Below are 56,357 nucleotides of genomic sequence, written 5' to 3'. Positions count from 1 at the left end.
GTCGTTGCCCGCGGCCACGACGGGCAGCACGCCCGCGTCGGCGACGGACTTCACCGCCGCGTCGACCGCGGTGGAGCGGGCGCCGCCGAGCGAGGCGTTCAGCACGGCGGGGGTCCCGCTGCGCGCGGCGTCCCTGGCGACCCAGTCGAATCCGGCGAGGACGCCGGCCCAGGTGCCCCGGCCCTGGCAGTTCATGACGCGTACGTTGACCAGCGAGGCGTCGGCAGCGACGCCCGAGGTCGCGCCGCCGACGGTGCCCGCGACGTGCGTGCCGTGTCCGTTGCAGTCCATGCCGCCGCGGCCGTCCCCGACAGCGTCGAACCCGTTCACGACCCGCCCGCCGAATTCGCTGTGCGCGGCGTCGATCCCGGTGTCCACGACGTACGCCTTCACGCCCTTGCCGGTGGCCGTGGTGGTGAAGGTGTCGTCCAGCGGCAGGGTGCGCTGGTCGATACGGTCGGTGCCCCAGCCGGCCGCGGGGGCCCGCAGCAGGTTCGCGGCGGTCGGCGCGGGGACGGTCACCTCGGCGTTCTCCTCGACGGCGAGGACGCCGGGGACGGCCCGTACCGCTTCGAGTTCGGCGGCGGTGAACGTGGCGGCGAAACCGTGCAGGACGTTCCCGTACGTGAACAACGGGCTGAGCCCGAACCCCCGCAGAAAGGTCTCCGGCGGGAGTTCGGGCTCCAGGGTGACGATGTACTGCCCGGGTACGGCCCGGGTGGACTGCTCCACCAGGACCCCTTCCGGTCCGCTGTCGGCCGAGGCCGGGGCGGGAGCGCCGATCAGAGGTGCAATCACCAGCAGGGCGGCCGTGGCCCATCGGGCGGGCAGGCGCATGCATTCTCCTCGGGTGGGGATCCGTTCACGGAGCGAGTGCATCCGCGAAGCGCGAACACCCGTTCCTTCGTCCCCGTCCGTCGGTCGCCTTAGCGGGTTCAGCCGGACAGCGCAACGCCTGCGGTCAGCTCCAGCTGGTCCAGGTCATGTTCGACGCCCGCCCGGAGGTCGTCGCTCGCCCAGCTGCCCACGGCGACCTCTGCGGTGATGCCGGGCCCGAAACCGGCGATGAGGCCCTGCGCGGATTCGGCGGCTCCGCCGTCGTCGAAGAGCCGTGCCAACGCGTCGAAGACGACGGAGCTGGCGATGTTGCCGCGTTCGGTGAGGGTGGCCCGGCTGTAGCGGAACATCTCGGGCGGCAGCTTCAGGAAGTGGCAGAGGTCGTCCAGGATGCGCGGCCCGCCCGCGTGGACGATGAAGAAGTCCATGTCCGGGACGGACCAGCCGTGCAGGTCGACCAGGTCCTGGAGGACCGGGGCGAGCATCTCCATGGTGCCCGGGACCCGCTTGTCCAGCTGGAAGTGGAACCCGGTGTCGCGCACCGCGTAGGAGATCCAGTCCTCGGTGTCGGGCACCAGGTGGGAGCCGTTGCGCTCCAGGCGCATGCCGGTGCCGCCCCGTCCCCGTACGACGGCCGCGGAGATGGCGTCCCCGAAGAGTCCGTTGGAGAGCAGCGAGCCGACCCCGATGTCGGTGGGCTGGTAGCACAGCGAGCAGAACTCGCAGGACACGATGAGGACGTTGGCCTCGGGGTAGGCCAGGCAGAAGTCGTGCGCGCGGTTGATCGCGGCGCCGCCCGCCGCGCAGCCGAGCTGCGCGATGGGCAGTTGGCGGGTCTCGGCTCCGAAACCCATGGTGTTGATGATCCACGCGGTCAGCGAGGGCATCATGAAGCCCGTGCAGGAGACGTAGACGATCAGGTCGATCTCGGACGGGTCGGTCTCGGCGTTGGCGAGGGCCGCCCGGACGACTTCGGGGACCCTGGCCTTGGCCTCGGCCTCGTACACCCGGTTACGGAGTTCGAATCCCGGGTGCTTCAGGGTCTCCTCGATGGGCTGCACGAGGTGCCGGGTCTGTACGCCGGTGTTCTGGATGAGCCGCAGGACGAGGTCGCGCTGTGGGTGCCCGGCGTGGGTCTCCCGGGCCAGGTCCAGGGTCTGCTGCATCGTGATGACGTGCTCGGGCACAGCGATGGCCGGTCGGCACAGGGTCGCCATGGGTTCTCCTCGTTCTCTGGAGCGGAGGCTCTCGTCACCATGTGACGGGCAGGGCGAGCGGGTAACGCCAGATGGACGTCGTGTTCCACGAGACGTCCGCGGGCGGCGCGTCCAGACGCAGGGCCGGGAAGCGGGTCAGCAGCGTGGAGACGGCCACTTCCAGTTCCATGGTGGCCAGCGGCGCGCCCAGACAGTGATGGGCGCCCCAGCCGAACGTCATATGGGGGATGGAGGGCCGGTCGGGATCCAGCTCGTCGGGGCGGTCGAACTTGGCGGCGTCCCGATTGGCCGTCAGATAGGACACGTGCACCACGTCACCGGCCTTGATGAGGACGCCGCCGAGCTCCACGTCCTCGGTGGCGATGCGCGGGATGCCGACGCCCTTGCGGAAGGGGATGTGGCGCAGCAGCTCCTCCAGGGTGCGGGGCAGCCGCTGCGGTTCGGCCTGGAGGGACCGCATGAGTTCCGGGTGGGTGAGCAGGGTGTAGGCGATGTTGCCGAGCTGGTAGGTCGTGGTGTCCTGGCCGGTGATGAGCAGGACCATCGCCATGACGGCCAGCTCGTCGTCGTCCAGCAGTTCGGCACCGTCCCGGGCCGTGGCCAGGGTGCTGATGAGGTCCTCGCCCGGGGCGCGGCGCCGCTCGGCGGTCAGTTCCTGGAAGTAGCCGCGCAGCTCCGCCTTGGCGCGTACCGCGTCCTGCTTGCCCGCGGCCCCGACGTTCATCATCGTCATGGCGTGGGCCCTGAGCCAGGGGCGGTCGGCCTCGGGGATGCCGAGCGCCTCGCAGATGGTGATCAGCGGCAGCGGCGAGGAGACCCGGGCGACGAAGTCGGCCGGAGAGCCCTCGTCCGCCATCTCGTCCAGCAGCCGGTCCACCACACGCTGGGTCCCGCCGCGCATCTGCTCGACGCGGCGCGGGGTGAAGCTCTTGGCGACCAGGCTGCGCAGCCGGCTGCTGGCGGGCGGGTCCATGAGATTGATGGACTCCGCCTGGACGATCGGCTCCGGGGTCATCCGGGGGAAGTCACGGCCGAGGACGGCGCTGCGGCTGAACCGCCGGTCGGTGGTGACCGTCCGGACGTCCTCGTAGCGGGTGACCAGCCATGCCTCGCCCTCTCCGTACGCCATACGGATGCGGGACACCGGCTCCTCGGTCAGCAACTGCCTGAGCTGGGGGTCGAACTCCAACTGCTGCGCGTAGTCGAACGGGCAGCTCCTTACGGTTTCCATGTTCTGCACCGAGGTGTTCTCCACCGACGTTCTCCCAATGACCGCTTCGAGGAATGGGGGCATGCCGGACCGGGAACCGGGACCAGACCTCCCCTCTGTGCCCCGTCACTCTACGGAACATGTCGGTGACACGCAGCAGTCAGCCGATCAGAGGGGCGCACGCCCCGGCGCGGAGGGGCTCCGGGCGAAGGACCTGGTGCGTTGCCCGTCCGCGTCGCGCCGGCGCAGGGCCGCCTCGACGGGCAGGCCGAGGCCCCGGGACAGGTCCGGGAGCGGCCCGCTCGCCCGCGTCAGCCGGTGAGCAGATCCGGGTTGCCCGCCAGTGCGGCGAGGCGGCCCTGCGGGTCCGGGACGAGCCGGCGTGCGGTCAGGTCGAGGACGCCGGCCACTCCAGTGATCTCCGCGGCCACCGTGCCGTCCTCCTTGATGATCTTCTGCTCCAGGGTGAACGTCTTGCCCGTGCCGTAGTCGAACCGGCAGGTGACCCGTACACGCTCACCGCCGCGCAGCTCGCGGCGGTATGTGACCGTCACCTCCAGCTGCACCGGGCCGATCCCGGCGGCCAGCAACTTCTCCTGGGGCAGTCCGGCGGCCCGCAGCAGCTCCCAGCGGGCGTGCTCCGCGTACTGGAGGTAGACGGCCTGGTTCAGGTGGCCCTGGGTGTCGAGCTCGTACCCGCGCACGGTCACGTCAACGGAGAAGGTCATGACTGTGCGAACACCTGCGCCCGGCCGCCCATTCCGGTGGACCGGGCCTGCCGGATGCCTCCACTGCACCACGGTCGCGCACGCAGACGTTTTCAACGACAGAAAGCAGGAGGAGACGGCCTCAGCCGAGGAACGGCGCGGCGGTCGCCACGAACCGGCCGGGGTCGTCGACCCACGGGTAGTGGCCCGCTCCGGACTGCACGACGAACTCGGCGCGCGGGAACAACTCCGCACACGCGGCCACTGCCGGAGGCGGACTGTTCAGGTCGAACTCACCGGCGAGCAGCAGGACAGGGCTCCCGAGACCGGCGAGCGCCATACGCGCGGCCGCCGGATCGAAGGCGCCTTCGGCCGCGAAGTGGGCGACGGCCTCGGCGTTGTCCGGCTGTCCGGCCGCGTGGTGCCGCCGAGCCTCGGCGTCCCAACGGCCGCAGAAGAAGGGGGCGACGGCCTCCCAGTCGCCGCCGGAGCCCTCGATGACCGCCTCCAGCGCGGCGAAGGCGGCCGGGAACCACGGCTCACCGCTGCGGCGCAGCGCGAGCGCACGACGCATCTCGCCGTCGATCTCCACACCCACCGCCCGCAGGCCGGGGCCGATCAGCGCGAGTCTGGCGACGCGTCGCGGGTGGCGGGCGGCGTACTGCACCGCGAGGTTCGCGCCGGCGGAGTGCGCCAGGACGTCCACCCGGTCGAGACCGAGGTGGGCGCGCAGGGCCTCGACGTCGTCCACCTGGCGGTCGCAGCGGTAGGAGGCGGCGTCTTCCGGGTGTGCGGAACGGCCCGTGCCGCGCGGGTCGAGGAGGATCAGCCGCCGGTGCGCGGCCAGGCCTCCGAGGTCGCCGAGGTAACCGGAGCCGGTCGGGCCTCCCGGCAGACAGATCAGGGGGTCGCCGTCTCCGGCCGTGCGATAGGCGAGCCGGGTTCCGTCAGGTGCGTGAAAAGTGGACACGCCGGCCACTCTGCACGCCGCGACGAAGGATTACAACCAGGTTATAAACCTCGTTCCGGTCAGGTATAACCGAGCTATGACAGACAAGGAAGGCCTGCGTCACCACTCCGGGTTCCTGACCGAGGAACAGGCCGGAAAACTGTTCGCCGGCATGAACGAGGTCATCCTCGCGGGCGAGGAGATGCGGCGACTGCGCAGCGAAATGATCACACTGTTCGCCGGCCTCGGCTGGACCCAGGAGACCATCGCCCGGCTCACCGGGATGAGCCAGCCCGCCGTGTCCAAGCAGGTGACGAAGAGTCGGCCCGGCAAGCCGGCGCCCCCGCCGGGTGTCGCTCTCGAACAGCACGACGCACCCTGGCTCGAAGGGCGGCTGTGGGGGCTGGCCGAGGAGATCTCCGAGACCCTCCACGACGACGCCCGCTGCACCCGGCTGGTCGACGCGCTCGGCCGGGGCCGGAAGCGGTTCACGCCGCAGAACGTCGACGCGCTGCGGCGGCTCGTCGAGCAGGACCTGACGGAGCATCGGGCGGACCTGCCCGGCAGCCATCGCGACGCGTACGACGTGATCAGCCGTGGGCTCGACGTTCCCACGGAAACAGCCGTCGCCGGATCGGCCCAGGTGCGCCGCACCCTGGCGCACCGCGTCCAGCGGGACCGGCTCGCGGGCGGCGGCCGCTGAGCCGCTCGCCGTTACCGCGCACACTCCCCCGGCCGGTTTCCATGAAATGCCGGCCGGCGGGTTCCGCCGGCCGATGGTCCAGCGTCCGGCCCGTAAGGTACGGGCCCGTGAGGCGGTGGGTGACGGGTAGCCGGTGGCGGGAAGGACCGGACCTCGCCACCGTGCCGCACCGACCCGCGAGCCCGGTCACCGGCACGAGCCTGATCACCGTGTCCGCGAGCGCGCGCCTCCGGCGGCGGGCGCCGATCGTTACGTATCGGTAGAATTCAGGCATGGGAGAGCGGCCTGCGACGCCGACTGCGCCCGAACTCGTTCTGGAGACCGATCTGAGCTCCACGGTGATGAGTCCGAGCCGGGACTACCATGTCGGGCGCGATCCCGGGAGCGACGTCGTCATCGACGACATCCGGGTCTCCTGGCACCACGCCGTCCTGCGGCCCGAGGCCGGGCACTGGACGATCGAGGACGAGGACAGCACCAACGGCACGTACACCGGTGGCCGGCGCATTCACGCCTCGGACGTCGGCGCGGGCAGCGAGATCCGCTTCGGCAGTGCGAGCGACGGACCTCGCGCGGTCCTGCTGGGCCGGGAGCCTCCCGCTCCCTCCGCCGGCCGGCCCTCGGCCGTGTCGATGCCCGCGGCGACCGGCACGTTCCGGCAGCCGACGACCGTACGTCCGCTGCCCGCGAAGACCGTGCGGATCGGCCGCGACCCGGGCAACGACCTCGTCATCGACGATCTGGTGGTCTCCCGCCACCACGCAGAACTGCGGGCCTCGGCCGACGGCACCTACGAGATCGTCGACCTCGGCAGCCACAACGGAACCTTCCTCAACGGTCAGCCGGTCGCCCGCGGCCCCGTGGGCGCCGGTGACATCCTCGGTATCGGTCACTCGGCGTTCTGCCTGGTCGGCGACGTACTCCAGGAGTTCGTGGACACCGGTGAGGTGTCGCTGGACGTCCAGGACCTGGAGGTGACGGTCGGCCGCGCGGGCAAGGACGGCAAGATCCTGCTGGACCGGGTCTCCTTCCCCGTCGGCGAGAAGTGCCTGCTCGGCGTGGTGGGGCCCAGTGGCGCGGGGAAGTCCACGCTGCTCAACGCGCTCACCGGACAGCGCCCCGCCGACAGGGGCACGGTGCTCTACGACGGCCGTGACCTCTACCGGGACTTCGCCGAACTGCGCCAGCGCATCGGTCTCGTCCCGCAGGACGACATCCTGCACTCCCAGCTGACCGTGCGTAAGGCCCTCGGCTACGCCGCCGAGCTCCGCTTCCCGCAGGACACCGCGCGGGCCGAGCGGCAGGCGCGGGTCGCCGAGGTGATCCAGGAACTCGGCCTCGAACAGCGCGCCGACCAGCCGATCCACTCGCTCTCGGGCGGTCAGCGCAAGCGGGTGAGCGTGGCCCTTGAGCTGCTGACGAAGCCCTCACTGCTCTTCCTGGACGAACCGACCTCGGGGCTCGACCCCGGTATGGACCGCTCGGTCATGCACATGCTGCGCGGGCTGGCCGACGACGGCCGTACCGTCATCGTCGTCACACACAGCGTACTGAGCCTGGAGGTCTGCGACCGGCTGCTCGTCCTCGCGCCCGGCGGGCGCATCGCCTACTACGGCCCCCCGGACGACGCCCTCGCCTTCTTCGGCTTCACGGAGTGGCCGGAGGCGTTCGAGGCCTTCGAGAACGACCGCGACCGCGACTGGGCGGTCACCTACGCCGGTTCCCCCTTCCACCGGCAGTACATCGTCAACGCCACGGCGCAGCCCCACCTGCCGTCGGCCGCGCCCGGAGCGCTGGTCGCGCCGCCGCCGAAGACCCGTAACTGGGGTGCGCAACTGCACACGCTCGTACGGCGGTACGCCGCCGCGCTGAGCGCCGACCGGACGTTCCTGATCATCATGATCGCGCTGCCCTTCGTCATGGGCGCCATGGCCCGTGCGCTGGCGGGCAGCCGCCTCACCCAGGAGACGGCGATGAACGCCCTGCTGATCCTGTGCGTGGGCGGGGTGCTGACCGGAGCGGCCAACGCGGTACGGGAGTTGGTCAAGGAACGGGTCATCTACCAGCGGGAACGCGCCGTCGGGCTCTCCAGATCCGCTTACCTGATGTCGAAGATCGTGGTGCTCGGAACCGTCACCGTCCTCCAGGCCGTGGTGCTGACCCTGGTGGGACTGGTGGGCGTCGATCTCAACGCACCAGGTGGCGAAGGGGTGTTCCTGCCGCCGCTCGTGGAGATCACGCTGGCCGTGGCCCTGTTGTCCTTCACCGCGATGATGCTCGGCCTCCTGGTCTCCGCGCTGGTGCGCAAGGAGGAGGTGACGATGCCGTTGCTCGTCCTCCTCGCCATCGTCCAGGTCGTCTTCTGCGGCGCGCTGCTCAAGCTGAACGGGGTTCCCGGGGTGGAGCAGCTGGCGTGGCTGGTGCCGTCGCGATGGGCGCTCGGGGCCATGGCCGGGACGATCGACCTGGCGCGGATCGTGCCGGGCGAGCTGACCTCCGATCCGCTCTTCGGGCACTCGGCGGGGGTCTGGCTGCTCAACATGGGCATGATGGCCCTCCTCTCGCTCGTCTTCGGGTACGTGGTCGTGAAACTGCTGAGGCGGCACGAGCCCGCGGTCATGCGGAAGTGAGGCGGTTCCATGGCGCCCCCGGATTTCCGTCCCACGCACGTGGTCCCGCCGGACGGGCTGCCTGCCTGGGAGTCCCCCGACGTCGCCCGGCCCACCGACCCGCTGGACGCCCTGCTCCCGGTGCAGGTGCGGGACCGGCGCGGGGACTGGGCGTACGTCGCCTGCTCCAACGGCTGGTCGGCCTGGGTCGACGGGCGGCGCCTCGTCTCCGTACCGCAGACGCCTCCGGCCGCCGGGGCGCCGCTCGCGCGCACGGCGGACCCCCGACCGTTGCTGGCCAGGGCGCAGGAGTCGCTGAGCCAGTACCGCCGCGCGGCGCAGGACCTGGCCGAGGGCCGTAGCGACGGGGAGGGCTTCCGGCGGCGGACGCGGGGGCTGCGGGTGGGGATGGTGGTGGACGGGGAGTCGATGTGGCTGTACGACGCCGAGCACGAGCGGTGGGTCTACTGCGACGGGACCCGGCTGAGTACGTACGCGGCGCAGGTGAGCCCGGGAGCGGCGGGCCCGGACCCGGACCCGGCAGAACCTGACCCGTCAGGACCGGCGTCAGCGGAGGCCGACGCCCCGAGGACCCCGGCGCCCCCGCGGATCATGGCCGGTGAGGGACCCGAGCCGACCCGTGTGGCACCGCCGGACGGCCCCGAACCCACCCGCGTCGTCACCCCGGACCCACACCACCCCAGCCCCGTCGCACCACCCGACGGCCCCGAACCCACCCGCGTCGTCACCGCCGACGGCCCCGAACCGACCCGGGCGATCACCGTCCCCGGGCCCGACGAACCGCCCGGTGGCGGGGCGTCGGGGGATGCGGGGCGGTGACGGCCGATGGCGCCACCGCCTCCACCGCCACCGCCTCCACCGCCACCTCCGTCGCACGACGCCGGGCTGCCCACCGGGCACGAGGACGATCTCGTCGGCAAGCAGATCGCGAGCTACCTCGTGGAGGCCGAGATCGGCCGCGGCGGCATGGCGGTCGTCTACCGCGCCAAGGACCTGCGGCTGGACCGGATCGTCGCGCTGAAGCTGCTCGCACCCGAGCTGGCCCGCAACGACACCTTCCGCCGGCGGTTCACGCACGAGTCGCGCGTGGCGGCCGCCATCGAGCACCCCCACATCGTGCCGGTGTTCGAAGCGGGCGAGACCGAGGGGCTGCTCTACATCGCCATGCGCTTCGTCGCGGGTGCCGATCTGCGCGTCCTGATCGACCGGCGCGGGCCGCTGGACCTCACGGCCGCCGTCCGGATCGCCGCGCAGGTCGCGTCCGCGCTCGACGCGGCGCATGACCACGATCTGGTGCACCGGGACGTGAAGCCCGGCAACATCCTGGTGGCGGCGGGCACCGACAGCGACCATCCGGAGCACGTGTATCTGACGGACTTCGGGCTGACGAAGAAGTCGCTGTCGCTGACCGGGTTCACCACGGTCGGCCAGTTCGTCGGCACCCTCGACTACGTGGCGCCGGAACAGATCTCCGGGCGGCCCGTGGACGGGCGGTGCGATGTGTACAGCCTCGCCTGTGTCGTCCAGGAGACCCTGACCGGTGCGCCGCCCTTTCAGCGGGACGACGACATGGCGCTCCTGTGGGCCCATCAGTACGACCCGCCCACCCCTGCGAGCGGGCTGCGGTCCGGGCTTCCCGCCGCCGTCGACGGCGTACTGGCGAAGGCGCTCGCCAAGTCGCCGGAGGACCGTTACGAGACCTGTCTGCGGTTCGTCGCCGCGCTGCGGGCCGCCGCTGCGGGCATCCGGCCCGGCGAGCACGCGCCGACCCGGGTGGACGCGCCCGCCGGCTCCTGGTCGGCTGCCCGCGAAGCTCCGCCCGCGCCGCCGCGCTGGGCCGCCCCGGTTTTCCCGGGCACCGGCTGAGCGGGCGGAAGAGGCCGGTTCAGGCGTCGGGCCCCGCGTCCGGGACCTCGCCACGCCGGTGCACCCGGGTGGCCGCGAGGCCGCCGAGGAAGCCGGTGACCAGGCCCCACAGCACGCCGAACCCGAGCGCCGTCCACAGCCTCGGGCGCAATGACACCTCCCCGCCGAGTCCGCCGCCGAGGTCCCCCAGGCCCAGGAGGGACAGTCCGTAGTGGGCGGAGATCCGGGCGGTGAGGCAGATGAACAGCGCGGTCAGGGTGAGCGCCACCGCCATATGGACCGCGTGCTGCCACGGCCGCGTCCGGGCGGGCGAGCGGGCCGCCATGAGGAACGCGGCGGCGAGCACCAGCACCGCGACGACGACCACGAGCCAGCGGACGCGCCCGTCCTGTTCGGCGAGGGTGCTCAGGTTCAGGGTGGAGAGGTCGGGGGTGCGCAGGACGGAGTCGAGCACCTGGGGCATGGGCAGCCCGAAGGGGCCGTCGACCTTGCCCTCCCAGGACGCGCCGAGGCCGAGGGTGAGCGCGAGCCAGACCAGGTTGGGCAGCCCGAGGAGGAGCACGGCAGCGGTTTCGGCGGGGTGCCCGCGCGTGATCATCACGACGAGACCGGCGACGCCGCCGAGCGCGACGCACGCGAGGAGCAGCGTCACCATGGCGAACGCCGCCGGGCGCACCGCTTCCTGGAAGCGCACCAGCCGGGCCGGAAGCGGGGCCCGGCGCGAGACGAGCAGGGCCAGCACGAGGACCCCGGCCAGCCACAGCAGCCCGAAGACCAGGGTGAGGGGGATCTCCGCCCGGAATCCGACCTCCAGGTCGTCGCCGATGAGGTCCCCGGCCCCGTCTCCGGTGAGATCGTCGGCCGAAAGGGGGAACGTGTGCCGGGCGATCAGCGAGAGCACGATCAGCGCGACGATCCACAGGGCGGCGACGCGGCCCGCCCAGCCGGCCAGTTCGCGGACTCCGGCGACGGCCCGGTGGTGCAGCGGACGGAGGAAGCCCCGGGCGACCAGGAGTGCGCCCACCAGGGTCACCGAGAGCGGCAGGACCGAGAGGTCGGCCTGCGCCCCTACGAGGGAACCCGTGTCACCGGAGAGCCCGACGGAGCCGCCGGCCGCCATCACCACCACCGCGGCGACGACGGCCGGGAAAGCGCCGCCGGGCAGCCCGGCCGCACCGGCGGCCCACAGGCCGAGCGCCGCGGTCACCACCATGGCCAGCACGCCGGTGAGGACCGCCAGGAGTGCGTCGCGCCAGCCGTGGGGGGCGCGCGCGCTGTTCTCGTCGTTACTCGCCCGGACGTTCACGCCCCCACGCTAAGCAGGGACCCGCTGCTCCGCTCCCCGGAGAACCGGTTCCTCCCTCCGCTTGCGGGAACTGCGGTGACGGGACAGACAATGAGACGAAATGCCCTGGATTGTCGACTGGTGGTCCTGGTAAGGAAACGGGACCGGGCAGGGACGTCCGGGGCGGGTACCGACATCGGGGAGCAGAGCCCGTGAGTGTCCAACCGCCGCCATCCGGCCGCCCCACAGGACCGCCGTCCGGCCCGCTGTCGGGCCCCTCGCAGACCGGCCCCACACCGCCCCCTCCGACGGTGTCCAGCCCGCCGCCCGGCGGCGGCGACCACGACGGACCGCACGGCTCCGGTGGCTCCGGCGGCTCGGGCGGCGGGGACGATTCGGGTGGTTCCGGGGCTTCCGGCGGCGGTCCCGGCGGCCCGGGAAGCGGCTCGGGCGCCGCCCCCGGTTCCGGGCCGGGTCGCCCCTGGTGGCGTTCGGTCCCCCGGATCGCGGCGGTCGCGACGGCTCTGGTCGCGGCGGTGGTGCTGGTCGTCGTCCTGACCCGGCCCGACGGCGGGTCGGAGGCGGGCGGCGAGGTCTTCCTCCAGGCGGCGGGCGACTCCGGGCCGGATCCGTTCACGGAGTCCACGGCCCGCGAGAGCGACCCCGGCCCCGCCACCACCGGCCCCTCCGTCACGCCGAGCGCGTCGAGAACCGGCACGCAGGTGACACGTGGGGTGGACGGCGCGGCCCCGGGTCTGTACGGGGGCACCCGCAAGGTCGCCAGTTGCGATGTGGAGCAGCAGGTCGAGGTGTTGCAGGCGTCCCCGGACAAGAACCGGGCCTTCGCCTCGGTCCAGGACATCGAACCGTCCGCCGTGCCCGGCTATCTGCGCGGGCTCACCCCCGTGACACTGCGCATGGACACCCGCGTCACCAACCACGGCTACCGGGACGGCGAGGCGAACGCCTACCAGGCGGTGCTCCAAGCGGGTACGGCCGTCCTCGTCGACGACCGGGGCGTGCCCCGGGTGCGCTGTGCCTGCGGGAACCCGCTGCTGCCGCCCGTCGCCCAGGAGGAGACCCCCCGTCAGACGGGCAAGGCGTGGCCCGGCTACCGGGCCTCCGACGTGGTCGTGGTGGAACCGTCGGAAAAGCCGGTGAAAGAGTTCGTGATGGTCGATCCGGAGAACGGCGACTGGTTCGAGCGGCCGGCCGGCGACACGGGCGACGGCGACAGGAAGACGGATCCGCCGAAGGACGCGTCCGCCTCCCCCTGCCCGCCCGGATCGGGCGACGACGGCGACCGTCCCTGCCCCTCGCCGACCGGGGCCACACCGCCGGAGCCCTCACCGGACGGCACGACGTCGCGGCCCGGTGACGATCCGGCGACCTCCGCGCCCCCGCCGGACGACCCGGCGACCTCGGAGCCCCCGCCCGACGACCCGGCGACCGAGCCCGCGCCGGAGGACCCGCCGGGGTCGCCCGACTCGCAGTCGGCCCCGCAGCAGCCCGCCCCGGACTCCCCGGGAACAGCGCCCGCCCCGGGCTCCCCGGAAACAGTGGGGCAGCCCTGAGAAGACCGGCCGGAACGGAAGGCCGCGGGAGAGCCCTGCGTGGCGTCGCCTCAGCCCACGGCGTCCGGCCGGCTCTCCATCGGCGTCCCCGCCCGCGTACCCGTACGCACTCCGGCGGCCGAGGCGGCCGAGTGGAGGGAGCGCAGGGCGACCAGCAGGAAGCCGATGTCGTCGAGGTAGACGGGGTCGGGCAGCAGGTCGACCGGTGACACGGTGTAGATGACGGCCGCCCAGACGAGCGCCTTGTCGCGCAGCGGGATCCCGGCGTCGACCAGCAGCTTCCTGGCCTTGAAGACGCGCACCAGCAGCACGGCGGCCAGGGCCAGCATGAGCAGCGCGGCCACGGCGCCGAGAACGAGCCAAACGGTGGTGTCCATGGTTCATCGTGTACCCACTCGCTCGCGGATGACGAACGAACGCGCGGCGGCGGTATCACCCGGCCGGGGTCCCGCGGTGCGGGCCGGGCCGTAGCACTCCGTCCGACCGCGGTCGCGACGCCTCACGGCGCGCCGCCCGCTCTCGGACCGACCGCCCCGGATGCCGGAGTGCGCGGGGGCCGTTACGCGTGCGGGGCGATCCGGGGGCGGTGCAGGGCGAGGAGCGCCTGATCGTCCTGGATCCGGCCGCCGGTGTGGCGCCCGACGTCCTCGATCAGCAGGTGGAGGAGCTCCGCCGGGGTGACCGGGGCGCCGGCCGGCGCACGGTGGCGGACGAGGAAGGGCAGCCGGACCGACGCGTCGTAGAAGGTCCCGGACTCGTCGCGGGCCTCGGTGACCCCGTCCGTGTAGCAGATGAGGGTGGCGCCGGGCGGGAACGGGAACGTGTCGACCGGGGACGACCAGCTCCCCAGGGCGCCCATGCCGAGCGGGGGCGCCTCCTCGGACGGTTCGAGGACGGCGGCCCGGCCCTCGGCGTCCAGCAGCACCGGCGGCGGATGCCCCCGGTTGACAACCCGTACGGCGTCGAGGCCTTCGGCGAACTCCACGATCAGCGCGGTCGTGAACCCCTCGTCCTGCTCCTGGCCGCCGCGCCGGCCGCCCTCGCGCAGCAGGGCTCGCTCCAGTGCGGTCACCAGGCCGGGCAGGTCCTCCGCCTCGTCCGCCGCGTACCGGAACGCCCCCAGGTCCGCGCAGACCACGCTCACCGCGCCCAGGCCCTTGCCGCGCACGTCCCCGACCATCACGCGCACCCCGTGCGGGGTGTCCTGGACGACGTAGAGGTCGCCGCCGATCATGGCCTCGTTCTCGGCGGGCACGTACCGGGCGGCGATCCTGAGCTCGCCGAGGCGCGAGGGGGGCCTGGGCAGGACGGCGCTCTGGGCCACGGCGGCGATATGGCGGGCGCGCCGGGTCCGGGCGTCCCGGCCCTCCAGGGCGCGGTTGATGAGGACGGCCAGCACGGTTACGGCCAGAAGGGTGAGCTGGTTGGCGATGCCCCGATGCCAGCCGAAGGTGCCGTCGTACCGGGCGAGGGCCGCGTGGACCGCCATCGCGAGGACGCCGATCGCGATGATGCCGCGCAGGCTCAGCAGCGGCGCCGCGGCGACCGGGACGGCCATCAGCAGGGGCGCGGAGGTGACGTCCGCCGGGGTCACCAGATCGAGCACGACGGCCAGCACGACGACCCCCACCGGGATCAACTTGGCCCTGCGCAGCTGCACCACTCCCCCACGCTGTACGGCGCCGGGGCCCGCCGCATCCCGGCGGCGGCCGGACGCACCGCGCCGGGCCGGGTCACTCCGGAAGCGGGCTCCCGGGGCCGGGCGCGGCGGCGCACGCGGCGTCCAGCCGGATGCGGTGGGCCGTCACGGTCTCGGGGTCGTCGATGAGGTCGACCCGGACGCCCGGGGTCTCCAGCACCGCCTGGTCCCCGATCTCGGGTGCGGGCACCCGGAGGATGTGCAGGGGCGGTACGCCGGTCAGGGGATGCGGCGGGTGGTCCATGGGCACCACCTGGACGGTGATGTGCCGTTCCCTCATCGCCTCGGTCAGCGCGGCCCGCTGCTCGTCCATGGTCTCCCGGTCGCCGACCCGCGTGTGGAGGGCCGCTGCCGGGAGCAGGGCCCACAGGGCGGCCCCGCGCTCACGCATGCGGCGGCGGCGCTCCCCCAGCAGTTCGACGCGGCGCTCCCGGCGGGCGGGGCTGTCCTCGGGGTACTGCGTGCGGTGGAGCGCGGCGGCGTACGCGGGGGTGCGCAGCAGCTCGGGCACCAGCGCCGGGTGCCAGGTCCTTACGAGGCTCGCCGAGGATTCCACGCCGATGACGTCCTGCTGCCAGCTCTCCATCGCGTCCCGCCACCGGTGCCACCAGCCGGGCAGGTTCGCGGCTCCGAGCCCGGCCATGATGGGCTCGGCCACGGCTGGGGACACTCCGTAGCAGCGCAGCAGTTCGCCCACCTGCCGGGCGTCGAGTCCGGTCTCGGCGCGTTCGATGCGCCGGACGGTGGCGGGGTGGGCGTCCAGCGCCTCGGCCGCGGACCGCAGGCTGATCCCCGCGCGTTCCCGCAGTATGCGGAGGCGGACCGCGAGGACGCGGTGCTCCACGGTGGGACCTGAACGGGCTCGCATGCGCACAACCTTCCTCGTCGAACTTCCGGGGCGGAGCAGGACACACTCTGTCGCTTGCAAAGTATGCATTTTGCACCGAGAGTGCATACATGTCGGAAATAGTCAGTTGCGCGGAGCGTGCTCCCGATGACGGAGATGACGGAGGTACCCAAGGTGCCCGAGGCGCACACAGCTGGTGGGTTCCCCGATTGCCCGGGGGCGTTCCGGAAGCCCGTCACCGGGTCCAGGAGGCCATGCGGGCCTGGGGCGAACCGGCCGAACGGATCGAGGCGGCGGCCCTGATAGTGACCGAGCTGGTCACCAACGCCGTGCAGCACACCAGCACCCGGCGGGTCCGCTGCCGGCTCCTGCGCTCCGCGGACGGCGTGCGCATCTGCGTGTGGAACCGCGGCCGGGCCCGAATTCCGGCCCCGGCGACCCCGGGCGACTCGGCGGGCCTTCCCGTCGCCGGGCTCCCGGCCACGGGCGGCCACACGAACGGCGACGCGCTCGACCGCCTCACGGAGGACGGCAGGGGGCTTCTGCTCGTCGACGCGCTGGCGGCCCGCTGGGGCACCCGTGCCGCGCTGGCGGGCCGACTCGTGTGGGCCGATGTCTGAACTTCCCCGCGACCTCGACGGGTGACCGTCCGAGCCCCGGCCTCCGGGCCTTCCCCGCCACCTCGACAGGTGACCGTCCGAGCCCCGGGCTCCGGGCCTCCCCCGACGTCTCCGCGACCGACCGGCCTCCACCCCCTCCCAGCACTTCCCCCCGGCGTCCCCGCGCGATCAGGCGGGAGCGGTGCGGCACTCCGGGTGGCCCCAGCCGTTCGGGTTCTTCGCGATCGGCTCCTTGGCCGCGTACGGCTTGCCGCAGTGGCACCGGCCCGCGAAGCGCGCCGAGATCGTGCCGGTGGACCGCCCGCCCCCGGCGCTTGCCCCCTTGGCGCCGCCCGACGCCCCGGACGCTCCCTTACGCCCCTTCGTGGCCCGCGCGGGCGCGGGCACCGGCAGCTCCGTGGCGCCGTGCGCCGTACCGGCCGGGCGCTGGGACACGGCTGCCTCGTCGGCGGCCTGGTCGGCGAGCGCGTTGAGCGGGTCGCCGTCCACCTGGTGTGCGGGAACGTAGCGGAACGTCACCGAGCGGTCGGCCAGCAGGGCGTCGATGCGGGTGACCAGCTCACGGTTGGCGACGGGCTTGCCGCCGGAGGTCTTCCAGCCGTTGCGCTTCCAGCCCGGCAGCCACTTGGTCACGGCGTTCATGGCGTACTGCGAGTCCATCCGCACCTCGACACGCACCGCCGGATCGGTGGACTCCAGCAGCTCCGCCAGGGCGGTGAGCTCGGCGACGTTGTTCGTCGCGGTGCCCAGCGGACCGGCCTCCCAGCGCACCGGATTCTCCTGCGCGTCGGCGACGACCCACGCCCAGGCGGCCGGTCCGGGATTCCCCTTCGACGCCCCGTCACACGCGGCGATCATGCTCTCGTTCATCCCTCGATCATGCCAGCCCCGCATGACCGTTCCGACCGGCCGCACGATCACCGTCACCGGGGTGCGCCCGACGCGACCGGCCCGCCACACTTGACCTCAACCAAACATGAGGTCCTAGCGTTCACGTGACCCCGGGGGCCGCACGGCCGACGGGATCCGCAGGCCGTCAGCTATTCCGCAGGCCATCAGATTTCGGAGTGCCCCATGGACATGGAAGTCACGGCGTGGCATTCGCTGCACAGTGCGATGAACGCCCAGCAGGACCGCCGGCCCTTCTCCCGGAAGGCGTTGCGCCGCATCATGCTCTTCGCCCGGCCCCACCGGCGGCGGATCTACCGCTTCCTGCTGCTGAGCGTCCTGACCGCACTGCTCGCGGTGGCCACCCCGGTGCTGGCCGGGAAGGTCGTCGACGCGATCGTGAACGGGGCGGCGACCGGGAAGGTCACCCGGATCGCCCTGCTCATCGCGCTCATCGCCGTCGCCGAGGCCGGTCTCGGCCTGCTCACCCGCTGGCTGTCGTCGACGCTGGGCGAGAGCCTGATCCTGGACCTGCGGACCGCCGTCTTCGACCATGTGCAGAAGATGCCGGTGGCCTTCTTCACCCGGACCCGGACCGGCGCCCTGGTCAGCCGGCTCAACAATGACGTGATCGGCGCGCAGCGGGCCTTCAGCAACACGCTCTCCGGCGTCGTCTCCAACCTCGTCACGCTGTTGCTGACGCTCGCCGTGATGCTCACGATCTCCTGGCAGATCACGCTGCTCGCGCTGGTGCTGCTCCCGGTGTTCGTCGCGCCTGCCCGCCGGATGGGAGCCCGGATGGCCGGGCTCCAACGGGAGGCGGCCGACCACAACGCCGCGATGGGCACCCAGATGACCGAGCGGTTCTCCGCCCCCGGTGCGACGCTCGTCAAACTCTTCGGGCGCCCCTCCGACGAGTCGGCCGAGTTCGCCGCCCGCGCCGACCGGGTGCGCGACATCGGCATCCGTACGGCGATGGCCCAGTCGGCGTTCATCACCGCCCTCACCCTGGTCTCCGCCCTGGCGCTGGCCCTGGTCTACGGGCTCGGCGGCTTCTACGCCCTGCGCGGCAGCCTGGAGCCGGGGGCCGTCGTGGCGCTGGCGCTGCTGCTGACCCGGCTGTACGCCCCGCTCACCGCTCTCGCCGGGGCGCGGGTCGAGGTGATGAGCGCGCTCGTCAGCTTCGAGCGGGTCTTCGAGATCCTGGACCTGAAGCCGCTGATCGAACAGAAGCCGGACGCCCGCCCGGTGCCGGAGGGCCCGGTCTCCGTGGAGTTCGACCGGGTGTCCTTCGGCTACCCCTCCGCCGAGAAGGTCTCCCTCGCCTCGCTGGAGGAGGTCGCCACGCTCGACGACCGGGGCGGCACCCCGGTCCTGCACGAGGTCTCCTTCCGTGCCGAACCCGGCCAGATGATCGCCCTGGTGGGCTCCTCCGGCGCGGGCAAGTCGACGATCGCTCAGCTGCTGCCCCGGCTGTACGACGCGGACTCCGGAGCCGTACGGCTGAACGGTGTCGACGTACGCGACCTGAGCGCCGACTCGATCCGCGACACGCTCGGCATGGTCACCCAGGACGGGCACCTCTTCCACGACTCGGTGCGGGCCAACCTGCTGCTCGCCCGGCCCGACGCCTCCGAGGACGACGTCTGGGACGCCCTGCGCCGCTCCCGGCTCGACGGTCTGATCGCCTCGCTGCCCGACGGGCTCGACACGGTGGTGGGCGAGCGCGGCTACCGGCTCTCCGGCGGGGAGCGCCAGCGCCTCACCATCGCCCGGCTGCTGCTGGCCCGTCAGCGGGTCGTGATCCTCGACGAGGCGACCGCGCACCTCGACTCCACCTCGGAGGCCGCCGTCCAGGAGGCGCTGGCCGAGGCGCTGGCGGGCCGGACCGCCCTGGTGATCGCCCACCGGCTCTCGACCGTACGGGCGGCCGACCGGATCCTGGTCGTGGAAGGGGGCCGGGTCGTCGAGAACGGCACGCACACCGAGCTGCTGGCGGCCGGCGGGAGGTACGAGGAGCTGCACCGCACCCAGTTCGAGCGGCCTTCGCCGGACGGGGAGCGGCCGGTCCAGCCGGTCCGCTGACCCGCCGCCCCTGCCCACGCCGTCCGGCCGGACCTCACCGGCCGGGCGGCGTCAGCACGTGCCGTTGCGGGCGAGGGACGCCCGCTCGGCGGTCCGCAGCCGCCGCAGCGCGTGGCCGCCGCACCGGCGCCACTCCTTCGGCGACACCCGCGGACGGTGCCCGCCGTTGGTGACGAGCGCGTTCACCGACGTCATCGGGTCCGCCGCCATGGTCTTGGCCAGCAGCACGCCGACCACGAGCGGGAGCAGCGTGACGGCCAGGGCGGAACCGGCGGTCGTGACGTGCTGGATACGGGGGCGGCGCGGCGCTTCGGAGGTCATAGGGCCATCGAACTGCTGCCCGGGGGCCGGAACATCGGGGTACGTACTCAGGGGTGAGGGACCGGCATACTCAGGCGCTCGCGGGGGGACGCTCACAGCGGCCGGGTGCGCGGATCCCGGCGCCGGCCGCCGGAGCACGGAGGGATCGCCTCGATGGGTGACAGCCAGGAACTCGGTGACAGCGGGGAGACCCGTGGCAGCCACGGGCTTCCGGGCGCGGACGAGGGCCACGGGCGTCCGGCCGCGGCGGTGTTCGACGCACTGGGCGCGGAGTACGAACGGGCCTTCGCCGCTTCGGCCGCCCACCGGGAGTCGCTGGAGAGGCTGCTGGCGGATCTCGCCCCGGGGAGCCGGGTGCTGGACGTGGGCAGCGGGACGGGCCGGCCCACCGCGCAGACCCTGGCGGACGCGGGGCACCGGGTGCTGGGTGTCGACGTGTCGCCGGTGATGACCGCGCTCGCGGCCCGGCAGGTGCCGGGAGCCGAGTTCCGGTGCGCGGACATCCGCGATCTCCCCCTGTCCGAGGGCGAGTTCGACGCCGTCTGTGTGTACTTCTCGCTGCTCCAGATGGAGCGCGGCGAGCAGCGCGAGCTGCTGGGGCGGCTCGCCCGGTCGCTGCGGCCCGGCGGACTGCTGGTCGTCGCGACGGTGCCGTTGGACGTCAGGGACGTCGACGCGGTGTTCATGGGGCAGCCGGTCCGGGTCTCCAGCTTCGGCGCCGAGGAGTTCAGCGCTCTGACCGCGCGGGCGGGGATCGCCGTGGAGTGGGCGCACAGCTCGCTGTTCACTCCGGATCACCCGGCGGGCGCGCCGGAGCCGCACCTCTTCCTGCACGGCCGGCGCATCTGACGGAACAGCGTTACCTCGCGCCCCGCTCTGCCCATTGGCTATCACAAAGAACAAGCCGAATGAATGACAAGGATGGCGCATTCGCGTTCCTTCACGAGAAGGTAATGCGATAGCAAAGTCCTGGTCTATATGCTCAGCTGTAGTCGCATCCGCGAGGAGCGACCGGAGCGGGTCTCATGACGGCTGCCATCCGGCATACCGCCAGGTGAGAAAGCTCCCTCATTCCGAACATTCATACGGATACAAACAGCGCATTCGTCAATATGACCCGACCACACCGCTACCCGGCATCGCCGGATGCAGGAGGCAGGCCACCATGAAGTCCCTCGTAGACCACGCCCGGACATTCACCGAGCACGTCGCCGCGAACGCAAAGGATTTTGAACGTCTCGCGGAAGGCCAGACCCCCGAAGCACTCTTCGTCACGTGCTCGGATTCACGTGTCGTCCCCTCTCTGATCACCGGCGCCCGGCCGGGCCAGCTCTTCGAACTGCGCACCGCCGGCAACATCGTGCCGCGCTACCCCGCACAGGACCGGCCCACCGGCGAGGCCGCGACCATCGAGTACGCGCTGCGCAAGCTCCAGGTGCGCGACATCATCGTGTGCGGGCACTCCCACTGCGGCGCGGTGGGCGCCGTGTTCCGCGGCGAGGACCTCTCCGCCATGCCCGCCGTCCGCCACTGGCTGGAGCACTCCACGGACGGCAGGGATCCGGCGGCGGACCCCGGCGACCTCCCCGGGGCGATCCAGGCCCACGCCCTAGCCCAGCTCGACACCCTGCGGGGCTACCCCGCGGTACGCGAGCGACTCGCCGAGGGCACCCTCGGTCTGCACGCCTGGTACTACGAGGTGCACACCGGCTCCGTCAGCGTTCACCGGCCGGAGCGCGGGACCGAGTTCGCCCGCCTCTGACGGTTCCCCCCATCACCCTGACGTGCCCGACCCCCTCCGGGCACGACCGTACCCACAAGGGAATCCACCGTGATCTCCGCGAAGGAACTCAAGAACCCCCACGTCGTACGGCGTGACCTGCTGGCGTCACTCGTCGTCTTCCTCGTCGCGCTGCCGCTGTGCGTCGGCATCGCCGTCGCCTCCGGAGTGCCGGCCGAACTCGGCCTGGTCACCGGTATCGTCGGCGGCCTCGTCGTCGGCTTCCTCCCGGGCAGCAAGCTCCAGGTCAGCGGGCCCGCAGCCGGACTCACCGTGCTCGTCTACGAGGCGGTCAAGGAATTCGGCCTCAGCACGCTCGGCCCGATCGTGCTGGCCGCCGGGCTGCTCCAGGTGGTGCTGGGCCTGGCGCGCTTCGGCCGCTGGTTCCGCGCCATCTCCGTCTCCGTGGTGCAGGGCATGCTCGCCGGCATCGGCCTGATCATCGTGCTGGGCCAGGTGTACGCCATGGCCGACACCGAACAGCCGGGCAGCGGTCTCGCCAAGCTGGCCGGACTCCCCGGTCTCGCCGCCGAGATCGTCACGGACCAGGAGGCCCTGACCGCCTTCGGCCTCGGCGCCGGAACGGTCGCCGTGCTGCTGCTGTGGCCGAAGCTCCCCGCCGCCGTACGCCTCGTCCCGGCGCCCCTCGCCGCGGTCGCCCTGGCCACCGCCGTCGCCTCGCTGGCCGGCCTGCGGCCGGCGGTGGCCGACGTGAACGGACTGCTGCGGGCCATCGAGCTGCCCGGCGGGGCGGAGTTCGCCCGGCTCGCCGATGTGGCGGTCATCGGCACCGTCCTGGCCTTCGCCCTCATCGCCTCCGCCGAGAGCCTGTTCAGCGCGGCGGCCGTCGACCGGATGCACGACGGGCCCCGCACCGACTACGACAAGGAGCTGGTGGCCCAGGGCGTCGGCAACACCATCTGCGGGGCGCTCGGCGCGCTGCCGATGACCGCGGTCATCGTCCGCAGCGCCGCCAACGTCCACGCCGGGGCGACGACTTCACTGTCCCGGATCGCCCACGGCCTGTGGCTGCTGCTCTTCGCCGCGCTGCTGCCCGCCGCCGTCGGGATCATCCCGCTGGCCGCACTCGCCGGGATCCTCGTGCACGCCGGGTGCAAGCTGGTGCCCGCCAAGGAGTTCGGCCCGCTGTGGCGCGAACACCGGGGTGAGGCCGTGCTGCTGGCGGTCACCGCGACCGCCATCGTGGTGACCAACCTCTTCGAGGGGGTCGTGCTGGGTCTGCTGCTGGCCGTGGTGAAGTCGGCCTGGGAGACCTCGCACGTCCAGCTCACCACTCATGAACTCACCGGCGGCCGGGTCGTGGTCACCCTCACCGGGAACGCCACCTTCCTTCGACTGCCCCGCATCCTGGAACAGTTGGAGCAGCTCCCGCAGGACCAGCCCATGGAGCTGGACCTGACCGGACTGCGTCACCTCGACCACGCCTGCCGGGTCGCCCTGGAGAACTGGGCGCGTCGGCACAACAACGGGGAGATCGAGCCGGTGACGATCCGCCGGTAGCCGGGGACCCGGCAGCGAAGATCAGGCAGCGGAGGATCAACCACCGGAGATCAGGCACGGGTACGGGACGCCGAGCGCTTCACGTAAGCGCCCGGCGTCTCACCGAAGCGGCGCCCGCAGCTCCGGACCGCCGTTCCGATGCCGCCACGAACCCTTCGGATCGGACGGCCCGCGCGAGGAGTTCGGCGCGGCCCCGCCTCGGCGACTCGCCGTCGGGACGGCACGAGGCCGGGCAGGGGAAGGGGTCAGGATCAGGGGCTCCCCGGACGGCCGCCGAAGAGCAGGTCGTACCCGGGCGGCAGTTGGAGCAGGATACGCCGTGTCAGTTCCTCGCCCGCCGCTTCCGCGGCGACACTGAGAACGGCTCCGGCGTCCCATTGCGCGGTCTGTTCGCCGGCTCCTTCGATCCAGGCCGCGGTGGCGCGCACGAACCGTTCCGCCGAGAGCGGTTCGGCGGCCTGGAGCGGGTTGAGCAGGATCAGCGCCATGGTTTCGGGGAGCCGGGCGGCCAGTTCGGCTCGCTCCCTGCCGACCAGATGTGCACCGAGGAGGGCCAGGACGACGCGCGCGGCGCGTTCGGCCTCCGTGCGCGTCTCGTACTCTCCGCGCTCCCGGATCCGGTCCAGGAACGCCTCCCACCGCAGAGTCACCGCAGCCGCCTCCTCGGGTGGTGCGGGCGAGGGCCGGGACCGGAAGAGGAGAGTCGTCCCGGCCCTCACCGCCGTCGCGGGCGGACCTCGGTCAGCCCTTGATCTCCTTGCGCCGCGCACCGCCGCCGATGGCGATCTTGCGCGGCTTGGCGCGCTCGGCGATGGGGATGCGCAGGGTGAGCACACCGGCGTCGTAGTCGGCGTCGATGCGTTCGGTGTCGAGCGTGTCCGCGAGGGCGATCTGCCGGGAGAAGGCGCCGAGCGGACGCTCGGAGAGCTCCATCTGCACGTCGTCGGCGTTCACGGCCGGCCGGCGCTCGGCCCTGACGGTCAGCATGTTCCGCTCGACGTCGATGTCGATCGCGTCCGGCGAGACACCGGGAAGATCGAATGCCACCACGTACTCGTCGCCCTCCCGGTACGCGTCCATCGGCATCGCCGAAGGCCGCGACCAGGTACCGGGACGCAGGAGCTGATCGGTGATCCGGTCGAGTTCACGGAAGGGATCGGTACGCATCAGCATGGCGGAAACACCTCCAGTCGATCGGGCGGACAGCCCGCGCTTTTCACCTGACACCGTTGTAACATGTCATCCATCCGATGACAACTGAAGATGTCGCCGAAAGGATGACAGAATCTTCGCGCACCTCAAGGAGCCCTCGTGCCCTCACCAGCCCAGCCCGGTCCGGCCCGCAGGGCGGATCCGGCCGCCGTCTCCTCGCTCGCGGCCTCAGCGGCCCTCAAGGCCATCGACGAGGCGGTCCGCGGTGCGCACACCGACGCCGAGGACACCGCCGGCTCCGCGCCGGACACGGAGCGGGCCCAGGCCCTGGCCTCACTCCAGTTGTTGCGCGAGGTGCGGGAGCGGCTGGCGGGCTGGGAGACCGGGCTGGTCGAGGCGGCACGTGCGGCGGGAGCGAGCTGGGCCGAGCTCGCCGACCCGCTCGGCGTCGCCAGCCGTCAGGCCGCCGAGCGACGCTATCTGCGGCTGCGTCCGGGCTCCGCGGGCAGCACCGGTGAGCAGCGGGTCCAGGCGACGCGGGACCGCCGGGCCGGAGACCGGTCGATCACCATGTGGGCCCGGCGGAACGCGGCGGACCTGCGGTCCCTCGCCGGGCAGATCACCGCGCTGGCCGACCTGCCGGCCTCGGCGGACCCGTCGCTGCGACTGCTTCGGCAGGCGCTCGGCGGCGACGACGCCGCCGACCTCGTCACGCCGCTCACCGCGCTCCATCCGCATCTCGCTCCGGAGCACCGGCAGTTGGCGGACCGCGTCGACTCGCTCACCCGCCACACCAGCCGACTGCGCGAGGACACGGCCAACCGGCGGAGCAGCGGCTGAGCGACAGCACCGCGGGCCCGGACGTCTCCGTCCGGGCCCACGTCCCCGACGGCCGCACCGCTTCCCGGCCGTACGTCAACGGCTACGGCTACAGCTACGGCTTGCGAGCGACGAGGCCCCACTGATCGACCGGCACCGCGCCCTCCTCCTCGGGCCGCCAGCGGTCGATCGGGACGAATCCCGGCTCGACCAGCTCAAGTCCCTCGGCGCAGCCCGTGATCTCCTCCGGCTCCCGGACGAGGTAGGGCGGGTTGTCCCCCGACGCGTACGCCTCCTGGGCCGCCAGCGTCTGCGGTGTCTTCACCGTGTCGCAGAGGACCAGACAGCTTCCCGAAGGCATCCGGGCCATGTACCGCTGGACGACGTCGATGCCCTCGGCCGGAGCGAGGTGTCCCAGGGTCGAGAGCAGCAGCACGGCGACGGGTTCGGACAGGTCGAGCGTCTTCGCCGCCTCGTCCACCACCGTGTCCGTATCGGACAGATCGGCGTCCACGTAGGCGGTGCGGCCCTCCGGGGCGCTGGTCAGGAGCGCCTCGGCGTGGGCGAGGACGATCGGGTCGTTGTCCACGTAGACGATCCGCGCGTCGGGCGCGATGCTCTGTGCCACCTCGTGGGTGCTGTTCGCCACCGGCAGCCCGGTCCCGACGTCCAGGAACTGGCGCACTCCCGCCGAGGCGAGGTGGTGGATCGCGCGGATCTGGAAGGCGCGCGAGGCACGGGCGATGTCGACCATCTGCGGGTAGGCCGCGCTCACCACGTCGGCCAGCTCCCGGTCCACCGGGTAGTGGTCCTTGCCGCCCAGCCATGCGTTCCAGACGCGCGCCGAGTGGGGAATGTCGGACCGGATCCGGCGGCGGAAATCGTCGTTGTCGACGCTCATGTCTCTCCTCTACTCACTGTCCGTGCAAGGCCGTTGACCGAGTTCCCACAGGTCGGGCCCTGCTGGTGACCGTACCCCGCCACCCGGCGGCACGCGGCGGCGGACGGGCCGCGCCGCCCGTGCGTCCGGTCCACCGGCCGCAGGGGCGCCCGCTGAGCTCGCCCGTGTACGCGCTCAGGCGTCCGGGGCCTCGGGCGCCAGCAGTTCGTTGAGCTTCCCGAACGGCACGTGCACGCTCGGGGTGGTCCTCGACGTGCTCTCCAGGTGGCCCTGCTGGTCGTCGAAGAAGATGTGCGGCTTCAGGATCTTCATGATCCGCCCCTTGTCGATCCCGCCGAGGAAGAACGCGTCGTTGACGGTCACGCCCCACCCCTTGAGGCTCTGCACCGCACGCTCGTGCGCGGGCGCGTTGCGCGCCGTGACGATGGAGACGTGCAGACGGGTCCGGTAGTCGGGGTTCTTCCGGCGCTCCTGCTCCTCCCGCTGCTGGATCCGGTTCACGTTTCCCAGGAAGTCCCTCAGCGGCCCGGCGTCGTGCGGAACCCCGGCGTTGGTGACCTCGTGGGCGCGGAACTTCTCGATCCCGCCCTCCTGGAACACCTGCTCCGACGCGTCCGTGGCCAGGACCCCGTCGAAGTCGAAGGAGATCCGCAGGTCCCGGTCGCCCTCGTCGTCCTCGTAGGGAGCGCCCAGGACACGCCCGGCGGGCAGCCCGGCGGCGACCGCCTCCCGGACGTCCTGCTCGTTGCCCGACAGGAACAGGGACATGTTGAGGGCGGGCATGAACCGGTGCGGGGAACGGCCCTGCGTGAAGATGGCCCGGCTGATGGTCAGTCCGTGGCTCTCTATGGAGCGCATGACCCGCAGTCCGGTGTCCGGGTCGTTGCGGGACAGGACGATGACCTCGACCAGGGGGTCGTCCACCTCGCCCAGGTCGTTCAGCGACAGCAGCCGCCGGATGAAGGGGAACGCGGTCCCCGGGCGAAGCCGGTCGCCCACGTGCCGCTCCTGGTGGGCGCGGTAGCCCTCCTCGCCCTGTTCCCGGAAGACGGCGTCCGACTCGGTCAGGTCGAAGAGGGCGCTGGACGCGATCCCGATGACCAGCCGGTCGGCCAGTTCGTAGTGCACGGTGTCCCCTCCGGTCAGCCCCTTGCCGACGCGCCCCCACTATCGCACCGTCGCACGGCTGTTCCCCCATGGGCCGGGAGGTCAGCTCAGCAGCAGGGCCCTGTCCCAGGATGTCGTCGGCACACTCCCGGAGGCGTACGTGTGCAGGGCGAGGGCGATGCCCGCGGCCCCCTCCAGGAAGCCGGGGCGGTCGAGGGCGCGCGCCGCGAGCGTGTGGGCGTAGCGGAAGCCGAACGGAGCCTCGGGGTCGAACCCGTCCAGCACCCGCGCCGCCAGCCGGTCGGCGGCGGTGTGGAGGTCCTGGTCGTCGGTGTCGTGGGCCGTACGCAGGACGATCTCCAGGAGCCCGGCCCAGCCGTGGCACAGCGCGGAGTCGCGGATCAGCTCGTCGCTCGCCGCGGTCAGCGCGCCGCGCAGCGCGGCCCCCGCCTCGGCGCGCCAGTCCGCCCGGTCCAGCGCGGCTCCGGCCAGGTGGACGGCGCGGGCCGCGCCGGCGGCGCCGTAGCACCAGGAGTCCCGTCCGCGTTCCGGCGGCTGTGCGCTCTCGATGCGTTCCGGGGTCATCAGGTGGGGCCAGCGCGGGCCGGCCTCGTCGGTGGTGCTCAGGCGGGACAGCAGCGCCATGATCCGCTCGATGGCCTCGTCCTGGCGGTCCACCCGGACCTCTGCCCGCCAGGCGAGGGAGAGGAGCGCGAGCGGTCCGGGGACACCGTGGGCGAGGCCGAGGTTGACGTGCTCGGTGAGCCCGTGGTCGAGCCCCTCGGTGATCCACCACGCGGGCAGCCGGGCGCCGTGGCGCGTGATGTCGTCGGCGGTGGCCACGGCCACCAGGGAGGTGAGCACCTCCCTGAGCGCGGCTCCGGCCGCCTCCCGCTCCGCACGGCCGTCCGCCGCCCGGTGCCGGGCCAGCAGATAGCGGCCGATCCCGGCGGTGCCGCCGAGGACGTCGTAACGGCTCCAGGCCGCGGCCGGCTGCCCGGCGCGCGCCCGCTCCAGGTCGGCGCGGGCGCGGGTCCCGGCCTGGTCGACGATGTGCCGGTCCAGTCCGGCGAGCATCGCGGCGTAGCCGCCCGAGCCGACGGCCGCGGTGTGTCCGGCGTACGCGAGGGCCACCATGCCGCCGAACAGCGACTGCGGCAGCAGCCGGATCCCGGCGGCGAGCGCGGCGGACAGATGCGCGTGGGCCCGGCCGCGCAGCCCCGGGTCAGCGGCGGCCAACTCGGCGTGGATCAGGGCGACTCCGGGATGGCCGTCGGAGAGATGCAGCGGGTCCCACACCGGTTGCGGGTCGCCCGGGTAGTGCATCACGTTGTCCGGCACGCCCGCGATCCGCGCCACCCGCTCCGGATCGGCCAGCCGGTCAGCGACCTCCGCGACGATCCGGGCCGCGGCCTCCCGGTGGGCCGGTCCCGGCGTCGGTGTCGGTGTCGGTGACCCTGCGGCGGGCGTGCGGTCAGTGGGGGTCGACGCGGGTGACGGCACGGAAGCTCTCCAGTTCCTGCAGCAGGCGGCGGACGTCCGCGCGCCGGGCCTCGGGCAGTTCGCCGACCCGCACCGCCTCGCCGGCGTCCAGCCGGCGCAGCACCGCGAGGGCTTCGGCGGTGGTCGCGCCCGAGGTGACATGGCCGTTGGCGGCCCAGTCGCGCGGGCCGTCGCCGGGTGCGGGCAGCAGCGGGGCGCAGCCGCGTACGAGGGTGTCGTCGTCCAGGGGGCGCGGCTCGGCGGGCGGCTCGGTCGGCCAGAAGCCGCCCGCCGTTCTGACCCGCAGGGCGAGGGCGGTGGCCCGTGCGGCGAACCGGTCCTCGTCCAGGTGTTCCGCGAAGGCGTCCACGGCGTCGGCCAGCGCCGTGGGCAGCTCACCGGCCAGCCGGCCGCCCGGACCGGCGTCCGGGGTGAACAGCGGGGCGGAGGCCGCCGGCCGGGTGCCCCGGAACAGGTCCTTGATCTCGTAGTACGGCCGGTGCTCGCGGCGCGGAATGCCCACGTTGACGCTGGTCGCCGGGGCGTCCCCGGCGCTCTCCCCCACGTGGTAGTAGCGCGAGGGCCAGTACAGCAGGTCTCCCGGTTCGACCTCGGCGACGAAGGAGGAGGAGAGGTACGGCTGGTAGTCCAGCACCGTGTGCACCGGGTCCGACCACGGCCGCTCGGCCCAGAACCGCATCCGCTTGGCGCCGCGTACGCAGAACATGAAGGTCGCGAAGCGGTCCTGGTGCACGCCGACCGGGCTGTGCTCGTAGGAGCCGTGGAACATCGTGGAACCGGCGGCGTGCGTGGGCTGGCCGACCCGCTCCCACAGCCCGGCGTAGAACCGCTGCGCGCGGTCCCACAGCGGGTGGGAGAAGGAGTGGAAGCGGTGGACGACGAGGGCGTAGCGCTGCCCGTCGAGCCGGCCGGCCATGCGCCGCTCGTAGCCGTCGAACGAACCGTCGTGAAGCTCGGGCAGGTAGTCGTGGGGCCGGGTCTGCTGCCGCCGCCGTACGAGGAACTGGAGGTTGCCCGGCACGGCGAGCGGATGGGGCGGACGGCTGCCGAGCACGGCGGCCCCGAACACCTCCGGCTCGTCGAACGGCACCGTGTCGACGCCCTTGTACAGCACGGGTGCCCGGTCCCAGAACCGGTCGGTGAAGGTGTCCCAGTCGAAGGTCTTCTCGATGGTCAGCGTCATCGTGTCCGCTCCTCGACCACGTCGATGCCGCGCAGCCGGTACAGCTTGTCGAGCAGCGCGAGCACGGTCCGGTCGTTCCGGTCGTCCTCGCCCGCGGCGAGGGCGCGGCAGACCTCGTCGGCGCCGGTCTCCTCGCCGTCGCCGAGGGCCGCGTACACCCGGTCGCTCGCGGCGGTGGGCAGGGTGAAGACGTTCCCGTCGACCGCCCAGACCTCGTGCGCGGGCCCGTCGGGCATCCGGACGATCTCGCCGGTGCGGCGGAAACGGGTGTCCCGGGTGATGGTGACGCCCTCGCGGGGCACCGGAATCGGTTCGAGCCCGGCGGCCGAGCGCAGCGCGGCCCAGCGGATCCGCAGCGTCCGGCGCAGTTGCTCGCCGTCCACGGCCGTCCGCAGTTCGCCGCCGAGCGCGGTCAGCCGGGGCAGCACCCCGTCCCGGTCGTCGATACGGGTTCCGGGGCCGAACGGGAAGTACGGCACGGTGTCGTCGTTGTCCTGCCCTGCGTGCACCAGGTCGGCGAGCAGGTCCCGCAGCGCGGTGAACGGCAGGCCGCGGTCGACCGGGATCCGCAGCCGCAGGGCCACGCACCGTTCGCGGTAGGTGTCCACGTGCCGCTGGTCGCCGGGCCAGTACAGCAGCTCCCCGGCTCCGGCGCTCAGGGTGCGGGCCCCGGGCACGTCCCGGTCCGGGTCGGCGATGTCCGCCGGTGGGGGTCCGCCGCGCTCGTCCCACAGCCGTACGTCCAGCCGCCCGCGCAGCACCCAGGTCAGGGCCGCGTGCGTGGGGGCCTCGGTGGCGCCGGCGTGCTGGGTGAACCGGTCGCCGGTCAGCACCTCGGCGACGACGGGAAGGTTGGGCCAGCCGACCTGCCGCCACAGCGCGCCGACCGTGTCGCGTACCGCGGACCACAGCGCGTGGTCCAGGAGGAGCGGCTGCCGCACGGTCAGCAGGTAGCCCTGTCCTGGAACGTCGGCGTCGAGCCGGTCGAGGTAGTCGTCCAGGGTGGCGTCGGCGGTGTCCGGCAGCAGGGCGCCGGGGGCGCGCAGCCAGCCGTCGCCGAGGAGGAACCGGACGTCGGGCATCACCCAGAAGCGGGTGCCCGCGCGGAAGGGGGCGCAGGAGACGACGTTCAGGGGGTGGACCTCGTGCAGGCCGACCGGCGGCCGGGCGCGCAGCCGGACGGGCCGCCGGTCCCAGTGACGCCGCGCGAACAGTTCCCAGTCGACGCCGTCCGGTGTCCGCCGCACCTCGGGGGCCAGTGTGCTCATGTTGCTTCCCTTCCGCCGGTCCCCGCCAGGGGGAACCTCCGCCGGATCCGGTCCGTGTGGTCGGCCAGCGGCTCCATGCCGAGAGCGGCCCGGCGGTGGTCCACTTCTTCCGGGTCCTCGACCGGCCACGGGACCAGCACTCCGCCGACGGGCTCGAACTTCGTTCCGTACACCTGCGGGAGCCCATCGGTCACCCGCAACTCGTCGGTCAGATAAGCGACTTCGCGCCACGGCAGATCGCCGCGCCCGGCGGCGTCCCGCATCAGCTCCAGACAGTGCCGGCGGAAGTCCAGGTGCTCCCGGGCGTGCTGGACGAGGCGGCTCGCGGCGGCGGCCGCCGCCGCGCCGACCAGACGGTGCCCCGGCCACCCGTGCTCGGCCACGACGGTGGTGAGCCACGTGATCCCGGCGTCGGTCAGGTCCCGCAGGCGGCGCTCGGCGGCCTTGTCGCTCATGCCGCCGTCGGACCACGGCACCCGGACGGCGCCGTCGAGCCGGTCCAGCCGCAGCAGCCTGCGCCGGATCTCCCCGGCGGGCGCGGGCTCGACCGGGGCGTCGGGTGCGTCGACGGGGTCGATGCGCAGCCGTACCTTCGTCCGGTCCCAGAGGTAGGTGATCCGGCGGCCCGCCTCCGGCCAGTCGAAGGCGACCTGGCCCTCCGCGGGGCTCTGCAGGTGCAGCCGGACGCCCAGCGCCGCGTCCGTGACGACGTGGTCCGCGGCGTCCCGGAGGGCCACCCCGAGACCGGCGAGGGTGAGGTTCGCGCCCGCCAGCAGCTCCGGCAGCGGGGCCAGCCGCCCTCGGGCTCCGGCCGGGCCGCGACCCGTCCCGTCCCGAACGGCCGGGGCGGCGGTTCGACCCGCAGTACAGGACCGCCCGCCAGCGAGCGGACGAAGTAGGGCACGTCCATGCGCCGCAGCTGGTCGCGTTCGGCGCGGACGAAGTGGACGTCGGGTTCGGCGGGGTGTTCCCGGACGAGGGATCTGCGGCGGCGATGGAGGCGCAGCGCCCCCGTCGGCCGTTCGGTCCAGCAGACCGGCGGCCCTCGGCGCTGCACCAGCGGGCGCTGCGCTCCAGGCCCACGTGGTGCTGGTCGATCTCGGCGGTCGCGTCGTGCAGGAGGCCCGTGTCGTAGAGGCGCGGGACCCGGCAGAAGTAGATCTCCAGGTCGATCGGGTAGAGCAGCGGCTCCGGGTCGCCGGGGCGGTGCCCGGTGACCACGTTGCCGCCGATCATGTCGGTGATCCCGAAGGCGAACATCGCGGCGGTCAGCGAGCCGGTCCGGTGCCAGAACCGCTCCGACTCCCCCGGGGTGAGCCGGGTGCCGGTCAGCTCCCACGGTCCGGACCTGCGGATCGGTCCCCACTGCGCGGGCGGTTCGATCCACTCCTGCCACAGATAGCCGGGCTCGGCGCCGGGCCAGCAGGACAGCACCGGCAGCCGGACCTCGCCGGACGCCGTGGGCGCGTGGTTGAGCAGGTCGAACAGCGAGGCGGGGGAGGAAGGTGAGGAAGGTGAGGGGGTGGTGGACGCGGTGGACGAACCGCTTCCGGCAGGCGCGGTGGACGAACCTGTTCCGGCGGACGCGGTGAACAGCAGCTCGCCGGAGGCCGGGCGGGGTTTGTAGGCGACCCGGCCGCCGCCGGCGCAGTCGAGTCGCAGGACGCGCTGGCGTCCGTTGTGGGTTTCCTCGCCGTGCGCCCACAGTCCGACGACCGGCCCCCCGAACGCCGGTTCATCGGGCCAGCAGGCGTCCATGTCCCGTAGCAGTCGGTCGAGGAAGAGCGTCAGGAATTCCTCGCAGCGCACCGCCCACTCGGCCACCCGGTCACGGGCGTAGTGCGGTCTTCCGGCAGCGCAGGCCACGAATGCCTCGGACACCACGGGACCGAAGATATCGGCGTTGGTGATATCCAGTATTCCGGCGGAGACAACGGAAGAATAGCGCTGTCCGGAGAATGCGCACCAGGCGTCCAGCCGGTCCCACAGGTCCAGCAGCGGAGCGAACCGCCGGTCGCGGAGCGCGTGTTCGATCATCCGCGCGTCGGCCTCGCCGCCGAGCAGCCGGTCGATCGCGACCGTTCCCTCGGGGCCTTCCCTGACTACGGGCGGAAACAGCCCGCCGGCCTCCCCCTTGCGAACGGCTTCGATCATCCGCCGTGCCACCGGGGAGAGTTGGGGCGATCCGTCCCCTTCGGCACCCTGACCGATCTCACCTTCCGGGGCACCCATCTCCCAGAGCGGCTCGGCGTCCACTGATGAATCCGGCACAGCAGCCCTTCGACTCGTCGCTGGAGGAACCCGCGACGCACCCGGGTGGCGCCGGTGCGACCGACGCCACCCGGCACGCGTCAACAGCAGTAGATGCTCGCGCACGAACCACAGGCGGTGCCGCTGCCGGAGTTCGTCGGCGAAGCGAGCGGCGGAATTTCCTGTTCCAGATCGCCGATCACCAGATCGAATACATCATCGGCGTTCCGGTCCGTTTCGCCCTGGACCTTTTCTTCAACTGCCTGCATGAATATCCTCCTCCCGTACTGGCCAATTGATCCGTCACTCAGCAGAACAATGCCGCATGCACATGTCAACGCAAGTGACACGAGCACACTGCGGACGCACCGCTTTACTGGCCGGTAGACATCTAGGCGACACAGGTCACGCTCCTCTACGGTCGGGGCACCGTCCCGGCCCCTCCCCATCGGTGAGCCGCCGACCGGGCCCCGGGCATCGCCCTGTCCCGCCCCAGGAGGTTCCATGCCACCCCCCACCGCCCGCCGCTCCCGGCGCAGGCTCCCCGTCGCGGTGCTCGCCGCCGCCCTCGGAGCGGTCACCCTCGGCGCCCCCTCCCCCGCGTCCGCGTCGGACACCGCCGACGACGGGGACTACCTCATCGGGCGCGGCATCGCCGATGTCACGGGCGAGGCCGCCGAGACCGGGATGATGGGCTACTCCAGCTTCGGCCAGAAGACGTCGGGCCTCCACCAGCGGCAGAGGTCGCGCGCCTTCGTCGTCGTCGACCGGTCGAGCGGCAAGCGCGTGGTGTACGTCAGCGCCGACCTCGCGATGATCTTCCAGTCCGTCCAGCAGGGGGTCATCGCCCGCCTGAAGGAGCGTTACGGGGACCTGTACGACGAGGAGAACGTCCTGCTGTCGGCCACCCACACCCACTCGGGGCCCGGCGGATACTCCCACCACGTCGCCTACAACCTCTCGGTCCTCGGCTTCCAGAAGGAGACCTACCGGGCCGTCGTCGACGGCATGGCCGACTCCGTCGCCAAGGCCCACGAGGACCTGAAACCCGGCACACTGAGCCTGGGCACCGGGACCCTCACCAACGCCAGCGTCAACCGCTCCCGGGAGGCGTTCGACCGCAATCCGGCCTCCGACCGGGCGGCCTTTCCCGACGCGATCGACCCGGCGATGACCGTGCTGCGCTTCCGGCAGGGCGGCGAGGACGCGGGCGCGATCAGCTGGTTCGCCACCCACAACACCTCGATCACCAACAAGAACACGCTCATCAGCCCCGACAACAAGGGATACGCCGCCCACGCCTGGGAGCACGACCACGCCGGCGTGCGCCATCTCGACGACACCCCCGGGTTCGTCGCGGCCTTCCCCAACACCAACGCCGGCGACATGTCGCCGAACCTCAACCTGAAGCCGGGATCCGGGCCCACCGAGGACGAGTTCGAGAACACCCGCATCATCGGCGAGCGCCAGCTCGAGGCGGCCCGCGAGATCTACGCCGACGCGCGGCCCGTCGCCGGAGGAGTCGACTCCCGGCTCGCCTACGTCGACATGGAGAACGTGACCGTACGCCCGGAGTACACCCCGGACGGGAAGGAGCACCGCACCTGCCCGGCCGTCGTGGGCGCGTCCACACTCGCGGGCAGCGTCGAGGACGGTCCGGCGGTCCCCGGCTTCGAGGAGGGCACGCGTACGCCGGTCGCGGGCATCATCGACGCGTTGCGCATCGACACCCCGTCCTGGCTCGCGACCTGCCAGTACCCGAAGGCGAGCCTGATCCCCACGGGCCTGCTGAGCGACGTCCACCCCGTCACCCCGAAGCGGCTCCCCCTGCAGATCATGAAGATCGGCGAGCTGCACCTGGTGGCCGCTCCCGGCGAGTTCACGATCACGGCGGGCCTCCGGGTCCGCCGCACGGTGGCCGAGCAGCTGGGCGTCCCGCTCGACCGCGTCCTGCTCCAGGGGTACGCCAACGCCTACAGCCAGTACGTCACGACGCCGCAGGAGTACGACACGCAGAACTACGAGGGCGGCTCCACGCTGTACGGCCGCTACACCCTGCCCGCCTACCAGCAGGAGTACGCCCGGATCGCGGAGTCCCTGCGCGAGGGCACCGGCCTGGACCGGGGCACGGCGCCGCCGGACGAGTCGGGCCGGCAGTTCAGCTTCCAGACCGGGGTCGTGTACGACAACCCGCCCGCCGGCAAGGCGTTCGGCGCGGTCCTCAAGGCCCCGGAGAGCTCATACGCGCGCGGCTCCACCGCGACCGCCGAGTTCGCCACCGGGCACCCGAAGAACAACCTCCGCCGGGGCTCCACCTTCCTGGAGGTGCAACGGCTGGAGAACGGCTCCTGGAAGCGGGTGCTGGACGACGGCGACTGGGAGACCACCTACCGCTGGACCCGGCTCAACGGTCTGACCGGCACCTCGAAGGCCACGGTCACCTGGGACATCGCGGCCGACACCGCACCCGGCACCTACCGGATCGTGCACCACGGGGACGCGAAGAGCCTGCTCGGGTGGATCACGCCGTTCACCGGGGCCACCGGAACCTTCACGGTGGACTAAGGGCTGTCGCCCAGAGGGTCACGGAGTGCGCGGGGTGGGCTGGAACCAGGCGGGGCCCTCGGTGAGGGCCTGCTTGATCCGGAACAGGGCGAACTCGCCGAGCGGCGGCAGCCCGTCCAGCGGGAACCAGCCCACCTCCAGCGACTCGTCGTCGTTGACCCGCGCCTCGCCGCCGGTCGCCCGGCAGCGGAAGGTGACGTCGAGATACTGGCAGCGGTCGCCGTTGGCGTACTGCACGGGGGCCAGCGCCTGCGTGAGCACCACCCGCTCGGCCACGCAGTGGACGCCGGTCTCCTCCAGCACCTCGCGCTCCGCCGTCGCCGCCGGCTCCTCCCCCGGTTCACAGATCCCGCCGATGACCGACCACTTCCCGGTGTCCGCGCGCCGGCCGAGCAGCACCCGGCCCTCGTCGTCCAGGACGACGGCCGTCACCCCGGGCAGCAGGAGCAACTGCTGCCCGGCGGTGGCACGGATCTCTCGGATGAAGTCGGGAGTAGCCATGGATCCGAGACTACGTGGCCGGGTCGGGCGCTACTTCGCGGTCCCTCCGGTCCGGCGTGCCCGGAACGCCGAGGCGCCCGCCCAGCCCAGGCCCGCCAGGGCCAGCAGCGCGATGACGCCCTCGGGCAGCGGGCCCATCCGGGTGGCGGGGGTGAGCGAGGAGCGCAGCGGGACCTCGTCGACGAGGGCGTCGGGGGTGAACATCCCGCTCTTCTCGACGATCGTGCCGTCCGGGCGGATCACCGCGCTGACCCCGCTGGTGACGGGGACGACGACGGCCCGACCGTGCTCGACGGCCCGCACCTGGGACATGGCCAGCTGCTGGTAGGTCATCTCGCTGCGGCCGAACGTCGCGTTGTTGCTCGGCACGGCGATCATCTGGCCGCCGTGCGTGACGGTGTCGCGTACGGCGTCGTCGAAGGCGGCCTCGTAGCAGGTCACGAGCCCCACCTTGGTCCCCGCGAGGTCGAAGACGCCGACCTCGGTGCCGGGCACGAATTCGCGCTGCACCCGGTCGACGTCCTCGCTGAAGAAGCGGGCGACCGTGCGCATCGGCATGTACTCACCGAACGGCTGGATGTGCCGCTTGTCGTAGGTGTCGACGGGCCCCTGCTCGGGGTCCCACTCGATCAGGGTGTTGCGGAGGCTGTCGGAGCCCTTCTCGACGACCGAGCCGACGACCGTGGGGGCGCCGATCGCCTTGACGGCGTCGTCGATCACCTGGCGGGCGTCCGCGTTGAGGTAGGGGTCGAGGTCGGAGGAGTTCTCCGGCCACAGCACGAAGTCGGGCTGCTTCTCCTTGCCCGCCTTCACGTCCTTCGCCAGCTGTGTGGTGCGCCGGGCGTGGTTGTCGAGGACGGCGCGGCGCTGGGAGTTGAAGTCGAGGCCCAGGCGCGGCACGTTGCCCTGGATCGCGGCGACGGTGGCCGTGCCGTTCTCGGCCGAGTCGTCGACCAGGGGCAGCGCGGCGAACGCGGCGGCGACCGGCACGAGGACGCTCGCGGCGGCGCCGGCGACGGCCGCGCGCGGGACCTTTCCGGTGCTCCGGTACGCGACGGCCCGGCGCACGGCCTCGTAGAGCCCGAAGCCGCACAGCACGACGGCGAAGGAGAGCAGCGGGGTGCCGCCGAGCGCGGCGAGCGGCAGGAAGGCGCTCTCGGACTGACCGAAGGCGATCTTGCCCCAGGGGAAGCCGCCGAACGGGATCCGGGCGCGGACCGCCTCGTCCAGCGTCCAGACCGCGGCGGCCCACACGGGCCAGTACGCGAGGCGGGTCACCGCGGCGATCCCCAGGCACCCCACCGCGATGAAGAGCGCCTCCGCGGCGGCGAGCGCCAGCCACGGCACCGGTCCGACGTCCTCGCCTGTCCAGTGCAGCAGCGGAAGCATGAAGCCGAGGCCCGACAGGAGGCCGAGGCCGAAGGCGGCCCGCAGCCTGCGCCCGTGCAGCACCCATCCCAGCAGCGCGAATCCGGGCAGCACGAGCCACCACAGGGTCCGGGGCGGGAAGCTCGCGTAGAGCAGGAGTCCGGACAGCACGGCGGCGGCCGGGCGGAGGAGCCGCAGCAGCGGTCCGGTGGCCGGGGACGCTGCGGGGGGCGGCGGGTCGTCGACGGGGGTCATGGTGGCGCTCACCCGGCGGAGTCTACGGTGGGTGGCTGTGAGCGACGGCGTCGACCTGCGCGGGTCCGGGACGCGGGCGGCCCCACGGCGCTTCCGCTCGGCATTCGGGCGGGGCGGCGCGGGGCGGGGCGGCTCGTGGCGGCGCGGCTCGGGCGGTGCGGTCAGTCGCCGGGCCGTTTGCCGGTGCCGGTGGCCGACAGGTGCAGGCGTTGCCGGATGAACCGTACGGCCGTCTCCGCGTCGTCCACCGTGACGGTGAAGGTACGGCCGTCGCCGAGGCGCAGGGCCATGCCCTCGCCCTTGCGGACCACGATGGCGGTGCCCTGCTCGGGACGCCAGCGGTAGCCCCAGCCACCCCACTGGCGCGGGTTGATCCGGGGAACGAACTCCGCGCCCGTCACATGGCTGAGCAGGATCCGGCGGCGCGGCAGACCGGCATGGCCGCAGCGCACCTCCAGGCTGTCCCCGTCGACCTTGACAGCCACATGGACGAAGGCGAGCGTCCCGAAGAGGATCAGCAGTCCGGCGGCGAGGCAGCCGATCACCGACATGAGCAACGGGGCGATGCCCGAGGTCCAGGCGCCGTCGACGGCGAGCTCGATGCCGAGCGCCACGCAGCCCGCGCCCGCGAGGGCCAGCAGCCACTGGAACCGGTTGGTGGCGCGGCCGTTCCACTCCGTGGGCGCCACCCGGCTCGACCCGTGCCTCGCACTCTCGGGGTGGTCCGTCATATTCAGCAGCGTAGCGGCGTTCCGGGTTCCCGGCCGGGGACGCGGAGGGCCGGCCGGGCGGGAAGCGCGGTCAGCGGACGGGGGCCGCAGCGGTCAGGATCCGGCCCTCGGCGTAGGTCAGGGCTGCTTCCGGCAGTCCGTCGGGGCGGCCGCCCTGGAGCACGGTGAGCGTGCCGGAGGGTTCGGCCGTCGGGGCGGGGGCCGCTCCGATCCGGCGCAGCGCCTGGGCGGCGACCGCTCCGGCGGAACCGTGCAGGGCGAGCGGCGGACGGCCCGGCCGCTGCACGGCGTCACGGATCCGGGTCGCGACCAGCTCGTAGTGGGTGCAGCCGAGGACGACGGCCCGCACGTCGGGCGGGGTGAGGGCGGCCGCCGCCGCGACGGCCCGGTCGATCCCGGCCTCGTCGCCGTGCTCCACGGCGTCGGCGAGTCCGGGGCACGGCACCTCGGTGACCTCGGCGGAGCCGCCGAAGTCCGCGATCAGCCCGCGCTGGTAGGGGCTGCCGGTGGTGGCCGGGGTGGCCCAGATGGCGACGGAGCCGCCGCCGGCGGCGGCGGGCTTGATCGCGGGGACCGTGCCGATGACCGGCAGTGCGGGCTCCAGCTCGGCGCGGAGCGCCGGCAGGGCGTGGACGGAGATGGTGTTGCAGGCGACGATCAGCACGTCGGGACCGTGGGCCGCGGCGGCGCGGGCGACGTCCAGGGCGCGCGCGGTCACGTCCTCGGGCGTGCGGGGGCCCCAGGGCATCGAGCCGGAGTCGGAGGAAAGCACGAGTTCGGCGTCGGGCCGCAGGCGGCGCACTGCGGCCGCCGCCGCCAGCAGGCCGATTCCGGAGTCCATGAGAGCGATCTTCACCCGGTCACCCTAGCCGACAGCCCTTGCGGACCGGGCTCAGTGGGGCAGACTTCGGCGGATGAGCGCCGTTGCCTGGATCGCCGTGGGTTCGCTGATCGCGTGGGTGTGGCTGCTGCTGGGCCAGGGCTTCTACTGGCGGACCGACCAGCGGCTCCCCCGGCGTACCGAGCCGGCGCGCTGGCCGTCGGTCGCGGTGGTGGTGCCGGCCCGCGACGAGGCGGAGATGCTGCCGGTGAGTCTGCCGTCACTGCTGGTCCAGGACTATCCGGGAGACGCCCGGATCATCCTCGTCGACGACTGCAGCAGCGATGGCACCGGGCCGCTGGCCCGGGGCCTGGCCGACCGGTACGGCGGGCTCCCGCTGACCGTGGTGACGCCCGGGGAGCCGGAGCGGGGCTGGACGGGCAAGCTCTGGGCCCTCCGGCACGGGATCGCGGTGGCACGGCAGGACAAACCGGACTTCCTGCTGCTGACCGACGCGGACATCGCGCACGAGCCGGACAGCCTGCGCGATCTGGTGGCCGCGGCCGGCTCCGGCGGCGAGGGCGGCTTCGACCTGGTGTCGCAGATGGCGCGACTGCGGGTGGAAAGCGTCTGGGAGCGGCTCGTGGTGCCCGCGTTCGTCTACTTCTTCGGGCAGCTCTACCCGTTCCGCCGGGTGAACCGGGCCCGGTCGCGGACGGCGGCCGCGGCGGGGGGCTGCGTTCTGCTGCGCACCGAGGCCGCCGAGCGGGCCCGGATTCCCGACTCGATCCGGCAGGCGGTGATCGACGATGTGTCGCTGGCGCGGGAGGTACGGCGCAGCGGCGGCCGGATCTGGCTGGGGCTCGCGGAGCGGGTGGACAGCGTGCGGCCGTATCCGCGGCTGGCGGATCTGTGGCGGATGGTCGCGCGGAGTGCGTACGCGCAGTTGCGGCACAGCCCGCTGCTGCTGGCGGGTACGGTCCCGGGGCTGCTGCTCGTCTATGTGGCGCCGCCCGCGACGCTGGTGACGGGCGTGCTGACGGGTGACGGGGCGGCGACCTGGGCGGGCGGCGCGGCGTGGGCGGTGATGACGGCGACGTATCTGCCGATGCTGGCGTACTACCGCCAGTCGCTGTGGCTGGGCCCGCTGCTGCCGCTGACGGCGGTGCTGTACCTGCTGATGACGGTCGACTCGGCGGTGCGGCACTACCGGGGGCGGGGCGCCGCCTGGAAGGGCCGTACCTACGCGCGCCCGGAGGCCGCGCCCGACCGGTGACGCCGCGGGGAAGCGGGCGGCCGGCCCCGTTTACCGGAGCTCTTCGCGACCGGGCCGGGACCAGCCGGCCGTCCGCTGCCCCTGGCAGGGGCACGGTGACCAGGGCTCTTCGCAGCGGGGCCGGCGTCGACCCGGCCTGCGGCCTGGGCGTCGTGGAGGCCGCCGTGCGCGCGGCGGTGTTCGCCCACCAGTGACCGTTCCCCCCGCGTCCGGACCGGACCATCGGCGCACAACACCGCGTCCGTGAGTTCGAACGGCACGTCCGCACGCCGGGGCGGACAGGAGTGGAACGCACCCCGGAAGCGAGGCAGAATCCGGCCGCCTTTCGTCGGCTCCCCGGTCCAGGCCCGGGACCGCTGCCGGGACGTGCGGAACCCGCATCCGCTCGGCTTGTGCTACTCAAGCTCCAGCGGTTCCTCGGCAACCCTGTCGAGCAGTGCGATGCCCGGGTTGCAGTCGCCGAGGACGACCCGTCGGCCGCTGCGCCCGTCGGCCTCGACGAGGAAGAACGCCGTCGTGGGAAGCCCCTGTACGGCGGTGGGCTCCACGGCGAACTCGTACACCCTGGACTCGGTGGTCCCGCGCGTCCGCGCCTCGGCCACCGAGCTGCTCGTGCCGGTGCCGTGGGTACGCGTGCGTCCCCAGGTCGACATGCGTGATGTGGTGCGCGACGACGAGGAGCTTCCCCACCCCAGGTAGGGCCCGCTCTGACGGCCGCGGGAGGAGCTGGTGCCGCGCGATCCGCCGACCGACTCGGCGGTGCTCTCACTGGTGCTGGTGCCTTCGGTGAAGGTCCGGCCGACCGATTCGGTCACCTGATTCAGTACGAACTTGTGCTCCCGGCCGACGAACTCGGCCGCCAGCGTCGCGTCACGCGGGTTGCCCAGCCGCATCAGGAGCGTCACGCTGTCCGTCGCACCCAGCAGCGGCGCGAAGTCCTCACCGATGCGTTCCATCAGCAGGATCAGCTGGGCCCCGCTCGTGCGCGCCTGCTGGCTCAGTGTCTCCAGCGCGTCCCGGCCGAGGTGGTCGGCACCCGCGACCACGAGGACGACGTCTTCCATGCCGCGGCGGCCGGTGCGGAGCTGGTGGAGCAGCATCTGGAAGACCAGCCGGTCGGTGACGTCCTTGCGCCGCCGGTCGGAGTCCGAGGTGGTCACCGAGGTGACCGCCACCTTTCGCGTCCCGAAGAAGCTGAGCTGCCCTCCGCCGTACGACGCCGCCCCCGGCTCCGTCCCCTCGGTGCGGGTGAGCACGGCCAGGATGTTGGTGAGGAACTGGAGTTCCTGCCGCTCACGCTCCCCCGCGGCCACCGTGTCGACGCACGCGCTGATCCGCGTGTACTCCGACTCGGTGAGCGGCTCGGTGTCACCGAAGTCCCGCACCCGGCGCAGCACCCGCAGGCCGGCCGTCAGCCGCAGCAGCGTCACGAAGCCGTTCAGCCGTTCGGCCACGGTCGTGAGGAGTTCTGCGTCCAGGGCCTGCAGGACGGGGTCGGGCGACCCGGGGCGCATGGTGCTGACCGCCGCCGCCAGTGTCTCGCCGACCTCCACCGGGGTCAGACCGCTGCACGGCTCGTATGCGTCGAACCCACTGGGCAGATCGACGTCGACAACCCGCTCGCCCCGCTGTTCGGCCAGCGTGGCGATCCCGCCGCCGACCGCCTGCTCGGTGAAGTCCACCACGGTCAGCCGCCGTCCGGCGGACAACAGCGTCGCGCACGTGGTCATGAGGAGGCTCGCCCAGCCGTCACCGTTGCCACCGAAGACGTTCACCCGCGCGGCAGGGGCGCTCAGCCCCAGCGGGAACCACGTGTGGGCCTGCGCCATCCGGTCGGCCACCGCGCGCTCCCAAGCGGCGTGGTCACGCCGGTGTGACGCATGCGCGAGATCCCGTTCGCGCTGGGCGGTCCGCTTGCGGGAACCAGCAAGAACGACGACACCGCTGACGCAGACGACGGCGCTGATCAGTGCCGTCAGCAGCAGGCTGCCGAACCCGTCGAAACTGAAGGTGAACACCTGCCACAGTGCCCGGACAACCGCGATCACTCCCACCAGCGCCGCGACGCACGCCACCCCGACGCCCGCCTAGGCAGGGCCCGACCAATAGCGGTCCTGGTCCGTGAACCCGGGTTCGTCCGGCATGGGAGGTTCGTGCCAGACCGGCTCGGGAAGCGAGCGCGATACCTCCGTGGGCCCCGGCGGAGGCACGTACTGCCAGCCGAACCGCTGCCTGGGTGCGAAGATCCTATGGATCAACTCGCCGTCTGCCGTGCGTTCGGACACGATCCCCCCCTGAGCGGACCGAGCCCGCAAGAACCGGTACGTACAAGCTTTCTGACTGACCGTATGACGTGCCCGGTTCGCGGCACAACCAGCACAACGGCCATACGCCCCCGGGGGGCGGGTCACTTGCGGCCGGGCGTCCAGTTCATGCCCCAGCCATAGGCGGCGTCGATGGTGCGCTGCGGGCTCACGCCCCGGTCCGGGACGAGGTAGCGGGCCTCGCGCTGCACGGTGAGGTCGCCGCCGTTGTTGGTGATCAGGGCCAGGGCGCAGACGGTGGAGGGCACGGTGCATTCGTCGAGGGAGAAGTCGATGGCCGCGCCGTTCTGCGGCTGGAGGGTGACCGTGGCGTGGAGATCGGCGAAACTCCGGGCGCCCTCATAGATGGTGACGAAGATCAGTACGCGCCGCAGCTGGTCCTTGTGGTCGAGGTTGATCGTCATGTTCTCGCCGGTGGAGAGCGCGCCGGTGCGGTCGTCTCCGTCGAGATGGACGAAGGGCGGACGGCTCAGTGAACCGAACGCGTTTCCGAGTGCCTGCACGACTCCCTTCCGGCCGTCGGCGAGTTCGTACAGTGCGCAGAGGTCGAGATCGAGATCGGCGTGCATGGCGACGGCCCGCCCGAGCTTCGCTCCCCAGCCCTTGAACTGTTTGCGTACTTCCCAGTTGAGATTGACGCGCAGCCCGCCGGAGGTGCCGCCCTGTTTGGCGAGCGAGACGGACGGCGCGCTCTTCGTCAGCGTGACCTTCGTCAGCCGTACGGGCCCCGCGCCGGGCGGGGCCACGGGGGCGGGAGGCACCGGCGGGGCGGGGGCGGCAGGGGCGGCGGGCCAGGGCTGCGCCGGGGCGGCAGGGGCCGCCGGGACGGGCGGGGCGGGCTGGGCCTGCGGGACGGCCGGGGCGGGCTGGGCCTGCTGCGGTTCGTCCACGGAGATGCCGAAGTCCGTCGCCAGGCCTTCGAGGCCGGTGCTGTAGCCCTGCCCGACCGCGCGGAACTTCCAGGCACCCTGACGCAGATACAGCTCGCCGAGGATGAAGGCGGTCTCGACCGTGGCGTCGGTGCTGTCGAAGCGGGCCAGCTCCGCGCCGCTCGCCGCGTCGGCGACCCGTACGGAGAGTCCGCTCACCCGGCCGAAGGTCCCGCCGTCCGCCGAGGCCGCGACGACGATGCGTTCGATCCCGGGCTCGACCTTGCCGAAGTCGACGAGGAGGGTGTCGGTGACGCGGTCCCCGGCGGTCTGCTTGCCCTCGTGCCGGACCGCACCGGACGCGTGGACCGGCTGGTTGTAGAAGACGAAGTCCGCGTCGCTGCGGACCTTCCCCGCCACCAGCAGCAGCGCGGAGGCGTCGACGTCCGGGGCGCCCGGTGCGGTGTGCCGCCCCACTGAGACGCGCACGGTGCCGGCCGGCACCGGAACGTTGGTTCCTTTTTGCATGGTCATGATCGCCCCCATCACGAGTCCGGCTGCCCGCAGGCCTTCCCCCACAACCTAATCCCCGCACCCGGCGTGATGTGCCGCACCCGCCCGGAGACCGTCCCGGGGGTCCCTGTCCGCAGGACCACCCGGGTCGCCTCCTCCAGGGTTCGGCGGCCCGGGTCGTCCCGGCGGACTCCGCTAGCGGGCCGCTGGGCGAGGGGGACCTTCGCCGTCCGGAGCGACGGCGAGGGTGGCGAGGGCGGCCTCGCGCGGTGTGCCGTCCGTCGCCGGTACGGGGCCGTGGGCGGCGCCCCTGTGCGTGCTCCAGGCCTCCAGGGCGGTACGGCAGGCGTGGTCCACATGGCGCAGCCGCGTGAGGTCGAGCTCCACCGGCCGGTCCTTCGGCTGGGCCTCCAGGGTGTCCAGGATCAGGGGCAGGCGCAGGAAGGTGGCACTGCCGCTGAGGGCGACCGTGGTGCGGTCGCCCTGCTCGTCGACGTCCAGGCGGACGGCCGAGGTCTCCCACGCCGTCTTGACCACGGCCATCCCGATACCGAGCAGAACGCCCATGAACATGTCCGTGAGGATGATCGCCAGCGCGGTCACCACCAGGACCACGGCCTCGCCCCGGTGATCGCGCCAGAGCGGGCGGATCGTCGTGACCGGGATGAGCTTGGCGCCGGCGTGGATGAGGACGCCGGCGAGCGTGGCCACGGGAATCAGTGCGAGTACGGCGGGGAACAGGGCCGCGAACAGCAGCAGCCACACACCGTGCAGGATCCGCGACGCCTTGGTGCGCGCACCTGCCTGCACGTTGGCCGCACTGCGCACGATGACGGCGGTCATGGGCAGCGCGCCGAGAAGGCCGCAGAGGGTGTTGCCCGTCCCCTGGGCGATGAGTTCCTTGTTGTAGTGGGTGCGCGGACCGTCGTGCATCCGGTCCACTGCGGCGGCGCTGAAGAGCGACTCGGCCGAGGCGATGAGCGTGAAGGCGAGGACGACGCCCAGCAGTGCGGGGTTCGCCAGGAGACCGAAGTCGTCGAGACCGGTCAGCCGCAGCGAGTCGACCAGGCCCCGGACCTCGATGGTGGCGACGGGCAGGTCGAACACCGCCACCGCCCCGGTGGCCAGCCCCACGGCCACCAGCGGCCCGGGGAGCATCCGGGGCAGGCGCCCGGGAAGCCGTTTCCACAGGATCAGTACGACGATGGTGCCGGCGCCGATCGCGCAGGAGGAGATCGCCGTGGCTCCCGTGATCTGTGTGAACAGCTCCGGCAGCCCGGCCAGGTTGTCGAGACCGCTGCCGGGAGCGCTGGTCCCGGCCAGGGCGTAGAGCTGGCCGCAGATCAGTACGAGGCCGATGCCGGCGAGCATGCCGTGGACGACCGCGGTCGAGATGGCACGGAACCACCGGCCGAAGCCGATGAGGCCGAGCCCGACCTGGAGGAGTCCCGAGGCCAGGACGAGGATGCCGAGCGCCGCGACGCCGTGGGCGGTGACGGCCTCGTACACCAGGACGGTGAGCCCGGCGGCCGGGCCGCTGACCTGGAGTGAGCTGCCCGGCATCGCGCCGGCGATCAGTCCGCCGACGATGCCCGTGACCAGGCCCAGTTCGGCGGGGACGCCGGAGGCGACCGCGACACCGACGCACAGGGGGACGGCGACGAGGAACACCACGATCGAGGCGAGGACGTCGCGGGACGTGGTGTCCGGACGTAACCGGAGTGATGAAGACGGCATGAGTGCTTCAGCTCCTGGGGGAGTGGGGGGCAGCGGGTGGCGGCGGGTGGCCCGCGCGCTCACCGGCGTGTCGCTGTCACAGGGAGGAGAAGGTTCCGGTGGAGAGCCGGTGGGCCTGCACGGCGCCGGTGTGGACCTCGTAGTACCAGGTGTGCAGACCGAGCCGTCCCTCCCGCACGGCCCGGCTCACGCACGGGTAGGCGCGCAGTGTGTCCAGTTGCGCCACCGCATGGCGCTGTACGGGCTGTTCGCAGTCGGGGCCGATGTCGTCGGGGTGCTGGAAGCCGCCTGTGGGGGCGCATCGGCCGAGCCAGCCTCGTACCGCCGGCAGGGTTCTCAGGTCCTCGCCCCGGGCCAGGGCTCCGACGGCGCCGCAGTGGGAGTGCCCGCAGAGGATGATGTCGGACACCTCCAGCACGCAGACGGCGTACTCGATCGTCGCCATCTCGCTCGTGGGCAGGTCCGGATCGTAGGGCGGGACGATGTTCCCCGCCGTGCGCATCTCGAACAGCTCGCCGGGCCCGGAGTCGGTCAGCAGCGTGGGGACCACCCGGGAGTCGGAGCAGGTGATGAACATGGCGGAGGGCCGCTGACCGCCCTCGAAGCCCTGGAGATCACGGCCCGCACCGCCGCAGCGGGAACGGAAGTGCGGGCGTGGTCGATGAGTCGTCGCACAGGAGTGTCCTCCATACGGAAGTGGCGGGTGGCTCGTCACGCGGGGCGGTCTCTCACCCCGCCCGCAACCGGGCCTTCGGGGCGTACGGGCGGCCCGGGTACCACGGGGGATCAGGTGCGGGTGTTCGCGCCGCAGGAGCAGGCGGGTTCGCCTCCGTGCCTGCTGTCGGTGTGACGACGGCGCCCTGTTTCGCGGGCGGGGCCGCTGCGACCGGCTGTGCCGCTCACGGGCCTCGCGTCACCGATGACCCGTAAGGAGGAGTCTCGGGGCGGGCGATGAGGTGGCGATGAGACAGCGGTGAGACTGTTCTCATCGGGTACGGCGGTGTGCGTCCGCCGCCGGCCGAAGGCCGCCCGCCCCCGGAGGTCAGGCCCGGAGCCGGTAGCCGACACCCCGCACGGTCTGGACCCGTTCGGCGCCGATCTTGCGCCGCAGGTAGCGGATGTACACGTCGACGATGTTCGAACCGGGGTCGTAGTCGAACCCCCATACCTGGCTGAGCAGTTGCTCCCGGGACAGGACCCGGTCGGGGTTGCGCATGAGGATCTCGGCGAGGGCGAACTCACGGGCCGACAGGTCGGCGACGCGCTCGCCCGCCTGCGCCCGGCGGGTGCGGAGGTCGAGGAGCAGATCGCCCACCCGCAGCAGGAAGTTCTCCGGCGGCTCCTCGCGGCGCAGACGCAGCCGTACGCGTGCCAGCAACTCGTCGAAGGCGAAGGGCTTGACCATGTAGTCGTCGGCGCCGCTCTCCAGGCCGGCCACGATGTCGCTCACGCTGTCGCGCGCGGTGAGGATGACGACGGGCAGCGTGATGTGCGCCTTCCGCAGCTTGCGCAGCACGGTCAGCCCGTCGTCGCCGGGCAGTCCGAGGTCGAGGATGAGAAGGTCGAAGTCCCGGCCGCGGGCGTGCTCGTAGGCGGCGACGCCGTCGGCGACGACCCGGGTGACATACCCGCTGCGGCGCAGTCCCTTATCGACGAACGCAGCGATTCTTGCCTCGTCCTCGGCTATCAGGATCCTGCTCACCATGGGTTCCTTCCGTCGTGGGGTGCAGTGCGGGAAGGTCGATGACGAATCTCGCGCCGCCCCCGGGGGCCTCCTCGACACGGGCGGTCCCGTCGTGGGCCTGGGCGATCTCACGGACCAGGGCGAGCCCGAGTCCGATGCCGGTGGCGGCCCGGCCGGGGACCGCGGCGACCCCCTGGTAGAAACACTGGAAGATCCGCTCGCGGTCCTCCGGGGCGACGCCGGGACCGGAGTCCGCCACCCACAGCAGCACCCGGCCGCGCCACAGGCGGGACCCGATCTCGATGACGTCCCCTTCACCGGTGTGGCCGACCGCGTTGGCCGCGAGCTGCATCAGGGCCTGGGTGACCCGCTGTTCGTCCAGGTGCACGCTCGCGTCGGCGACCTCGGCCACCGCCCAGTGCCTGCGGCCCAGTGCCTGCGCCTTGGCTGCCGCGTCGACCACCAGATCGGTCAGACTGCTCCGGCCGAGGGTGAGGAAGTCGGGGCGCTCGGCCCTGGCCAGGAGCAACAGGTCGTCCACGATCCGCCGCATCCGGTCCAGTTCGTCGAAGAGCAGGGCGCGGGTCTGACGGCGCCGGCTGTCGGTGTCCTCGTCGTCCTCGTCCATCAGCTCCAGATGTCCGCGCAGGACCGTGATGGGGGTCCGCAGTTCGTGCGCCACCTCGTCCAGGAACTGGCGTTGCGCCGTGAAAGCGCCCGCCAGGCGGTCGAGCATGTGGTTGAACGTCTCGGCCAGGGCCGCCACGTCGTCGTTGCCCCGCACCGGCAGCCGCTGGGTCAGATCCGTCTCGCTGATCCGCTCGGCCGTCTGCCGCACCAGCCGGATCGGAGCCAGGACCCGGCCCGCGACCAGCCAGCTCGCCAGTCCCGCGACCACCAGGGCGAAGCAGCCCGAGATCAGCAGCAGCCGCGCCATGTGGCGCTCCTGCCGCAGTTCCCGGTCCCGGAAGGCCACCAAAGCGAGCCGGGTGTCGGTGTTGTCGCCCGCCATCTGTACCGGGACGACCCCGTAGCGGACCTTGCCGGCCGGGGAGTCCAGCCACCGGATTCGGGTGTCGGCCGTACGCGCCACCAGGGCCACGACCTCCGGATCCCGGTCCAGCCGGGCCGGGACCGGGCCGGGGCTGCGCCGGTCCGCACGCCCGTCGACGACGCTGAAGAAGGCGAAGTTGTGCTCGGGGCGGTGGATCGCCATGAACGCCGTCAGCAGCGCGGCGCCCGAGGTGAAGCGCTCGCCGGTGTGCGGGTCGCGCGAGGTGCGCGCGAACGCGCGTAGCTTGTCGGCCTCGGACAGGAGTCGCGCGTCGACCTCGCGGTCCATCTCCGCCTGCCAGACGATCGTGATTCCGAAGGTGGGCACGGCCAGCGCCGCGCTGAGCAGCAGAAGCATCCAGCCGACGATCCGGGACCGAGCGCTGGGCGAGCGCCTGAGCATCAGTCGTCCCACTCGTCGTCCCCGTCCCCGTCCTCGTCGTCGTCTCCGCCCTCGTCGTCGTCTCCGTCCTGGTCGTCGTCGTCCTGGTCGTCGTCGTCCTGGTCGTCGTCCTCGTCGCCGTCCCCGGCCTCGTCCGTGTCGCCCCGGGGAACGCGTGACGCCTTCTCGTCGTCCCCGGAGATCTGTGACGCTCCCTCACCCCCGGGCCCCGGGCCGTTTTCTGCGGCGTCCTTCCCGTCGTCGGCCTCGGGTGGCGGCGAGGGCGGCACGACCCGGCCGCCCGCGTCGGTGCAGGACGGGCTGGGCGAAGCGGGGGGCTGCGTCACGTCGGGAGGGCCGGGGTCGGGTGGGGAGGAGGTGGCCGACGGCATCGGGCCCTGCGGGACGGGCACGACCACGACGGGCCCCATGGAGGGCGGCACTTTCTGTCCGGGCCATAACCAGACGACCAGTAACACCAGTGCCCCAGCTCCACATCCTGCTAATACGGACCCCGCCCCACGCCACAGCATCGGACCATTCTGCCTTCGTACGGGCCCGGGGACGGACATGAGGAGAGCATTCTCATGATGGGAGGGCTGCCCGGAGGGTGCTGCCGTACCCGCAGTCGCGACGACACCTGTCCGGCGGGCGGTCCTGCGCTGCTCCCGCACCCGGCTCACCCCCTTCGAGCTGGGGCTCTGCGGATGATGCGGCGGAGCGCGCGAGTCGCGCCCGGCGGTGATGGCCGACCCGGCGTCCACGGGATGCGATCGCGCCAAATCAGTCCCGCCGAAGGCTGCTTCCTGTGGTTCGGCTTTGCGGTTCATTGACAGTTGCTCAACCACGCTTTTACATTCAGCGGGCGGTCGACGAGATATCCATTCATCGTCGGCCCGGCACAGGGAGTACCTTCCGCACTATCACCGGAGGACCTCATGGAGCACCTGATCAAGAAGATGTCCCAGGACAGCGTCTGGCAGAATTGGCTCGCCGCCAACTCCGCCCAGCAGGCCGCGAAGAACGGCTGCATCAGCGCCGCACCCAAGAGCGGCTGCATCAGCGCGGCACCGAAGGCCGGCTGTATCTCCTGATCGGCCGCAGGGGCGCCCGTGAACAGCTCTGCGAGAGCATTCGCCGCACCGCGGCATGTTCCCGGGCGTCCCGGCTCCGGTTCCCCCGAGCCCATATTTCTTCAGCTGTGCGAAACATGAGAAGGAATTAATGAAGGGCCAGCCGACCAGCGATGTCATCGAGCATATTCGCGACATACCGATCTATCAGGAGTCCCTGGCGAAGGGCCACTTCCCGCTGCTCGACAAGCCGGAGATCGCCCGCGGGTTCCCCGACAACTGGATGACGCCCCGGCTGGCGGCGGCGCTGGCGAGCGGCGAGGCGGAGTTCGTCCTGTCCACCGGCACCAACCACGCCCGGATGCAGATCATCCGGCCGCCGTACTTCCTGCTCCACTCCTACTACGAGCTGTGGAGCAACCACCCCGACATCGCCGGGACATGGGAGTCGGGCTGTCGCCGCGTCTCCCTGACCACGGTGCTCGCGACGGAGCACGTGGCACGGGTCAACGCCGCCCGACGCGGCGTGGAGCTCAAGGGGACCCCCGCCCTGGCGGACCGCTGGCTCGACGCACGTACCTGCTACCTCAACCTCCGTCTGGACCCGGCGCATTGGAGCCGCAGGGACGTACTGCGGATGCTCCGCGAGATCGACCTGGCCCGGAGCACGCACCCGCAGGGCCGGTACCACCTCGACTGCTCCGGGTACCACTTGGCGCACCTGATACAGAAGGCCGAGGCCTTCGGCCTGCTGGACGCGTTCCCCGCGCCGGCCAGCATCGTCCACGCCTACGAGTACACCCCGACGAACGTCCGGCGGTTCCTGCACCGGCGCTTCGCCTGCCCGGTCATCGATCTGTTCGGCAGCACGGAACTGGGCTACCTCTACTACAGCGACCGGGAGGGCCGGTACTGGCCGCACCTCGACCGCATGAGCGTCGAACTCCTGCCGGTGGCCCCCGGAAGCACCATCCACCAGCTCATCGTCACCAGCGTGCGCAATCCCTACATGCCGCTCGTCCGCTACCGGTCGGGCGATTGTGTGCGCACCCTGGACGGCACGCCCGACCCCGCGGCGATCATCCAGTTCTGCGGCCGGCAGAAGGAATTGCTGAGCACGCCGAACGGCCCGGTCGCCCAGGGCGACCTCGACCGGCATATCGCGGACGCTTCCCCCCGGATCTTCCTGCACCAACTCCACCTCCACGGCGACGCCGAAGCCACCCTCCTCTACACGACGTTCACCGATGAACCCGTCGGCGCCACGGAAGCGGCGGCGTTGCGGCAGAGCATCGGTGAACTGACCGGACGTCACTGCCGGATCGAACACCGCACCCATATTCCCATCGGACGCTCGGGCAAGTACGCCTGGCTGAGGGCTGTCCCGTAATCCCTGACGGCCCGCCATCTCCCCCTCAGGAAACGGAGTGCCATGACCAGCGGACACACACTCTCCGCCGACGACCTGAAGCGCCTTCTCGGGGACACGCTGCACACCGAGGTGGTGCGGTATTTCAGCGACAAGTCACCGGACACACCACAGGACTTCGTGGAGCGTCAGATCACCGAATGTCTGCGGTACCTCTACCTCGTCTCCCGGTACCGGGACCGGCTCAGCGGGCTTTTCCTGCCGGTGGAACAGGACATCGACGAAATATGGCACTACCTCATCCTGCAGACCCGTGAGTACCGCGAGCTGTGCGAAGAGCGACTTCCCGGACGGTTCTTCATCAACCACCGCAGCATCGCCTACGAGGACTATCAGGAGGAGCCGGGGCGCGAACAGGCATTGGAAGAGGCATTGCGCTGGATCCCCCTGTACTGCCGGGAATTCGGGCCGTTCGACGAAGGCGCGCTGCCGCACTGGACGATGGTGCGGTTCCTCCATGAGCAGATGGGGATTTCCCTCACGGACATCGCGGACCTGAAACCCATGGCCGTTGCCTGAGCAGAAAACCCTTCGCCCGCATGACGATCGGAAGAACCCCCTTGTCGACTCGCACCGGACATCCGGTCGCCATGAGTGAGGTTCCGGAACAGCGGCGCGTTCTGACCGTGCTGGTACTGGCCCAGATCATCAGCGGCGCCGGGCTCACGGCGGGAATAGCCGTCGGGGCCCTGCTGGCCGAGGAGATGCTCGGCGGGGCCGGACTCGCGGGCGTGCCGAGCGCGCTCTTCACCGCCGGGGCCGCACTCGGCGCGCTCGGCATCGGCCGGCTGTGCACCCGCTGGGGCCGTCGCCCCGGACTCGCACTGGGCTACGCGGTCGGGGCGCTCGGCAGCATCGGTGTGGTGGCGGCCGCCGCCACCGGAAGCGTCGTACTGCTCCTCCCAGCCCTCCTGGTGTACGGGATCGGTACCGCGAGCGGCCTCATGGCGCGCTACGCGGGCGCGGACCTGGCCTCCCCCGCCCGGCGCGGACGGGCCGTGAGCACGGTGCTCTTCGCCACCACGCTGGGTGCGGTGACCGGGCCCCTGCTGGTGACTCCGGCCGGCGAGGTCGCGCACGCCTGGGGCGTTCCGCGGCTCGCCGGACCGTTCCTGCTGGCGGCGGTGGCGTTCACCGCCACCGCGGTCCTGCTCGCGGCCCTGCTCCGGCCCGATCCCCTCCGGCTCGCCCAGGCGCTGGCCGCCCGGACGGCCGGCGCCCCGGACGAGGGCGGGGACACCGGCGAGCAGGGCGACGCGGGTCCGGACGGGCCTCCCGTCGGTGGGCCCGCGCCCGTCGGACGGCACGATGTCGCCGTCGGCACCACCGTGATGGTCCTGGCCCAGGTCGTGATGATCGCGATCATGACGATGACGCCGGTGCACATGCTGGCGCACGGTCATTCCGCCCAGGCCGCGGGGCTCGTGATCTCCCTGCACGTCGGAGCGATGTTCCTGCCCTCCCCGCTCACCGGGCTGCTCGTCGACCGGATCGGCAGACGGTGGGTCGCCTGCGCGTCCGGACCGCTGCTGCTGGCGGCGGGGGCGCTCGCCGCCCTGTCGCCCCCGGGCTCGGTTCCCGCACTCGGCGCCGCTCTCGTACTCCTCGGCCTGGGCTGGAACTTCGGACTGATCAGCGGCACCGCGATCGTTACCGACGCCCTGCCCCCGGACCGGCGCGCCACGACACAGGGGCTGGTGGACGTGGGCCTCGCGGCCGCCGGGGCGGCCGGGAGCCTGGCGTCGGGCCTGGTCGTCGCACGGGACGGTTATCCGGCACTGGCCCTCATGGGCGGGCTGGCCGCTCTGCTGGTCCTGCCGGTGAGCCGGGGCCGGGCCTTTCACATCGGCGGACGATCTTCGCTACGACGAGCCGTGCGCATCGCCCTTTGGGTCTATCGCTATTCGCTTCCCGCCCGTGCGCGTCGACGCCGTTCCCGTTCACCGTCGGGAGCGCGGCCCGACGCCATCGCCGACCAGCGGAAAGGCCCCCGCCGTTAACGAAAGCTTTAACGATGTTCCGGCGGGCCGGGCACACAGAACCAGCGTAAAACGGATAACCCAAAGATTGGGGCTCCCCATACAGCACATCGTGGGCTTAACTTAGGTGGCATGACGTCCCCCCGCTCCACCTTCGGCGGCGGCTACTACGCCGCGTCGTTCCCCGACACTCCGATCTACGACTCCTTGGTCGCGGAGCGGGGAACCCCGCAGATCGCCCCCATCCGTGTGCCGGCCGCGTACGACACCGGCAACAGCTACCTGCCGGCCCTGCCGTCCGCGCTGCCGGCGCTGCCCGCTGCCCCCTCGCAGCAGTCCGGCTCCTACGGCTACCCGCAGCAGCCGATGCCGCAGTACCAGCAGGCTCCGGCGCAGCACGCGCCGATGCAGCCCGCCCAGCTGCAGCACGCGCCCGCGCCGTACATCCCGCAGCAGCCCCAGTCGGCGCGCCCCGCGCCCGCCACCGGGTACGAGTCGATGCGCCCGGCCTCGCCGCGGCCCGCGCCCGCGCAGTCGCCGTACGAGGACCCGTACAACCGGCCGTACCAGAGCCGGGGGTACTGAACCGCGACTCCGTACAGCGAGGTGCGCCGGGGGACGCACCGGGCGTCCGCCCGCACCCAGGACACACGGGTGTGCGGCCGACGCCCCGGAAAACCCACGCGTACGGGGTCCGGGGGTGCTGGCAGGATGGGCGCATGAGTTTTCCCGTGCTCCGGTCCGCCCACGTCTATCCGGTCAAGTCGCTCGCCGCGCGCGCCTGCGGCACGGTCGCCGTCGAGCCATGGGGACTCGACGGCGACCGCCGCTGGATGCTGGTCGACAAAGCGTCGAGAGTCGTCACACAGCGTCAGCAGCCGTTCATGGCACGGATCGCGGCCGAGCCGCTTCCGGGCGGTGGCGTACTCCTGTCCGCGCCGGGCCGTCCGCCCCAGCGGGTCGAGGCGCCGGAACCCGGGCGGATGCTCAGCGTGGAGCTGCACCGGGACACCGTGGTGGTGGAGGAGGGTCCGGACGACGCGCACGACTGGCTGAGCGCGGTCCTCGGTACGGAGGTCCGGCTCGTGCATCTCGACGACCCGTCGCACCGCAGACCCGTCGACCCGCTCTTCGCCCGGCCCGGGGACATGGTCTCCTTCGCCGACGGCTACCCGCTGCTGGTGACCACCACGTCCTCGCTCGACGCGCTCAACGCCCTGATCGCCGCGGGCGACCGGCCGGAGGAGGGCCCGTTGCCGATGGACCGTTTCCGGCCCAACGTCGTGGTCGGGGGGACCGAGGCCTGGGCGGAGGACGGCTGGCGGCGGATCGCCATCGGCGAGGTCGCCTTCACGGTGGCCAAGCCCTGCGGCCGCTGCGTGATCACGACGACCGACCAGCACACCGCCGAGCGGGGCAGGGAGCCGCTGCTCACGCTGGCCCGCCACCGCCGGTTCGGCAAGCAGTTGGTCTTCGGCCAGAACCTGATCCCCGAGGGGACGGGAGTGATCCGGGTCGGGGACCCCGTGCGGATCCTGGATCGATAGGGCCGACGAGAAACGGGCGGCATCGGCACGTTCCTGCTCGCCGCCGGATGCGTCGAGGCGGGCCGCCGGCTGACCGTGGGACGTATGGTGCGGCGGCGGTACGCGCGGCTGGACCGGGAGTGGGCCGCGGCGGGTCCGGACCGGGGCAGGACCGGCACGGGCGGCTGGCCACGGTCGCCCCCGGCCGGGGGCGGCCCGGGGCAACATCGCACCGAGGGACCGACTCGTCAACTCCCTCCCCTCGCGCGCGCTACGGTGGTCCGACCCCGTCCGCCTCCCCGGTGGCGGACGGACCCGAGGCATCGCACAGCACGAGGTGGGGGCAGAGCAACTCCATGGCACAGGGCACGGTCCAGGTGACGCACACCGGCACATCGCGATGGCGCCGCCGCACGGGCGAGTACGCCTCCCTCTCCGCGGCCCTGGAGGCGGCAGCCGACGGCGACGTCCTCACCGTCGCGCCCGGGACCTACCGGGAGAACCTCGTCGTCCACCGTGCGGTGACGCTGCGCGGCCCGGAGGGCTCGGCCGGTTCCGTGCGGATCGCGCCGGTCGACGGCGTACCGCTGACCGTGCGCGCCTCCGCGGTCATCCACGACCTCCATGTCGAGGGCCAGGACTCGGCGGCCCCGGCGCTGCTGGTCGAGGACGGTACGGCAGAGCTGACGGACCTGCGGATCGTGACGCGGTCCGCCGCGGGCATCGAGGTGCGCGGCGCGGCCCGGCCCACCGTGCGACGCTGCACGGTCGACAATCCGGCCGGGGTCGGCATCGCCGTACTGGACGGTGCGGGCGGTGTGTTCGAGGAGTGCGAGATCGTCTCCGCCGGCCAGTCCGGGGTCTCGGTCCGCGACGGCGGGCATCCGCGCCTGGACCGGTGCCGGATCCACCACACGTCCGGGGCGGGCATCGGCGTCACCGGCGAGGGCAGCGGCCTGGAGGCGTTCGGCTGCGAGGTGTACGAGATCAAGGGCAGCGGCATCCAGGTCAGCGCCCGCGCCTCGGCCCAGCTGACGGAGTGCACCGTGCACCGCACCTCGGCGGACGGCGTCACGCTGGACACCGACGCGGTGCTGACGCTCGCCGACTGCGACATCCACGACATCCCGGAGAACGCCGTCGACCTGCGGTCGCGTTCGGTGCTCACGCTGACCCGCTCCACGGTCCGCCGCTTCGGCCGCAACGGGCTCTCGGTCTGGGATCCGGGGACCCGGGTCGACGCCGACCAGTGCGAGATCCACGACAGCACGGGCGACTACCCGGCGGTCTGGGTCAGCGACGGCGCGACGGTGATACTGGACGCCTGCCGGGTGCACGACGTGCCCGACG

Annotated in this window: 50 protein-coding genes and 3 pseudogenes (2 of these 53 running past the window's edge); 21 read left to right on the top strand and 32 right to left on the bottom strand. The window is 72.4% G+C overall.

The annotated features are described in order from the left end of the window. The 5 genes and pseudogenes from ACGF2Y_RS18775 to ACGF2Y_RS18755 all read right to left on the bottom strand — a co-directional run. Window positions 1–837, bottom strand: the 5' portion of a protein-coding gene (locus ACGF2Y_RS18775; RefSeq protein WP_392948458.1) for a S8 family peptidase. Its footprint begins 354 nt before the window's first position; only the first 837 of its 1,191 coding nucleotides appear in the window; it begins with the start codon at window positions 835–837; its stop codon lies off the left edge, out of view. A gap of 98 nt (window positions 838–935) precedes the next feature. Then, window positions 936–2,066, bottom strand: a pseudogene (locus tag ACGF2Y_RS18770) (type III polyketide synthase); the annotation flags it as partial. A gap of 22 nt (window positions 2,067–2,088) precedes the next feature. Continuing rightward, window positions 2,089–3,285, bottom strand: a complete 1,197-nt coding sequence (locus ACGF2Y_RS18765; RefSeq protein WP_392948646.1) for a cytochrome P450 — start codon at window positions 3,283–3,285, stop codon at window positions 2,089–2,091. 290 nt (window positions 3,286–3,575) lie between these two features. After that, a complete protein-coding gene (locus ACGF2Y_RS18760; protein ID WP_392948455.1) occupies window positions 3,576–3,992 on the bottom strand; it encodes an acyl-CoA thioesterase in 417 nt (138 codons plus the stop codon). Window positions 3,993–4,113: 121 nt separating this feature from the next. Beyond that, window positions 4,114–4,941, bottom strand: coding sequence for an alpha/beta fold hydrolase (locus ACGF2Y_RS18755; protein WP_392948453.1), 828 nt, complete (start codon window positions 4,939–4,941; stop codon window positions 4,114–4,116). A 76-nt stretch (window positions 4,942–5,017) separates the two neighbouring features. On the opposite strand from ACGF2Y_RS18755, the gene ACGF2Y_RS18750 reads away from it, so the two are divergent. The 4 genes from ACGF2Y_RS18750 to ACGF2Y_RS18735 all read left to right on the top strand — a co-directional run bounded on the left by ACGF2Y_RS18750 (window position 5,018) and on the right by ACGF2Y_RS18735 (window position 10,119). Then, window positions 5,018–5,623 (top strand): sigma-70 family RNA polymerase sigma factor, encoded by a 606-nt coding sequence (locus tag ACGF2Y_RS18750; RefSeq protein ID WP_392948450.1) that lies wholly within the window; start codon window positions 5,018–5,020, stop codon window positions 5,621–5,623. A gap of 272 nt (window positions 5,624–5,895) precedes the next feature. Continuing rightward, window positions 5,896–8,253, top strand: a complete 2,358-nt coding sequence (locus ACGF2Y_RS18745) for an FHA domain-containing protein (protein ID WP_392948447.1) — start codon at window positions 5,896–5,898, stop codon at window positions 8,251–8,253. A gap of 9 nt (window positions 8,254–8,262) precedes the next feature. Continuing rightward, entirely contained in the window at window positions 8,263–9,072 is an 810-nt protein-coding gene (locus tag ACGF2Y_RS18740; RefSeq protein WP_392948445.1) for a hypothetical protein, read from the top strand. A gap of 6 nt (window positions 9,073–9,078) precedes the next feature. Next, a complete protein-coding gene (locus tag ACGF2Y_RS18735) occupies window positions 9,079–10,119 on the top strand; it encodes a serine/threonine-protein kinase (protein WP_392948444.1) in 1,041 nt (346 codons plus the stop codon). Window positions 10,120–10,138: 19 nt separating this feature from the next. Here ACGF2Y_RS18735 and ACGF2Y_RS18730 read toward each other — a convergent pair whose 3' ends face one another. Beyond that, window positions 10,139–11,425 carry a streptophobe family protein gene (locus ACGF2Y_RS18730; protein ID WP_392948441.1) on the bottom strand — a complete coding sequence of 429 codons (1,287 nt, stop codon included), beginning with the start codon at window positions 11,423–11,425 and terminating at the stop codon, window positions 10,139–10,141. Between the two features lie 191 nt (window positions 11,426–11,616). Here ACGF2Y_RS18730 and ACGF2Y_RS18725 point away from each other — a divergent pair, with 191 nt between their 5' ends. Further along, window positions 11,617–12,978 carry a DUF6777 domain-containing protein gene (locus ACGF2Y_RS18725; RefSeq protein WP_392948438.1) on the top strand — a complete coding sequence of 454 codons (1,362 nt, stop codon included), beginning with the start codon at window positions 11,617–11,619 and terminating at the stop codon, window positions 12,976–12,978. A gap of 50 nt (window positions 12,979–13,028) precedes the next feature. On the opposite strand, the gene ACGF2Y_RS18720 is transcribed toward ACGF2Y_RS18725, so the two are convergent. The 3 genes from ACGF2Y_RS18720 to ACGF2Y_RS18710 all read right to left on the bottom strand — a co-directional run bounded on the left by ACGF2Y_RS18720 (window position 13,029) and on the right by ACGF2Y_RS18710 (window position 15,545). Beyond that, on the bottom strand, window positions 13,029–13,355 hold the full coding sequence (locus ACGF2Y_RS18720) for a YkvA family protein (RefSeq protein WP_392948435.1): 327 nt from the start codon (window positions 13,353–13,355) through the stop codon (window positions 13,029–13,031). A 182-nt stretch (window positions 13,356–13,537) separates the two neighbouring features. Continuing rightward, a complete protein-coding gene (locus ACGF2Y_RS18715) occupies window positions 13,538–14,641 on the bottom strand; it encodes a PP2C family protein-serine/threonine phosphatase (RefSeq protein WP_392948433.1) in 1,104 nt (367 codons plus the stop codon). 70 nt (window positions 14,642–14,711) lie between these two features. Beyond that, the gene (locus tag ACGF2Y_RS18710; RefSeq protein ID WP_392948430.1) at window positions 14,712–15,545 is read right to left on the bottom strand and encodes a Scr1 family TA system antitoxin-like transcriptional regulator; all 834 of its coding nucleotides are present in this window, start codon (window positions 15,543–15,545) and stop codon (window positions 14,712–14,714) included. Between the two features lie 188 nt (window positions 15,546–15,733). On the opposite strand from ACGF2Y_RS18710, the gene ACGF2Y_RS18705 reads away from it, so the two are divergent. Then, the gene (locus tag ACGF2Y_RS18705) at window positions 15,734–16,144 is read left to right on the top strand and encodes an ATP-binding protein (RefSeq protein WP_392948427.1); all 411 of its coding nucleotides are present in this window, start codon (window positions 15,734–15,736) and stop codon (window positions 16,142–16,144) included. Window positions 16,145–16,312: 168 nt separating this feature from the next. Here ACGF2Y_RS18705 and ACGF2Y_RS18700 read toward each other — a convergent pair whose 3' ends face one another. After that, window positions 16,313–17,014 carry a ribonuclease H gene (locus tag ACGF2Y_RS18700; protein WP_392948424.1) on the bottom strand — a complete coding sequence of 234 codons (702 nt, stop codon included), beginning with the start codon at window positions 17,012–17,014 and terminating at the stop codon, window positions 16,313–16,315. A 204-nt stretch (window positions 17,015–17,218) separates the two neighbouring features. Between ACGF2Y_RS18700 and ACGF2Y_RS18695 the strand changes: the two genes are divergently transcribed. Continuing rightward, window positions 17,219–19,117 (top strand): ABC transporter ATP-binding protein, encoded by a 1,899-nt coding sequence (locus tag ACGF2Y_RS18695; protein ID WP_392948421.1) that lies wholly within the window; start codon window positions 17,219–17,221, stop codon window positions 19,115–19,117. 51 nt (window positions 19,118–19,168) lie between these two features. Here ACGF2Y_RS18695 and ACGF2Y_RS18690 read toward each other — a convergent pair whose 3' ends face one another. Then, complete coding sequence (locus tag ACGF2Y_RS18690; RefSeq protein WP_392948418.1) at window positions 19,169–19,438, bottom strand: hypothetical protein; 270 nt, start codon at window positions 19,436–19,438, stop codon at window positions 19,169–19,171. Between the two features lie 153 nt (window positions 19,439–19,591). On the opposite strand from ACGF2Y_RS18690, the gene ACGF2Y_RS18685 reads away from it, so the two are divergent. From ACGF2Y_RS18685 to ACGF2Y_RS18675, 3 genes are all read left to right on the top strand, one after another. Next, window positions 19,592–20,287, top strand: coding sequence for a class I SAM-dependent methyltransferase (locus ACGF2Y_RS18685; RefSeq protein ID WP_392948415.1), 696 nt, complete (start codon window positions 19,592–19,594; stop codon window positions 20,285–20,287). Between the two features lie 316 nt (window positions 20,288–20,603). Next, window positions 20,604–21,200, top strand: a complete 597-nt coding sequence (locus ACGF2Y_RS18680; protein WP_392948413.1) for a carbonic anhydrase — start codon at window positions 20,604–20,606, stop codon at window positions 21,198–21,200. 69 nt (window positions 21,201–21,269) lie between these two features. Beyond that, the gene (locus tag ACGF2Y_RS18675; RefSeq protein ID WP_392948410.1) at window positions 21,270–22,739 is read left to right on the top strand and encodes a SulP family inorganic anion transporter; all 1,470 of its coding nucleotides are present in this window, start codon (window positions 21,270–21,272) and stop codon (window positions 22,737–22,739) included. A 251-nt stretch (window positions 22,740–22,990) separates the two neighbouring features. Here the strand turns inward: ACGF2Y_RS18675 and ACGF2Y_RS18670 are convergent, their stop codons facing one another. Together ACGF2Y_RS18670 and ACGF2Y_RS18665 are read right to left on the bottom strand one after the other, a co-directional pair. Further along, complete coding sequence (locus tag ACGF2Y_RS18670; protein WP_392948407.1) at window positions 22,991–23,389, bottom strand: DUF2267 domain-containing protein; 399 nt, start codon at window positions 23,387–23,389, stop codon at window positions 22,991–22,993. A gap of 91 nt (window positions 23,390–23,480) precedes the next feature. Continuing rightward, a complete protein-coding gene (locus ACGF2Y_RS18665) occupies window positions 23,481–23,912 on the bottom strand; it encodes an Hsp20/alpha crystallin family protein (protein WP_392948405.1) in 432 nt (143 codons plus the stop codon). Window positions 23,913–24,050: 138 nt separating this feature from the next. On the opposite strand from ACGF2Y_RS18665, the gene ACGF2Y_RS18660 reads away from it, so the two are divergent. Continuing rightward, window positions 24,051–24,731, top strand: a complete 681-nt coding sequence (locus ACGF2Y_RS18660) for an HSP18 transcriptional regulator (protein WP_392948403.1) — start codon at window positions 24,051–24,053, stop codon at window positions 24,729–24,731. A 94-nt stretch (window positions 24,732–24,825) separates the two neighbouring features. Here the strand turns inward: ACGF2Y_RS18660 and ACGF2Y_RS18655 are convergent, their stop codons facing one another. The 6 genes from ACGF2Y_RS18655 to ACGF2Y_RS18630 form a co-directional block, all read right to left on the bottom strand. Next, complete coding sequence (locus ACGF2Y_RS18655) at window positions 24,826–25,611, bottom strand: SAM-dependent methyltransferase (RefSeq protein WP_392948401.1); 786 nt, start codon at window positions 25,609–25,611, stop codon at window positions 24,826–24,828. 174 nt (window positions 25,612–25,785) lie between these two features. Beyond that, complete coding sequence (locus ACGF2Y_RS18650; RefSeq protein WP_392948398.1) at window positions 25,786–26,739, bottom strand: 5'-nucleotidase; 954 nt, start codon at window positions 26,737–26,739, stop codon at window positions 25,786–25,788. An 81-nt stretch (window positions 26,740–26,820) separates the two neighbouring features. Then, window positions 26,821–28,221: a lanthionine synthetase C family protein gene (locus tag ACGF2Y_RS18645; RefSeq protein ID WP_392948395.1), complete on the bottom strand. Its 1,401-nt coding sequence runs from the start codon at window positions 28,219–28,221 to the stop codon at window positions 26,821–26,823. Next, on the bottom strand, window positions 28,193–29,404 hold the full coding sequence (locus tag ACGF2Y_RS18640) for a JmjC domain-containing protein (RefSeq protein ID WP_392948392.1): 1,212 nt from the start codon (window positions 29,402–29,404) through the stop codon (window positions 28,193–28,195). Before ACGF2Y_RS18640 ends, ACGF2Y_RS18645 begins: the two co-directional genes overlap by 29 nt. Continuing rightward, window positions 29,401–30,672 (bottom strand): hypothetical protein, encoded by a 1,272-nt coding sequence (locus tag ACGF2Y_RS18635; protein WP_392948389.1) that lies wholly within the window; start codon window positions 30,670–30,672, stop codon window positions 29,401–29,403. The genes ACGF2Y_RS18640 and ACGF2Y_RS18635 overlap by 4 nt, the downstream gene beginning before the upstream one ends. Next, window positions 30,669–31,409, bottom strand: a complete 741-nt coding sequence (locus tag ACGF2Y_RS18630) for a DUF6624 domain-containing protein (protein WP_392948386.1) — start codon at window positions 31,407–31,409, stop codon at window positions 30,669–30,671. The genes ACGF2Y_RS18635 and ACGF2Y_RS18630 overlap by 4 nt, the downstream gene beginning before the upstream one ends. A 476-nt stretch (window positions 31,410–31,885) precedes the next feature. Here ACGF2Y_RS18630 and ACGF2Y_RS18625 point away from each other — a divergent pair, with 476 nt between their 5' ends. Next, a complete protein-coding gene (locus ACGF2Y_RS18625; protein ID WP_392948384.1) occupies window positions 31,886–32,074 on the top strand; it encodes a hypothetical protein in 189 nt (62 codons plus the stop codon). 949 nt (window positions 32,075–33,023) lie between these two features. On the opposite strand, the gene ACGF2Y_RS18620 is transcribed toward ACGF2Y_RS18625, so the two are convergent. Then, a complete protein-coding gene (locus tag ACGF2Y_RS18620) occupies window positions 33,024–33,191 on the bottom strand; it encodes a hypothetical protein (RefSeq protein ID WP_392948381.1) in 168 nt (55 codons plus the stop codon). A 235-nt stretch (window positions 33,192–33,426) separates the two neighbouring features. Between ACGF2Y_RS18620 and ACGF2Y_RS18615 the strand changes: the two genes are divergently transcribed. Next, window positions 33,427–35,487: a neutral/alkaline ceramidase gene (locus ACGF2Y_RS18615; RefSeq protein ID WP_392948378.1), complete on the top strand. Its 2,061-nt coding sequence runs from the start codon at window positions 33,427–33,429 to the stop codon at window positions 35,485–35,487. Window positions 35,488–35,505: 18 nt separating this feature from the next. On the opposite strand, the gene ACGF2Y_RS18610 is transcribed toward ACGF2Y_RS18615, so the two are convergent. The 4 genes from ACGF2Y_RS18610 to ACGF2Y_RS18595 all read right to left on the bottom strand — a co-directional run bounded on the left by ACGF2Y_RS18610 (window position 35,506) and on the right by ACGF2Y_RS18595 (window position 39,198). Further along, entirely contained in the window at window positions 35,506–35,988 is a 483-nt protein-coding gene (locus ACGF2Y_RS18610; RefSeq protein WP_392948375.1) for an NUDIX domain-containing protein, read from the bottom strand. A gap of 30 nt (window positions 35,989–36,018) precedes the next feature. Next, complete coding sequence (gene lnt / locus ACGF2Y_RS18605; protein ID WP_392948643.1) at window positions 36,019–37,611, bottom strand: apolipoprotein N-acyltransferase; 1,593 nt, start codon at window positions 37,609–37,611, stop codon at window positions 36,019–36,021. A gap of 161 nt (window positions 37,612–37,772) precedes the next feature. Beyond that, window positions 37,773–38,342 carry a hypothetical protein gene (locus ACGF2Y_RS18600; RefSeq protein ID WP_392948372.1) on the bottom strand — a complete coding sequence of 190 codons (570 nt, stop codon included), beginning with the start codon at window positions 38,340–38,342 and terminating at the stop codon, window positions 37,773–37,775. 70 nt (window positions 38,343–38,412) lie between these two features. Further along, window positions 38,413–39,198, bottom strand: coding sequence for a glutamate racemase (locus tag ACGF2Y_RS18595; protein ID WP_392948370.1), 786 nt, complete (start codon window positions 39,196–39,198; stop codon window positions 38,413–38,415). A 58-nt stretch (window positions 39,199–39,256) separates the two neighbouring features. Between ACGF2Y_RS18595 and ACGF2Y_RS18590 the strand changes: the two genes are divergently transcribed. Next, a complete protein-coding gene (locus ACGF2Y_RS18590) occupies window positions 39,257–40,438 on the top strand; it encodes a glycosyltransferase (protein ID WP_392948368.1) in 1,182 nt (393 codons plus the stop codon). A 52-nt stretch (window positions 40,439–40,490) separates the two neighbouring features. Here ACGF2Y_RS18590 and ACGF2Y_RS18585 read toward each other — a convergent pair. The 8 genes and pseudogenes from ACGF2Y_RS18585 to ACGF2Y_RS18550 form a co-directional block, all read right to left on the bottom strand. After that, window positions 40,491–40,752: pseudogene (locus ACGF2Y_RS18585) on the bottom strand (transposase); the annotation flags it as partial. An 81-nt stretch (window positions 40,753–40,833) separates the two neighbouring features. Then, window positions 40,834–42,456: a hypothetical protein gene (locus ACGF2Y_RS18580; RefSeq protein WP_392948365.1), complete on the bottom strand. Its 1,623-nt coding sequence runs from the start codon at window positions 42,454–42,456 to the stop codon at window positions 40,834–40,836. 389 nt (window positions 42,457–42,845) lie between these two features. Continuing rightward, window positions 42,846–44,177: a TerD family protein gene (locus ACGF2Y_RS18575; RefSeq protein ID WP_392948640.1), complete on the bottom strand. Its 1,332-nt coding sequence runs from the start codon at window positions 44,175–44,177 to the stop codon at window positions 42,846–42,848. A 162-nt stretch (window positions 44,178–44,339) separates the two neighbouring features. Then, window positions 44,340–45,881, bottom strand: coding sequence for a SulP family inorganic anion transporter (locus ACGF2Y_RS18570; protein ID WP_392948362.1), 1,542 nt, complete (start codon window positions 45,879–45,881; stop codon window positions 44,340–44,342). A gap of 76 nt (window positions 45,882–45,957) precedes the next feature. After that, window positions 45,958–46,556: pseudogene (locus ACGF2Y_RS18565) on the bottom strand (carbonic anhydrase). 367 nt (window positions 46,557–46,923) lie between these two features. Then, complete coding sequence (locus ACGF2Y_RS18560) at window positions 46,924–47,583, bottom strand: response regulator transcription factor (RefSeq protein ID WP_392948638.1); 660 nt, start codon at window positions 47,581–47,583, stop codon at window positions 46,924–46,926. Then, complete coding sequence (locus ACGF2Y_RS18555; RefSeq protein ID WP_392948359.1) at window positions 47,528–49,021, bottom strand: sensor histidine kinase; 1,494 nt, start codon at window positions 49,019–49,021, stop codon at window positions 47,528–47,530. Before ACGF2Y_RS18555 ends, ACGF2Y_RS18560 begins: the two co-directional genes overlap by 56 nt. Continuing rightward, window positions 49,021–49,347, bottom strand: coding sequence for a hypothetical protein (locus ACGF2Y_RS18550; RefSeq protein ID WP_392948356.1), 327 nt, complete (start codon window positions 49,345–49,347; stop codon window positions 49,021–49,023). The genes ACGF2Y_RS18555 and ACGF2Y_RS18550 overlap by 1 nt, the downstream gene beginning before the upstream one ends. Window positions 49,348–49,938: 591 nt before the next feature. Between ACGF2Y_RS18550 and ACGF2Y_RS18545 the strand changes: the two genes are divergently transcribed. The 7 genes from ACGF2Y_RS18545 to ACGF2Y_RS18515 all read left to right on the top strand — a co-directional run. Then, window positions 49,939–50,094: a hypothetical protein gene (locus ACGF2Y_RS18545; protein WP_392948353.1), complete on the top strand. Its 156-nt coding sequence runs from the start codon at window positions 49,939–49,941 to the stop codon at window positions 50,092–50,094. 130 nt (window positions 50,095–50,224) lie between these two features. Further along, window positions 50,225–51,463 (top strand): hypothetical protein, encoded by a 1,239-nt coding sequence (locus ACGF2Y_RS18540; protein WP_392948351.1) that lies wholly within the window; start codon window positions 50,225–50,227, stop codon window positions 51,461–51,463. 42 nt (window positions 51,464–51,505) lie between these two features. Beyond that, on the top strand, window positions 51,506–52,021 hold the full coding sequence (locus tag ACGF2Y_RS18535) for a hypothetical protein (RefSeq protein WP_392948348.1): 516 nt from the start codon (window positions 51,506–51,508) through the stop codon (window positions 52,019–52,021). 71 nt (window positions 52,022–52,092) lie between these two features. Next, the gene (locus tag ACGF2Y_RS18530; protein ID WP_392948346.1) at window positions 52,093–53,502 is read left to right on the top strand and encodes an MFS transporter; all 1,410 of its coding nucleotides are present in this window, start codon (window positions 52,093–52,095) and stop codon (window positions 53,500–53,502) included. A 111-nt stretch (window positions 53,503–53,613) separates the two neighbouring features. Further along, on the top strand, window positions 53,614–54,066 hold the full coding sequence (locus tag ACGF2Y_RS18525; RefSeq protein ID WP_392948343.1) for a DUF6643 family protein: 453 nt from the start codon (window positions 53,614–53,616) through the stop codon (window positions 54,064–54,066). A gap of 134 nt (window positions 54,067–54,200) precedes the next feature. Continuing rightward, the gene (locus ACGF2Y_RS18520) at window positions 54,201–55,028 is read left to right on the top strand and encodes an MOSC domain-containing protein (RefSeq protein ID WP_392948341.1); all 828 of its coding nucleotides are present in this window, start codon (window positions 54,201–54,203) and stop codon (window positions 55,026–55,028) included. A 335-nt stretch (window positions 55,029–55,363) separates the two neighbouring features. Beyond that, on the top strand, window positions 55,364–56,357 hold the 5' end (the start) of the coding sequence (locus tag ACGF2Y_RS18515; protein ID WP_392948339.1) for a right-handed parallel beta-helix repeat-containing protein. 1,448 nt of this gene lie beyond the right edge of the window; only the first 994 of its 2,442 coding nucleotides appear in the window; the start codon lies at window positions 55,364–55,366; its stop codon lies off the right edge, out of view.

This window comes from Streptomyces sp. NPDC048142 (genome assembly GCF_043202835.1).
In the GTDB taxonomy this organism is placed as follows: domain Bacteria; phylum Actinomycetota; class Actinomycetes; order Streptomycetales; family Streptomycetaceae; genus Streptomyces.
Note: the sequence above shows the minus strand (reverse complement) of the source record. Positions and strands in the feature narration are given on the sequence as shown.

Excerpts from the sequence above, each read along its gene's own strand:
- ACGF2Y_RS18600 (WP_392948372.1), bottom strand. The coding sequence starts at position 38,342 with ATGACGGACCACCCCGAGAGTGCGAGGCACGGGTCGAGCCGGGTGGCG.
- ACGF2Y_RS18590 (WP_392948368.1), top strand. The coding sequence starts at position 39,257 with ATGAGCGCCGTTGCCTGGATCGCCGTGGGTTCGCTGATCGCGTGGGTG.
- ACGF2Y_RS18520 (WP_392948341.1), top strand. The coding sequence starts at position 54,201 with ATGAGTTTTCCCGTGCTCCGGTCCGCCCACGTCTATCCGGTCAAGTCG.
- ACGF2Y_RS18575 (WP_392948640.1), bottom strand. The coding sequence starts at position 44,177 with ATGGGGGCGATCATGACCATGCAAAAAGGAACCAACGTTCCGGTGCCG.
- ACGF2Y_RS18635 (WP_392948389.1), bottom strand. The coding sequence starts at position 30,672 with ATGAGCACACTGGCCCCCGAGGTGCGGCGGACACCGGACGGCGTCGAC.
- ACGF2Y_RS18760 (WP_392948455.1), bottom strand. The coding sequence starts at position 3,992 with ATGACCTTCTCCGTTGACGTGACCGTGCGCGGGTACGAGCTCGACACC.
- ACGF2Y_RS18665 (WP_392948405.1), bottom strand. The coding sequence starts at position 23,912 with ATGCTGATGCGTACCGATCCCTTCCGTGAACTCGACCGGATCACCGAT.
- ACGF2Y_RS18745 (WP_392948447.1), top strand. The coding sequence starts at position 5,896 with ATGGGAGAGCGGCCTGCGACGCCGACTGCGCCCGAACTCGTTCTGGAG.
- lnt (WP_392948643.1), bottom strand. The coding sequence starts at position 37,611 with ATGACCCCCGTCGACGACCCGCCGCCCCCCGCAGCGTCCCCGGCCACC.
- ACGF2Y_RS18525 (WP_392948343.1), top strand. The coding sequence starts at position 53,614 with ATGACGTCCCCCCGCTCCACCTTCGGCGGCGGCTACTACGCCGCGTCG.
- ACGF2Y_RS18620 (WP_392948381.1), bottom strand. The coding sequence starts at position 33,191 with ATGCAGGCAGTTGAAGAAAAGGTCCAGGGCGAAACGGACCGGAACGCC.
- ACGF2Y_RS18640 (WP_392948392.1), bottom strand. The coding sequence starts at position 29,404 with ATGACGCTGACCATCGAGAAGACCTTCGACTGGGACACCTTCACCGAC.
- ACGF2Y_RS18545 (WP_392948353.1), top strand. The coding sequence starts at position 49,939 with ATGGAGCACCTGATCAAGAAGATGTCCCAGGACAGCGTCTGGCAGAAT.
- ACGF2Y_RS18750 (WP_392948450.1), top strand. The coding sequence starts at position 5,018 with ATGACAGACAAGGAAGGCCTGCGTCACCACTCCGGGTTCCTGACCGAG.
- ACGF2Y_RS18700 (WP_392948424.1), bottom strand. The coding sequence starts at position 17,014 with ATGAACGAGAGCATGATCGCCGCGTGTGACGGGGCGTCGAAGGGGAAT.
- ACGF2Y_RS18690 (WP_392948418.1), bottom strand. The coding sequence starts at position 19,438 with ATGACCTCCGAAGCGCCGCGCCGCCCCCGTATCCAGCACGTCACGACC.
- ACGF2Y_RS18655 (WP_392948401.1), bottom strand. The coding sequence starts at position 25,611 with ATGAGCGTCGACAACGACGATTTCCGCCGCCGGATCCGGTCCGACATT.
- ACGF2Y_RS18740 (WP_392948445.1), top strand. The coding sequence starts at position 8,263 with ATGGCGCCCCCGGATTTCCGTCCCACGCACGTGGTCCCGCCGGACGGG.
- ACGF2Y_RS18540 (WP_392948351.1), top strand. The coding sequence starts at position 50,225 with ATGAAGGGCCAGCCGACCAGCGATGTCATCGAGCATATTCGCGACATA.
- ACGF2Y_RS18695 (WP_392948421.1), top strand. The coding sequence starts at position 17,219 with ATGGACATGGAAGTCACGGCGTGGCATTCGCTGCACAGTGCGATGAAC.
- ACGF2Y_RS18615 (WP_392948378.1), top strand. The coding sequence starts at position 33,427 with ATGCCACCCCCCACCGCCCGCCGCTCCCGGCGCAGGCTCCCCGTCGCG.
- ACGF2Y_RS18530 (WP_392948346.1), top strand. The coding sequence starts at position 52,093 with ATGAGTGAGGTTCCGGAACAGCGGCGCGTTCTGACCGTGCTGGTACTG.
- ACGF2Y_RS18685 (WP_392948415.1), top strand. The coding sequence starts at position 19,592 with ATGGGTGACAGCCAGGAACTCGGTGACAGCGGGGAGACCCGTGGCAGC.
- ACGF2Y_RS18535 (WP_392948348.1), top strand. The coding sequence starts at position 51,506 with ATGACCAGCGGACACACACTCTCCGCCGACGACCTGAAGCGCCTTCTC.
- ACGF2Y_RS18680 (WP_392948413.1), top strand. The coding sequence starts at position 20,604 with ATGAAGTCCCTCGTAGACCACGCCCGGACATTCACCGAGCACGTCGCC.
- ACGF2Y_RS18735 (WP_392948444.1), top strand. The coding sequence starts at position 9,079 with ATGGCGCCACCGCCTCCACCGCCACCGCCTCCACCGCCACCTCCGTCG.
- ACGF2Y_RS18610 (WP_392948375.1), bottom strand. The coding sequence starts at position 35,988 with ATGGCTACTCCCGACTTCATCCGAGAGATCCGTGCCACCGCCGGGCAG.
- ACGF2Y_RS18570 (WP_392948362.1), bottom strand. The coding sequence starts at position 45,881 with ATGCCGTCTTCATCACTCCGGTTACGTCCGGACACCACGTCCCGCGAC.
- ACGF2Y_RS18720 (WP_392948435.1), bottom strand. The coding sequence starts at position 13,355 with ATGGACACCACCGTTTGGCTCGTTCTCGGCGCCGTGGCCGCGCTGCTC.
- ACGF2Y_RS18555 (WP_392948359.1), bottom strand. The coding sequence starts at position 49,021 with ATGCTCAGGCGCTCGCCCAGCGCTCGGTCCCGGATCGTCGGCTGGATG.
- ACGF2Y_RS18765 (WP_392948646.1), bottom strand. The coding sequence starts at position 3,285 with ATGGAAACCGTAAGGAGCTGCCCGTTCGACTACGCGCAGCAGTTGGAG.
- ACGF2Y_RS18710 (WP_392948430.1), bottom strand. The coding sequence starts at position 15,545 with ATGCGAGCCCGTTCAGGTCCCACCGTGGAGCACCGCGTCCTCGCGGTC.